Raw genomic sequence first — 57671 nt, 5'->3', positions numbered from 1 at the left:
ACCGGGTATCCGGGGTAACTCCGGTTGTGACGATCCCGCGCAGCCTTGGACCTCCGGCGAGGCGGCAGGAAGCTCACGAACCTCGCCCGGATCCGTAGCGCGCGGCGGGACAGTTTCTGCAGCCGGAGCGGGGCGGCGGGGAACCCGAAGGCCGCCAGCATCATCGGGTCGAGCAGGGAGTACACCCCCTGCGCGACGACCGGCCGGAGCGGCGCCGGGAACCAGGAACAGAACAACCTCAGCGTGTAGGTACCGACCCGATGGTTGTCGTCGGTGTACCGGAAGTGTTTCTGCTCGTAGTCGGCCTTGAACCGGTAGAAGTCCGCGTAGCTCTCGGGAATGTTGGTGATTCCCATCCGAATTCCCACCTGACGGTAGAAGTGGAAGCTCGCGAGACGCTCGTTCGGCGTCAGTCGCCGCCATCCGAACCGGTCGATCCAGTCGATCGGCTCGTAGATGAAGGTGGTCAGCACGTACAGCATGTCGTCGTTGTCGATGTCGTACTTGCCGTGCATGCGGTTCACGATGCGCAACGACTCGATGCCGCGTTCGGAGTCGTAGCCGTGTTCGACGAGTTCGGCCATCAGCAGTGCTGTGTCGTCGTACCGCTTCTGCGGGCGCTTCTCGAACTCGCCCGTGCGTTGCAGCAGTTCCGAAATGGTGGGGACGCAGTACGTTCGGAACAGCGCGAACTCGAGGGACCGTTGGTAGTCCCACGGAAACTCGTAACCGGCCGTGATGCGGTGGATCTCCTGGTGATCCCGGACCGGGTCGAGTTCCTCGATCCGCCGCTGCCAGCCGTGCCTGCCCCACGGAACCCCGCCCGGCGCGCCGGGGTCGGTGCGCTTGGTCTTCGTCAGCATGTGGATACCTTCCTGCCGTGTGATCAGCGTCCGTGCCGGTTCTTCAGCATCCAGGCCGAGATCTTCATGTCCCGCGATTTGCGCTGCATGGTCAGCAGATTCAGTGGTGCGGCGAACTTCTGACGGGCGATGGACTTGACCCGGCTGAATTCACGCAGGCCGTCCGCGCCGTGGATGCGCCCGAAGCCCGAATCTCCGACACCACCGAACGGCAACGCCGCCACGCCGGCGAATCCGAGCACCGAACCGATCGTCACGACCCCGACCCGGAGCTTCTCGGCCACCTGCATCGCCTTGTTCGCGTCCTTGGTGAAGATCGACGCGCCGAGCCCGAACGTGGTGCCGTTGGCCTTCGCGACCGCTTCGTCGAGGCTGGCGACCTTGTTGACGACCACCGTCGGGCCGAACGTCTCCTCGCGGATCGCGGTGCTGTCCTCCGGAACGCCGGTCAGCACGATCGGCCCCACGTATCCGTCCTTGATGGAGTCCAGCCCGCCCACCACCGCTGATCCGCCCTTGTCGAGCGCGTCCTGGACGTGGCCGCGGACGACGTCGGACTGGCTGGTCATCGTCATCGGACCGTAGGCGGCGTCCCGGGGGCCGGGGCGCAGGACCTTCGACTTCTCGGCGACCAGCCGGACGAACTCGTCGTAGACCGAGTCGACGACGTAGATGCGTTCGACTCCCGCGCACGTCTGTCCGGCGTTGCCCATCGCCCCGAACACCGCGAATCCGGCGGCCTCGTCCAGGTTCGCGTCGGCGTCGACGAGCATGGCGTCCTTGCCGCCGGCCTCCACGACGAGGGGTGTCAGCGTCTCGGCGCACGCCGCCATGACGCGCTTGCCCGTGGCGGCGGACCCGGTGAAGGCGATCTTGTCGACGCCGGCCGCGACCAGGGCAGACCCGGTCGACCCGTCTCCGGTGACCACCTGCAGGACGGGTTGATTGGGGATGAGGGCCTTCCACTTGTCGGCCAGCCACACCGCGACACCGGGGGTGAGTTCGCTGGGCTTGAAGACGACGGTGTTGCCTGCTGCCAGCGCGTAGGAGATGGAGCCCATCGGCGTGTACACGGGGTAGTTCCACGGGCCGATGACGCCGACGACACCCATCGGCTCGTACCCGACACTACTGGCCTGGTTCGCGCTGACCAGGCCGGACGGCACCTTCCGACGCTTGAGGACCTTGCCCGCGTTCTTCGCGGCCCAATCGAGATGTTCGATGGCGAGCATGACCTCGAGGAGCGCGTCGTCGTACGGCTTGCCGGTTTCGGCGGCGACGAGTGCGGCAAGCTGCTCGCCGTCGCGCGCCATCGACTTCTTCCAGTCGAGGAGCCATTGCTTGCGGCCGTCGAACCCGAGCGCGTTCCACCATTTCGCGGCGGCTCGCGCTGCGTCGACCGCCGCGCGCACCTCCTGCTCGCCCTGGATCGGGTATTCGGCCAGAACGTCGCCGGTGCGCGGGTCCAGGGACGAGAACGTCGTCGGCGCCGACTCCGTCCGGGCCGTGGGCCGTTCGTCGGGCGTCGTGTCTGTCGTCTCCGCCTGTTGTGGCATGGTCGATGTCCTCCCTCGCGATCACATCAAATATATGTGATGTGATGTAATGTAGTGGACATCACAGTATGCGGCAGACCCCATCGCGGCAAGCCCCGTCCACACACCACCGGCCGACCGATTCGCCGGCCGAATCACCCCTGAGGAGTCCCCCGGACATGAGCGTCGAATTCACCAGTGAACAGAAGGACTTCGCTGCAGCGATCGCCGATTTCTGCAAGCGTGAGAGCGGCACCCGCGAGCAGCGCGACAGGCTGACGAATCACGGCGAGCACAACCACAACCAGGACCTCTACGAGAAGATGGCCAAGCTCGGGTGGCTGGGCATCACCATTCCCGAGGAGTACGACGGCTCGGCCGCAAGCCACGTCGACATGTGCATCCTGCTCGAGGAGGCCGCCAAGGGCATGGCGCCCATCGGCGGAATCGGCCCGACGCTGATCACGGGCGGCGCGTACGCGAAGTTCGGGACCGACGCGCAGAAGGACGTCGTGCTGCGCGGAATCGTCGCCGGCCGATCACAGTCCATCTCGATGTCCGAGCCGGAAGCCGGTTCCGACGTCGGCAATCTCAGCACCCGCGCGGAGAAGACCGCCGACGGCTGGGTGATCAACGGCCAGAAGACGTGGTGCTCCAACGCACACTTCGCCGACAACATCCTGCTCGTGGCTCGCACCGGGCGCGGCGACGGCAAGCACGAAGGCCTCACGATGTTCCACGTGCCCGCCGACACTGCCGGGCTGAAGATCAGTGGCATCGCGACGATGGGCGGCAAGGAGGTCAACGACCTCTACTTCACCGATTGCGTCCTGCCCGAAGATGCCGTGGTGGGCGACGTCGGCAACGGCTGGCGACAGCTGATGACGGGCCTGAACTTCGAACGCCTCATCCTCGCGGCCATGATGCTCGGCACCGCACAGCGCGCGTTCGCCGACACCCTCGACTTCGTCACCCAGCGCAAGCAGTTCGGGCGGCCCGTCGGATCGTTCCAGGCGCTGCGCCACCGGATCGCCGATCTCGCGACGGAAATCGAGTGCTGCAAACTCCTCGTCTACAGCGTCGCCAAGGACGTCGACGCGAACCCGGACAAGATGCTGGCCCGCGAGGCGTCGATGGCAAAACTGAAGGTGACCGAGACGGCGAAGAAGGTCGCGCTCGAGGGGATGCAGATGATGGGCGGGTACGGCTACGCCACCGAGTTCGACATGGAGAAGCACGTCCGCTCCACCATCGTGTCCAGCATCTACGGCGGCACCAACGAGATTCAGCGCGACATCATCGGCAAGACCTACGGCTTGTAAACACTCACGGCGGTTTATGCTGTTTGCCGCATCGAAGGAGTTCTCCATGGCATCGCCCTCCGTGTCACGATCCTCAGCGGGCCGCACCCTGCGCCGCCGACCCCAGTTGTCGGACGACGTCGCCGTGCACGTCCGGAACCTGATCATGTCGGGGGGCGTACGCCCGGGTGACTTCATCCGCCTCGACGAGACCGCGGCCGACTTGGGGGTCAGCGTCACACCCGTACGTGAGGCACTTCTGACTCTGCGCGGCGAGGGACTCGTCGAACTGGTTCCCCACCGTGGGTACGTGGTCGCCCCGCTCACCCGCGAGGACATCCACGACCTCTTCTGGCTCCAGGGCCAGATCGCCGAGGAACTCGCGGTCCGCGCGACGCGGTCTGCCACCCCGGAGGCAGTCGAGGAGCTGACCGCGATCAACGAGAAACTGCGGCGTGCCGTCGGGGACGGCGACGCCGACCGCATCGAGGATCTCGAGTTCACGTTCCACCGGGTCATCAACCGTCTGGCCGACGCGAGCAAGCTGTCGTGGTTCCTGCTCAGCGCCACCCGGTACACCCCGGTGCAGTTCTATTCGTCCGATCCGGCCTGGGGCGAGTCGGCGGTCGAGAGCCATCGTCGTCTCATCGCCGCCCTCGCCGACGGGAAGGCCGACGTGGTGGGAGCCGAGAACAAGGCCCACTTCATCGACGGCGCGCAGCGACTGGTCGCGCATCTCGACGACGTCGGCATCTGGGACTGACCGGCACCACCGATCACCCGCGCCGGGTCAGCACGGCGCGGGGTTGCGGTCTCCGTAGGTGGGGTCCAGCGCCCGCTGGATGATGTACACCGCCCGGGGGTCGGTGGTCAGCTGGATGTGTTCCGCGGTGTTCGCCGCACATCCGTCCTGGAGCCAGACGTTGTGCACGACGGCGCCCGGACCGGCCGTCAGGAAGGTGTTCTCGGGCGGGGTCGACACGGTGTCGCTGCGGCTCGCGACCACCGTGTAGTCGATGCCCGGGTCGGTGTCGCCGCCCGCGTTGAGCACCTGGAGAAAGGGCGAGCCCACCATCTGCTGGATGTAGGACGGTCCGACCGCGACACCGGCGAGCGTCGTGACCGGCACACCCAGTGCCTGCGCGATCGCACCGAGCGCCTGGACGTCCCCGAAGCTGGTGCCGTGGTTGGTGGCGCCGAGCGTGACGATCGAGTGCACCTTGTTCAGCGCGGGGTTCGCGCGATCGGCGCCGCCTTCGAAGCGCAGGTACTGGCGGGACACCGTACCGCCGAGCGAATGCCCGACGATGTCGACCTGCGGGACGCCGGTGGCGGCGCGCACCTGGTCAACGAATCCGGCGAGCTGCTCAGCGGACTCCGCGATGTCGGCGCCGCCGAACATGCGCATCAGGTTGCCCTCCGACAAACCGGCGGCCTGCCCGTAATTGAGAGCGAAGACGCAGTACCCCTCCGCGGCGAGTGCGGGGGCGAGGTCTTTCCACGTGCCCGCCATACCGGTCCAGGTGCCGTGCACCAGCACGACGGGACGCGGATGCGCCGCGGACGGCTTACAGCTCCAGTCGTTCGCCCCCGCCAGAACCGAGGGGTCGGCCGCGGGCGCGGGTTCCGCTTCCGCGGGATCCGCTGCCGCTGGTGCCGCGCTGCAGAGCATCACGATGCCTGCCAGCACGGACAACAGGGCTCTACTGGCCCACGATATACGCATATTCCTCGTATCCTGAGTTGACGGAAATAGACTTCAGGTTACGTTACCCAACTGTCCATCAAAGTCTCAACCTGAGATCGAGACTCTGGGGGTGATCACCCACTTGGTTCGTACTCTGCTGATCCGAGACAGCCGTCCCGGCCATCCGGAAGACTGATGGAAACGAACCACCAACGACACACGATAGTCGGAATGAGAAAGCTACTGCCGATCGAGTGAGTGGGGCGATTATGTATTTCTCCGTAGAACAGCGGAACGGCGACGATTCCGGAGAGCATTCTGACGCCTCGGCGCAGCAGGCACTCGAGGGTCTGCGCGCGGAACTCGATGCCGTCGACGCGACCCTGCTCGAAGCGGTGCGACAGCGCCTGGAAGTCTGCCTGCGCATCGGCGAGTTGAAGCGGCGCGAGCACATCGCCATGATGCAGCCCGGCCGCATCCACATCGTCCACGAGCGGGCACGGCAGTATGCCGACAGCCACTCGCTGTCCCCGGAGTTCTTCGATTCGCTCTACGACCTCCTCATCGCCGAGACGTGCCGGCTCGAGGATCTCGTGATCAACGCGGAACCCGCCGACGGAGGCCCCCGCCACAACGGACACCACGACCACAGTGGCAACCACCACGTTCGCCACAGTTCCGTGCCGTCTGCGAATGTCGAGTCGTGATGAGTACCCGGACACTGCTGGTCGACAATTACGACTCCTTTACCTACAACCTGTTCACGTTGCTCGCCGAGGTGAACGGTGAACCGCCCACGGTCGTGCACAACGACGTGGAGTGGGATTCGATCCCCTGGTCCGACTTCGACAACATCGTCATCTCCCCCGGCCCCGGACGTCCGGAACGGCCGCGCGACTTCGGTATCAGTGCACGGATCATCGCGGAGACCGAACTCCCGGTACTCGGTGTGTGCCTCGGCCATCAGGGGCTGTGCCAGCTGTTCGGTGGAAGTGTCGTTCTCGCACCCGAACCGATGCACGGTCGCGTGTCGCTCGTCGAGCACAACGGTTCGGAACTGTTCGCCGGCATTCCCTCGCCGTTCCCGACGGTCCGCTACCACTCGCTGATCGTCGAGGATCTCCCCGACGCCCTCGAGGCCACCGCCTGGACGGCCGACGGTCTGCTGATGGGTGTCCGCCACCGCAGCCGACCCTTCTGGGGTGTCCAGTTCCACCCCGAATCCATCAGCACCGCCTTCGGGCACGAATTGCTCGCGAACTTCCGCGATCTCACGCAGACACATTCGGGGTCACCCACCCACGGCTCCATGCTCAGGATCCCGATTCCCCACGCGCCGTATGTGGTCCAGCAGGTTCGCGTCGACCATGAAGTCGACCCGCGCACCACGTTCGAGGATCTCTTCGCGTCCGGGCCCAACGCGTTCTGGCTCGACGGGACGTCGGCATCGGAACCGGATTCGCGTTTCACCATCATGGGTAACTGTTCCGGCCCTCGCGCCGAGTACATCACTTACGACGTGAGCGAATCGATCGTCCGGATCACCCGCGAGGGGTTGCCGGTCGAGCAGGTGCACGCACCGTTCTTCGACTATCTGGAGCGGCAACTGCAGGCCCGGTCGGTGCCCGGTCTTCCGGGTGTGCCGTTCGGCCTCGGCTACGTGGGGTACCTCGGCTACGAGTTGAAGGCCGAGACGGGCGGCGCGGCGGCGCACAAGTCGCCTACCCCCGATGCCGCTCTCGTGTTCGCCGACCGCGCCGTCGTCATCGATCATTCGGGTGAACGCACCTACGCCCTGTGCCTGAGCGATCACCAGGACGATCCGGAGTTGCGCCGCTGGCTCGACGAAATGGAGACTGCGCTGCATCGGCTGGCCGAGCCGGATCACCCACCGACCGCGGTGTCGCCGATCCGGAAGCCGGAGTCGGCCGAACTCGCGCTGCGCCACGAGCACGACAAGTACCTCGAACACATCGCGACCTCGCTCGGCGAGATCCGGACCGGTGAGTCCTACGAGGTGTGCCTGACCAACATGGCGACGGTGGACCAGTCGATCGACCCGCTGCACACGTTCGAACTGCTCCGCTCCATCAGCCCCACCCCGTACAGCGCCTACCTCCAGTTCGCCGGGCTGTCCGTTCTCAGCGCGTCCCCCGAACGGTTCCTTCGGATCGGCGCCGACCGGGTGGTCGAGTCCAAACCCATCAAGGGGACGCGGCCGCGCGGCGCCACCCCCGCCAAGGACGCGGCCCTGCGGCAGGATCTGCTCGACAGCGAGAAGGATCGGGCCGAGAACCTGATGATCGTCGACCTGACGCGCAACGATCTGGCGCGCGTGTGCGTTCCCGGTTCGGTGCACGTTCCCAAGCTCTTCGACATCGAGACGTATGCCGCCGTCCACCAGCTCGTGTCGACCGTGCGCGGAACCCTCAGCGCCGACGCGTCCGTCGTCGAGTGCGTCCGCGCCGCCTTCCCGGGTGGATCGATGACGGGCGCCCCGAAGATCCGGACGATGGAGATCATCGACCGGCTCGAGTCCGGGCCACGGGGTGTGTATTCGGGGTCCATCGGATACTTCTCCCTGACGGGAACGGCCGACCTGTCGATCGTCATCCGCACCATCGTCGCCACCGACAACGAGGTGACGTTCGGCATCGGCGGTGCGATCACGGCGCTCTCCGACCCGGAGGAAGAGTTCGACGAGGCGATGGTGAAGGCGGCCACCATGTTGCGCGCACTGTCCGTGACAGCGGACAGGCCGAACGAGATAGGCCAGTGAACGCCCCGGCCGCATCCACCCGGAGCGTCGCCCTGATCGGCGGCTCCGGCGATGTCGGCCGGATGCTGGCAGCTCGGCTGCGCGGCGACGGAAACACGGTGCGCACCATCGACATCCGGTTCACCGACCGGTCCGATCCGGATCAGGTGAAAGGCGACGTCACCGACCCGTCGCCCGAGGTTCGGGCGGTGGTGAATTCTTCGGATGCGGTGATCCTGGCGATCCCCGAAGGTGCCGCGCTGGAGTCGATTCCGTTCGTCGTCGCGGAATTGTCCCCGCACGCGCTTCTGGTCGACACACTGTCCGTGAAATCCCGCTTCGGTGCCGCGCTCGGTCGCAGCGCGCTACGCAACAGCGCGGTGGGCATCAACCCGATGTTCGCACCTTCCCTCGGACCGGAAGGCCGCCCGATCGCGGCAGTGACCTACCGGGACGGCGGCGAAGTCGACTGGTTCCTGTCGTCGCTGTCCGGCTGGGGATCGTCGGTGGTCCGTATGGACGCCGAGCACCACGACCGGCTCACCGCGGCCACCCAGGCGCTGACCCACGCGGGAATTCTCGCCTTCGGTCTCGCGCTCGCGGAGCTCGGCGTCGACGGCGCCGAGCTCACCGCGGCGGCAACACCGCCCCATCTCGTGTCGCTCGCCCTCCTCGCCCGTGTCGGTGGCGGCGTCCCCGAGGTGTACCGGGACATCCAGTCCGGCAATCCCTTCGCCGGTGAGGCACGACGCGCGCTCGCCACGGCGCTGGCCACTCTGACGGAGACCGTCGAGCGGGGCTCGGAGGACGACTTCGCCTCGCTCATGTCCCGGTCGACTTCCGCCCTCGGCGACCGGAGCGAACCCCTCGCCCAGCTGTGCGCCGACCTCTTCACCGATCTCGTTCACAGACAGCCGCGGTCGTGGGACAGGAACGGAGATTTGTCATGACTCCCCAGAAGACTCCCTCGCTCCCGGAGTACGACCCGGCGGATCCGGTCGAGAGCGCCGTCGTGTCCCGGCTCTCCCGGAACTGGGGGCAACGGGCCACCGTCAAGAAGCCGGAACCCGACCTCGACGCACTGTTCGACGTCGACAAGCAGGACTACCCGAACGAGTTGCTGCCCTTCGCCGATCACGATCGGTTCCTCGCGATGAGCGACGAGCACCGAAACCAGCTCCGGGCGTGGGCATGGATCGCGTTCAACAAGAACGTCATGGACATCGAGCAGTACGTGGTCAACCCCGGGTTCGACCTCGTCGCGCACGACGCCCTGGACACCGGACTCGGAGACACGTTCGCGGTGGCTGTCCACCAGGCGATGGTGGACGAGCAGTACCACACCCTCATGCACTTGAACGCGAGCGCCGTCACGCGCCGACGACGCGGTTGGGCCATGCCGAACAACGCCCTTCCCGACGTCCTGACGTTGCGCCGTCAACGCGCGGCGACGGCCGACGCCGCCGACCCGAGGAAGCGGGCGATCACGACGTTCGCCTTCATGACGGTGGCGGAGATCTCGATCAGCTCCTACCTCGACCTGATCACCGAGAACGACGTCGTCCAGCCGGTCAACCGGGCGACGGTCCGGCTGCACAATCGAGACGAGTACTGCCACGCCTCGATCGCCGACGACATCGCCGCCGTCGTCTACGACACCCTGGGACCCGACGACCGCCGCCACTTCCTGGACGGGCTCGTCGACGCGATGACCGCGTTCAGCAGCAACGACTACTCCACCTGGCACACCATCGTCGACATCCTGGATCTCGACGGCGGCCGGGCGATGATCGCCGACGCCGAACACGACACCCGCCGCTCCGCGCTGATCCAGGACTTCGGCGGAATCCACAAGCTGTGCAAGCACCTCGGAGTGGCGGGCGAGATGTCCTTCGAGTGGGCCTGACCCCGCCCGATCCCGAACAGCTTCATCCCGAACAGACGGGGCCCGTGGTGTGAAGGCTCGGAGCCTTCCCACCACGGGCCGCGGAGATCAACGCCCGGAACGCTCCTCGGCCTGAGCCACGAGCGCGGTGAGCGCGGCAACCCAGAACTCCCCGAACCGGTCGACCTCCGGCGCCGACAGGATGCCCGACGGGAACGACATGAAGGCCGACAGCTGCAGGCCCTCCTCGGTTTCCGAGATCACCGACTGGATGTCGAGCACTGCCTGCGCGGGCATCGCGCTCTTCTCGAACCCACCCGTGACGGGAGATTCGAAATCGGGCAGCCAGTCGAGGCCGCGCACCGCCTCGGGCACCTCGGCCGCGCTGACGCGTCCGATGTAGTTGAACACGATCTGCGGTTCCGACCACTGCCGCATGACCGCCGACGTGTGGGGGTTGAGGTATCGCAGCAAACCGTAGCCGATGCCCCGGTCCGGGATCGCGCTCAGCTGATCGCGCACCGCGCGCACCGCATCCGCCGCTCCGGCACCGCCGTTCATGGCATCCGCGATGTCGACCCCGGCGAGATCGAGACGTGCCGGGTACATCGTGGTGAACCAGCCGACCGTCCGCGACAGATCCGCACCCGGAACCGCTGACTCCTCACGCCCGTGTCCCTCGAGAGTGACCACCGTCGACGACGCCTCGACTCCGCGGTCGCGACGCCAGGCGGCCACTGCCAACGCGAGGGCGGTCGCGAGGACATCACCGATCTCACCGTCGAGCGCGCCCGGCGTGCCGCCGAGCAGTGCCTCGGTGACCGGTGCGGGCACGTCCACCCGGGTCCGTTCCAGCGTGTTGATCAGATCGGTGCGCAGGTCCAGCTCACGCGATCCGAACAGCGGATCCGGACCCGTCAGCATGCGCTCCCAGACGTCGAGTTCGGCCACCCGCTCCGGCTCCGCTGCCGCCTCCAGCAGACCGTCGGTCCAGCGCCGCAGCGAAGTTCCGACCGGTTCGAGCGACGGCGACGCACCGGCCGCGATCTGCGCGCCGGCAGTCGCGAAGTCCGGCACCAGGATCCGCCACGACACGGAGTCGATGACGAGGTGGTGCGGCAACACGAGGAGCCGGCCGCGCTCATCCGCCTCGGCCGGGTCGAACCAGACGAACTGGAGCATCGACCCCGCACGCGGATCGAGACGGTCCAGCGCGGCGTCGAACGCCGCACTCGCCACCGCGTCGAACTCCGGGGTACCCGGCTGATCGCCGGCCGCGATCTCCACCCGCTGCACGGCCGCGTCGACGTCGACGCTGCCTGCGGGTGCGATCTCGAGCGCGTCCTCGGACCCGGCCGTGACGAGAGTCGACCGCAGCACGTCGTGCTGGTCGACCACCGCGGTGATCGTCGCGATCACCTGCTCACGTTCGATCCCGGCGGGCAACGTCAGCAGCAACGGCATGACGAACCGGTCGAAGTCTCCGCCGCGCTCGACCATCTTGCGAGCGACAGGGGTGAGCGGCACCGTTCCGACGCCACCGTCCTCGTACTCCTGCAGGACCGCCGCCGCGGACACACCCGAATCGGCCACCGCCGCAAGCTCGGCGACGGTGCGCCGCTCGAAGACATCGCGCGCGGTGAAGTAGATACCGGCCGACCGTGCCCGCGCCACCAACTGGATCGACACGATGCTGTCGCCGCCGAGCTCGAAGAACGAGTCGTCGATGCCGACGCTGTCGCGCCCGAGCAGCTCCGCGAACACGGTCGCCAGTGCCCGCTCGGTGTCGGTGCGCGGCGCCCGGAATTCGGCCGCCGACGCGAAGTCCGGCACCGGCAGCGCACGCCGGTCGAGCTTGCCGCTGGTGCCCAGCGGAAGTTCGGCGAGCACCATCACGGAATCCGGAAGCATGTAGTCGGGCAAGGATTCCGCGACGAACCCGGTCAGCACCGCAGTGTCGAGCGCCGCATCCGGCTTCGGCACGACGTAGGCGACGAGCCGCGCTCCCACCTCGCTGTCGTGGACGATCACCGCGGCCTGCGCCACGTCGCGGTGCCGGACGAAGGCCTCCTCGACCTCACCGAGCTCGATGCGCAGACCGCGCACCTTCACCTGGAAGTCGGTGCGGCCCACGAACTCGAGGGCACCGTGCTCGTTCCACCGGACGAGGTCGCCGGTGCGGTACATCCGCTCACCGGAACCGCCGAACGGATTCGCGACGAACCGGTCCGCACTCAGGGCCGCACTGTTGACGTAGCCGCGCGCCAACTGCGCACCATCGAGGTACAGCTCACCGGGCACCCCGACCGGCGCCGGGTTCAGATGCGCGTCGAGCACGTAGGCCCGGGTGTTCCAGGCCGGCGAACCGATCGGTGCGATCGTCCCCGTCCCCGACCGCTCCACCACGTGGGCCGTCGAGTTGATGGTCACCTCGGTCGGACCGTACAGGTTCACCAGCTCCGCGGAACCGAGGCCGCCGACTCGCTCCGCAGCCGACTGCGGCAACGGCTCACCGCCCGCGAACACGAGCCGCAGCGAACCGCACCCGTCGGCGGTCGCGGCGTCGAGGAACATGGTGAGCACGGACGGGACGAACTGGATCACCGTCACCGATTCCGTGCCGACCGTGGCGGCCATGTATTCGGGGTCGCGGTGACCGTCCGGCGAGGCGATCACGAGGGTGCCGCCGACCACCAACGGCAGGAACAGCTCCCACACGGAGGCGTCGAACGTGAACGGTGTCTTCTGCAGCACCACGTCCTGCGCGTCGATGCCGTAGACGTCCCGCATCCATGCCAGCTGGTTGGCCAGCGCCGAGTGCGGAATCGCCACGCCCTTCGGGCGTCCCGTCGAACCCGACGTGTACAGCGCGTACGCCAGGTTGCCGGGGCGCAGCTCGCCGAGCCGCTCGGCGTCCTCGACCGGATCGTCGCGGTACTCGGACAGGTCGAAGTCCTCGACCAGGTACACCGGCACGTCCACATCGAGGTTCGCGATGTCGTCGGCCGAACTCAGCACACACGTCGGCGCGGCGCTGTCCACCACGTACGACGTCCGGTCCGCCGGGTGCTCCGGGTCGATCGGCACGTACGCGCCGCCCGCCGCGTGGACGGCGTAGAGGCTGATCACCATGTCGAGCGAGCGCCGCATCGCGATGCCCACCACGGAGTCCGGTCCCACACCCGTCGCGATCAGGTGCCGCGCCAGGCGGTTCACCCGCGCGTCGAACTCGGCGTAGGTGAGGCGCACGTGGTCCGCCACCACCGCGGTCCGGTGCGGTGTGCGCGCGACCTGGGCGCCGAACATCGACACGACGGCCTCGTCCGTCACCTCGTGCCCGGAATCGTTCCACCGGGACAGGACGAGTTCGCGTTCGTCCGCGGTGAGCAGGTCCAGATCGCCCACCAGAGTGGAACTTCCGGCCGCGATGGTCTGCAGGATCCGGTTCAGCCGGGCACCGAGCCGTTCGACGGTGTCGGCGCCGAACACGTCCGGAAGGTACTTCAGGACCAGCTGCAGTTCGCTGTCCGACTGGGCCAGCAGGCTCAGCGGGTAGTGCGAGGCATCACTGATCTGCACTCCGGCGACCCGGAGGCCGTCGATGTCGCTGTCCTCGGTGAGTCCTGCCCGGTCCACGGGGTACGACTCGAACACCGTCAACGTGTCGAACAGCCCGCCGATTCCGGCGATCTGCTGGATCTCCGGGAGACCGATGTGGTGGTGGTCGAACAGAGTCGACTGTTCCGCCTGCAACCGCTCGAGCAGTCCGAGGAGCGACTCGCGGGGATCGATTCGCACCCGGATCGGGATGGTGTTGATGAACAGACCCACCATCGACTCGATGCCCGCGACCTCCGGTGGGCGGCCCGACACGGTGGCGCCGAAGACGACGTCGGCGGACGCCGTCATCCGGGCCAGCAGCAGACCCCACGCCGCCTGGACGATCGTGTTCATCGTCAGGCCGCGATCCCGGGCGATGCGCGCCAGGTTCTCGCTCACCACCGCGCCGAGATGCAGTGCGAATTCGGCGGGCTCGGGACGGTCTGCGCTACTCGGTGCCGGGGCCAGTACGGTCGGACCGTCCAGTCCCGCCAGTGCGTGCGCCCAGGCGCTGCGCGAGGCGTTGGTGTCGCGTTCGGACAGCCAGCCGAGGAAGTCGCGGTAGCCACGCACGCGCGGCAGCACCGAGCTGTCTCCGCGGGTCGCGTACAGCACCAGCAAATCCTTCATCAGCAGTGGCATCGACCAGCCGTCGAGCAGGATGTGGTGGTTACTGATGGAGAACCGGTAGCTGCTCTCCCCCGTGCGGATCAGGAGGAACCGCATCAGCGGCGGACGTCCCATGTCGAACCGCGCCGAACGGTGTTCGCTCAGAACGGAACTCATCCGCTCCTCGCGATCGGCCTCGGACAGCCCGGACAGGTCGAGCTCTTCCCACGGCAGGGCGACGTGGTCGACGACCACCTGGACCGCGGTCCCCGAATCGTCGGGGACGAAGGCGGTGCGCAGGTTCGCGTGACGCGCGATCAACGCCTCCGCCGCGCCGCGGAGGCGGCGGGTGTCGACGATGCCCTGGAAGTCGAGCACCACCTGAGCGGTGTAGACGTCCACCGCGTCCTCGGCGAGAACGGAATGGAAGAACATTCCGGACTGCAGCGGAGCGAGCGGCCACACGTCGGTGGCGTCGGGGTAGCGCCGCTCGAGCGCCTCGAGGTCGTCCTGCGTCACGGTCACGAGGGGAACGTCGGACGGTGTGAGACCGCCGCCCTTCGGTCCGGTGGCGTGCTCGGCCAGCGCGGTCGCCGCGGCGTGCCACAGCTCCGCGAACGCCCACACGTCCGCCTCGTCGAGAATCTCGGTGGCGAAAGCGATCTTGGCTTCGATCTGCGGGCCGGACGCGGTCTCCGATGTCACCGCATTGATGCTGAGCACCGCGGGCGCCACCATGTCGTCGTCCATCGCGCCGCCGAACTCACCCGAGTCGCTGTCGGGAATCCAGCCGAGATCCCGGATCTCGGCGGGCAGATCCACCGAACCCGCACGACCGAGGTAGTTGAACCCGATCTGCGGAGTCGGCAGCGAAGCCAGAGCCGGAGCCGTCTCCTCGTTGAGGTAACGCAGCAGCCCGTAGCCGATGCCCTTGTCGGGCACGGCCAGCAGCTGTTCCTTGACCGCCTTCACCGCAGTGCCGGCCGAGGCGCCGCCGTCGAACGCGTCGGCGAGATCGGCCCGCGAGACGTCCAGCCGCACCGGGTACAGGCTCGTGAACCAGCCCACCGTGCGGGACAGGTCGGCGCCGGGAACCGTCGACTCTTCCCGGCCGTGTCCCTCGAGGTTGATCAGCACCGAGCGATCCGTGGTCCCGCCGCGGAGCTCACGCCAGCGCGCGACCGCGAGAGCGAGAGCCGCGAGCAGGCCGTCGTTGACGCCACCGTTCACGGACTGCGGGATCGTGGTCAGCAGCGCCTGCGTCACCTGCGTCGAGAACGTCATGCTCAGGCGGTCGGTCCGGGCGATCACGTCGCGTTCCGGATCGAACGCGCGGCGTCCGATCAGCGGATCCGTGCCCGCGAGCATTCCACGCCAGAAGTCGAGCTCGGCCACGCGGTGCGGAGACTTCGCCTCCTCCACGAGACCGTGCGCCCAGGCCCGGACGGACGATCCGACCGGTTCGAGCTGCGCCGGCTGCCCCGCCATGATCTGCGAACCCGCGGTCGCGAAGTCCGGCAACAGCACTCGCCAGGACACCCCGTCGACGACGAGGTGGTGCGCGAGCACCAGCAGGCGGCCGCTCTGCCCCGGCAACGACGCCGCGGGAGCGAACCACACGAACTGCGTCATCCGGCCCGACGCCGGATCCAGCCGTTCGGCTGCACGATCGAGAGCCGCGCGGGCGAGCCGCTCGAACTCGTCCGTGCCCGGTTTGTCGGTGAACTCGATCTGCTCGATCAGGTCGTCCGCATCGAGCGCCTTGCGGGCGGAGAGCGCCTCGAACGACCAGTCGTCCCCGACCCGGGTGAGCCGGGAACGGAGGATGTCGTGGCGTGCCAGGATCGCATCCACCGTGTCCGCCAGCTGATCTCGCGTGGCGGCAGGCGGGGTGGTCAGCAGAACGGCCTGCGAGAACTTGTCGAAGGTGCCTGCCGTCTCCACCAGCCAGTGCGCGATCGGGGTGAGCGGAATCGTTCCGACCCCGCCGCCCGGCAGCTCTTCGAGCTTCACCGAGTCGACTTCGGTGGCCCAGTCGGCCACGTCGGCCAGCGCGGCCACGGTCTTGCGTTCGAAGACGTCTCGCGCCGTGAACAGCACGCCGGCGTTCTTCGCCCGGGTCGTCAGCTGGATGGACACGATGCTGTCGCCGCCGAGGGCGAAGAACGAGTCGTCGACGCTGACGCGGTCCACACCGAGAACCTGTGCGAAGACGTCCGCGATGGCCTTCTCCATCGGCGTCGACGGCGCGGTGTACGCAGTGGCGACCGACACGAATTGCGGCTCGGGAAGCGCCTTGCGGTCGAGCTTTCCCGCGGGGGTCAGCGGTACGGAGTCGATGGCCATGATCGACGACGGCACCATGTACCCGGGCAGGGTCTCGGAGACGAACGCCGACAGCTCGGCGACGTCGATCGACGCGCCCGCCGCAGGCATCACGTACGAGACCAGGACGGTCTGCCCGGTCTGCTCGCGGTGATGGCCGAGCGTGACCGCGAAGTCGACGCTCGGGTGCCTGCCGAGTTCGGCGTCGATCTCGCCGAGTTCGATGCGGAACCCGCGGACCTTCACCTGGAAGTCGGAACGACCGACGTAGTCGAGGACGAGTTCCCCCGTCTCGCCGTCGTGCACCCAGCGGACGACGTCGCCGGTGCGGTAGAGCCGCTCACCGGGACCGCCGAACGGGTTGGCGACGAATCGCTCGGCCGTCAGCGCGAACCGGTTGTGGTAGCCGCGCGCCACACTCGGGCCCGCCACGTACAGCTCACCCGCGACACCCACCGGAACCGGTGTGAGCCGCGAGTCGAGCACGACCACGTCGACGCCCCGGGTGGGACCGCCGATGGTGACGGGCCGATCCGCCTTCATCGGGTTGCTCGACGTGCTCCAGATCGTCGCTTCGGACGGGCCGTACAGGTTGAACATGCGCCGGCCCGGCGCCCACCTCTGCATGAGTTCCGGCGGGCAGGCCTCACCCGCCACCGACAGGACCTCGATGCCCTCCAGCCCGGCCGGATCCACCGTCGTGAGCGCCGCGGGCGTGATGAAGGCGTGCGTGACCTTCTGCTTCTTCAGCAACCGCGCCAGTTCTTCGCCGCCGTACACGACACCGGAGGCGATGACCATCGTCGACGCGGCGGCGACGGCGTGCAGCAATTCGAAGACGGACGCGTCGAAGCTCGGCGACGCGAAGTGCAGCACCCTCGACTGCGGGGTGAGCCTGAGCCGCTCGACCTGCTCGGTCGTGACGTTCGCGAGCCCGGTGTGGGTGACGACGACGCCCTTGGGCAGCCCCGTCGAGCCCGAGGTGTAGATGACGTACGCCGCGTCGTCGACCCGGGTCGGACGGATGCGGTCGGCGTCGGTGACGGCCGCGGACGGCACGGACGCGCAGGCGTCGTCCATCTCGTCCGCACCGAGGACCAGCCAGCGCACGGTGTCGGGCAGCTCGGTGACGTGGGCACCGGTGGTGAGACCGACCTCCACGCGAGAGTCCGTGACCATGTGCATGATCCGGTCGAACGGGTAGCTCGGATCGACCGGGACGAAGGCCGCCCCGGTCTTCGCGACCGCCCAGATCGACAGGATCGATTCGACGGAGCGTGTCAGCGCGAGGGCCACGAAATCGTCGGCCCCGATGCCCCTGTTGATGAGAACGCGAGCGAGACGGTTCGAGCGCTCGTCGAGTTCGCGGTAGGTGACCTTCTCGTCTCCGCACACGACGGCGACGGCGTCGGGGTCCACCGCCGCGGCGGTGGCGAGGATGCAGGGCAGCAGTTCGGGCGCCGCGGTGTCCGCGCCGCGCACGGGTGCCAGCACGGTGTGCTCGTTCTCGCTGAGGACGTCGATTTCCCCGATCAGCACGGAGGCGTCTGCGGTGATCGCCTCGAGGATGCGCTGGAAGCGGAACGCGAACGACGCGATGGTGCGCTCGTCGAACAGATCCGTGGCGTAGGTGAACACGCCGCGCATCGGCGCGTCCCCGTCCGCGTCGGCCGCGTCGGCCGCGTCGGCGAGCGTGAGCTGGAGGTCGAACTTCGCGGCGCTGATACCACCGTCGAGGCCCTCGACCGTCAGTCCCGGCAGTTCCAGATGCGCCTGCTCGATGTTCTGGAATGCGAGAGCGACCTGGAAGAGCGGCGAGAACGCCGTCGACCGTTCCGGCTGGAGGATCTCGACGAGTCGCTCGAACGGCACGTCGGTGTGCGTGAACGCACCGAGGTCGTGCTGACGCACCTGCGCGAGGAGGTCCGAGAACGTCGCATCGACGTCGACCCGGGCCCGCAACACCAGTGTGTTGACGAACATGCCGACCAGGTCGTCGAGCGCCGCCTCGCCGCGGCCCTCGATCGCGGTGCCCACCGCGATGTCGTCTGTGGCACTCAACCGCGCGAGCAGCACCGAAAGCGCCGCATGCGCGACCATGAACAGCGACGCGTTGTGCTCGCGGGCCAGCGCCCCGAGCCGGTCGCGGAGTTCCGCGTCGATCTCGAAGTCGAAGTTGGCGCCGCGCATCGACTGCGCGGGCGGCCGCGGCCGGTCCGTCGGCAGCGGCAGCACGTCCGGCAGGCCCTCGAGGGTGTTCCGCCAGAAGTCGATCTGCCGAGTGGCCAGCGAATCGGATGCGTTCTCGTCGCCGAGCAACTCGTGCTGCCAGAGCGAGAAGTCCGCGTACTGGACGTCCAGCGGAGCCCAGGCCGGTTCGGAACCGGCCGCGCGGGCGCTGTAGGCGATCACGACGTCCCGCGCCAGCGGTGCCGTCGAGGCGCCGTCGGAGGAGATGTGGTGTACGACGATGACCAGCACGTGCTGGTCGGCGTCGATCCGCAGGAGGCAGGCGCGGACCGGGACGGCCTGCGCGACATCGAATCCGGCGGTGACGAGGGAGATCACGCGACCGCGCAGCTCAGTCTCATCGGCGACGTCCTCGACGTCCAGAGACGTGAAACTCCGGGCGCGGGGCAGCACGACCTGGCCCGGACCGTCACCGGTGTCGGGGTAGGTCGTGCGCAGCGTCTCGTGACGCTCGACGACGTCGCCGAGCGCCCGCTCGAGCGCCGCGACGTCGAGATGACCCGTCAACCTGATCGCCAGCGGAATGTTGTACGCCGCCGACGCGATGTCGAACTGGTTGATGAACCACATGCGGGACTGCGCCGGGGACAGCGGAATCCGGGCGGGACGCGGCTGTGGCACCAGTGCCGGGCGGTTCGCGCCCGCCGACTCGGACTGCTCGGCTCGAGCGGACAGCGCGATCACCGTCGGAGCCTCGAACAGCTCGCGCACACCGATCGACGTGTCGAGGGCGGCGTTGACCCGGGCGACCACCCGGGTGGCCACCAGCGAGTTGCCGCCGAGGTCGAAGAAACTGGTGTCGACGCTGACCCGCTCGTGACCGAGGACGTCCGCGAAGACTCCCGCGACGATTTCCTCGACGGGGGTTCGCGGAGCCTTGTAGTGGTCTGCGGCGCCACCGAACTCGGGTTCGGGGAGCGCCTTCCGATCGAGTTTACCGTTGATGTTCAGCGGCAGCGCGTCGAGGGCGATCAACGCGGACGGCACCATGTAGCCGGGCACCGACCGGCCCGCGAACGCGAGGACCTCGGCGTCGTCGACGGAGTCGCCTTGCTCCGGCACGGAGTAACCGCGCGCCTCCGGCACGATGTAACCGCGCGCCTCCGGCACGATGTAACCGACGAGCCGGTCACCGGTGTGCCGGTCGTGGTGCACCACGACGACGGCCTGTGCCACCGCCGGGTGCGCCACGAGCGCGCGCTCGATCTCGCCGAGCTCGATGCGGAAACCGCGGACCTTGACCTGGAAGTCGCTGCGGCCGACGTAGTCGAGGTCGCCGTCGCGGTTCCATCGCACGAGGTCGCCGGTGCGGTACATCCGGGCCCCGGCCTCGCCGAACGGATTGGCGACGAACCGTTCCGCGGTGAGGTCGTGGCGGCCGAAGTACCCGCGCGCCAGCTGTTCGCCGGCGAGATAGAGCTCACCCGTGACGCCGGCGGGTACCGGGTGCAGACGCGAGTCGAGAACGTACGTCTGCGTGTTCCACTCGGGCCGGCCGATCGGGACCGAACCGTCGCGCTCGTCGCCACACCGGTAGTGGGTGACACTGACGGCGGCCTCGGTGGGGCCGTACAGGTTGAAGATCTCCGCGTCGCAGACGTCACGGAACCGCAGCACCGTGTCGGCGGGGAGGGCCTCACCGATGCAGAGCACGCGCTGCAACGACACCAGCTGGGCCGGCTCCGCCACCGCGACGAACGCAGACAGCAGCGACGGCACGAAGTGCACCGTCGAGACCTGCTGCTCCGCAACGAGTCCGGCGAGGTACGCCGGGTCGCGGTGGCCGTCCGGAGTGGCGACGACGAGCCGTGCGCCCGCGGTCAGCGCCCACCAGAACTCCCACACCGAAAGGTCGAACGTGGCCGCCGTCTTGAGCAGCACCGAGTCCTCGGCGGTGAGCGGGTACTCCGACTGCTTCCACCGCAACTGGTTCGCGATCGCACCGTGCGCGATCGCCACGCCCTTCGGCCGACCGGTCGAGCCCGACGTGTAGATCACGTACGCGGCATTCTCCGGCCGCAGCGGAGCGGTGCGCTCCGCGTCGGTGACCGCAGTCGCGTCGATTCCGCCGAGGTCCAACTCGTCGAGCAGCAGGTAGTCGACCCCGCCGGGCAGCGCGTCGATGACCCCGCGGGTCGTCAGGACGCAGACGGGTTGCGCGCTCTCCAGCACGTACGCGGTGCGGTCCGCCGGATGGTCCGGGTCGATCGGCAGGTAGGCGCCACCGGCTGCCGCGATCGCGTACATACCGACCAGCAGTTCCACCGAACGCGGAATCGCCAGGCCGACCACGGTTTCCGGGCCGACACCACGATCGATGAGGTGCCGGGCCAGCCGGTTCACCCGCGTCGCGAACTCCGCGTACGTGAGCGACTCGCCGTCGAACACGAGGGCGGTGACGTCCGGGTTCGCCGCGGCGGCGGACGCGAACATGTCGGCCAGCGTGGTCTCGGGCAGCGTCCGTGCGGTGTCGTTCCAACCGGACACCACGAGCGCACGCTCGTCGACGCCGGCGAGCGGCAGGTCGCCGACCGCGGTCCGCGGCGAGTCCACCGCGGCGGCCAGCACCCGGCGGAACATGTCCGCGAAACGCTGGACGGTGGCGGCGTCGAACAGGTCGGTGGCGAACGTGAACACACCCGACATCTGCTCGCCCTCGGGGCTGTCCCCGAGGATCAGATGCAGGTCGAACTGTGCGGTGTCGCCCTCGACCTCGAGCGGGGTGACGGTGAGGTCGGGCAGTTCCAGCTCGGCCTTCGTCGTGTTCTGGAACGAGTAGCCCACCTGGAAGATCGGGTGGTGGGCCATCGAGCGTGCCGGGTTCAGGACCTCGACCAGGCGCTCGAACGGGACGTCGGCGTGCGAGAACGCCTCGAGGTCGGCCTCACGGGCGCGATCGAGGATCTCGTCGAACGTCTGCTGCCCGTCGACCTGCACGCGCAGTGCGAGGGTGTTGACGAACATGCCGACGACGTCGTCGAGTTCGCGCTCGCCACGGCCCGCGATCGGGGTGCCCACCGAGATGTCCTCGGTGCCGGACAGTCGGCTGAGCAGCACCGCGAACGCGGCGTGCACCGCCATGAACACGCTGGCATTGTGCCTGCGGGCCAGCGCTGCCAGGCCGCGGTGTACCTCCGCGTCGATCGTGAAGTCGATCCGCGACCCGCGCAGCGACTGCACGGGCGGCCGCGGCCGGTCCACCGGCAGCTCGAGGAGGTCGGGGACACCGGCCAGCGTCTTCTTCCAGAAGCCCAGTTGGGCGGCGATCAGGCTGTCCGGGTCGTCCTCGCTGCCGAGGAGTTCACGCTGCCAGATCGCGTAGTCGGCGTACTGCACCGGGAGCGGCGCGAAGCCGGGTTCCCGGCCGGCCGCCCGGGACGCGTACGCCACCATGACGTCGCGCACGAAGGGCGCCGTGGATTCGCCGTCCGTGGACACGTGGTGCACGACGAGCGCCAGCACGTAGTCCTGCGGGCCGACCTCGAACAGTCGCATCCGGATCGGCGGGACGTCGGCGGTGACGTCGAATCCGGTGGTGACCATCTCGAGCAGCCTCGACCGCAGTTCGGTCTCGGTGACCGGCACGGGTGCGACGTCGAGCGGCACCTGCGCCGCCGTGAGGATCACCTGGTGCGGCCCCTCCGCCGAATCCGGGTAGATCGTGCGCAGCGACTCGTGCCGCTCGAGCACGTCGAACACCGCGGACTGCAATGCGTCGACGTCCAGCGCGCCCGTCAACCGGACCGCGAGGGGAATGTTGTAGGCGGGCGAGTCCGGGTCGAAGCGGTTGATGAACCACATCCGGGACTGCGCCAGCGACAGCGGGACGAAGGCAGACCTCTCCCGCGGAGCGAGGATCGGCCGCGGTCGGACGTTCTCGTCCGGGGTGGCGATGCGAGCGGCGAGGCTCGCGACGGTCGGCGCCTCGAACAGTTCCCGCACGCCGATGCGGAGGCCGAACGCCTGCCCCGCCCGGGACACGACGCGGGTGGCGCTCAGCGAGTTCCCGCCGAGGTCGAAGAAGCTGTCGTCGACACTGACCTGCTCGAGTCCGAGCACCTCGGCGAAGATGCCGGCGATCGACTCTTCGGCCGAGGTCGTCGGGGCACGGAACTCCGCACCCGCGGTGACGAATTCGGGCTCGGGCAGCCGCGTCCGATCGAGCTTGCCGATGCCGGTCAGCGGGATCTCGTCGAGGAGGATCACCACCGACGGCACCATGTACGGCGGAAGCGTCTCGCCGACAACCGTCTTCAGCGATTCCGGATCGACGGTCGCGCCGTCGACCGGCAGGACGTACGACACGAGGGTCGTCAGCCCGGCGGGGTTCTCGCGTCCCACGGTCACCGCGAACTCGATGTCCGGCTGCGAAGCCAGGGCCGCGTCGATCTCACCGAGCTCGACGCGGAACCCGCGGACCTTCACCTGGAAGTCGGAGCGGCCGACGTACTCCACCCGATGTCCGTCCGCCCACCGCACGACGTCGCCGGTGCGGTACATGCGGGAGCCGGGCTCGCCGAAGGGGTTGGCCACGAACCGCTCCGCCGTGACCGACGGACGGTTGTGGTAGCCGCGGGTCACGGACGGACCGCAGATGTAGAGCTCCCCGGGCACTCCCTCCGGCACCGGACGCAACCGTGAATCGAGGATGAGGGACTCGACGCCACGCAGCGGCGAACCGATCGTCACCCGCTCACCGGGCACCATCGGCTCGGTGATGGTGACGATGACGGTGGTCTCGGTGGGACCGTAGGCGTTGCGCATCTCGCGCCCGGGCGCCCACCGTGCCACCAGTTCCGGGGTGCAGGTGTCGCCACCGACGACGACGGACTTGACGGTGTCGAGTCCGTCGGGGTCGACGGTCATCAGCGCGGTCGGGGTCATGACGACGTTCTCGACCCGTTCGCGGCGGATCAGGTCGGCGAGTTCGTCGCCGCCGTACACGTCCGCGGGCGAGATCACCAGGGTGGCGCCCGCGCTGAACGCGGCGAGCATCTCCCCGACCGACGTGTCGAAGCTCGGCGACGCCACGTGCAGGAACCGGGAACCCGGCGACACGACGTAGTGTTCGCGCACCTCGCGGGTGAGGTTCGCCAGTCCGCGGTGGGTGACCACCACGCCCTTCGGCTTGCCCGTCGAGCCCGAGGTGTAGATGAGGTACGCCGGGTGATCGACCGTGAGTGCGCGGCGAAGATCCGCGTCCTCCACCGCGACCGCACTGCGGGCACCGATCTCGTCGGCCGCCGCGGTCTCGTCGAGGACGATCCACGGCACCGTGCCGGGGAGGTCGTCGTGGTGGCGGGCGACCGTCAGTCCGAGAACCGCGCCCGAGTCGGCCAGCATCTCGCCGATCCGCTCGAACGGAAGTTTCGGATCGACGGGCAGGTAGGCTCCGCCGGCCTTGGCGATCGCCCAGATCCCGAGGATGGATTCGACGGAACGTGTGATCGCCAGTGCGACATAGTTCTCCGGCCCCACTCCCCGATCGATGAGAACGCGCGCCAGCCGGTTCGACTGCTCGTCGAGTTCCCGGTAGGTGAGTTCACGCCCCGCGAAGGACACGGCCACCGACTCCGGCGAGATCGAGACCCCCGAGCGCAGCAGTTCGGGCAGCGTGCGCGGCTCGACCGACTGCGGTCCGCGGACGGGTGCGATCGCAGCCTTCTCCGCGGCGTCGAGGATTTCGATGTCGCCGAGGACCACGTCGCGGTCGGCGGACACGGCACCGAGGATCCGGTGGAACCGGTCCGCGAAGCTCAGGACGGTCTGCTCGTCGAAGATGTCGGTCGAGTAGTTGAACGTCGCGGCGATACCCGCGGCGGCCCCGTCGACGTAGCGCTCACCGACACTCAACTGGAGGTCGAACTTGGCGACCTCCAGCGGGGCGTCGAGCGCGGAGATCTCGAGGCCCGGGAACTCCATCCGGACCGACTCGTTGTTGTCGAACGACAACGCGACCTGGAACAGCGGCTGATGCGCCGTCGACCGCGGGACGTCCAGCACCTCGACGAGACGCTCGAACGGAACGTCGCCGTGGCTGAACGCATTCAGGTCGGTGGCACGCACCTGTGCCAGCAGGTCGGCGAAGGTGTCGTCGGGGCGCACCGACGCGCGGAGCACGAGGGTGTTGACGAACATACCGACGAGCTTGTCGAGTTCCTGCTCGCCGCGGCCTGCGACCGGTGTGCCGATCGCGACGTCCGTCTGCGACGACAGCCGCTCGAGCAGGACCGCGAGTGCGGCGTGCACGACCATGAAGAGCGTCGAGTTCGTTTCCCGGGCGATCGTGAGCAGCCCGAGATGCGTCTGCGCGCCGATCGCGAACCGCGCCGACGCGCCGCGCAGCGACTGCACGGCCGGGCGGGGGCGGTCGGTCGGCAACTCGAGGACCTCGGGGAGGCCGCCGAGTGCCTGCTGCCAGTAGTCGAGCTGACGGGCGACGAGCGATTCGGGGTCGGACTCGTCACCGAGCGACTCACGCTGCCAGAGCGCGTAGTCCGCGTACTGGACAGGCAGCGGCTCCCAGCCGGGAGCAATGCCCGCGGCCCGCGCCGCGTAGGCGGTCATGACGTCGGTGAACAGCGGCGCCAGCGAGGCACCGTCCGCCGAGATGTGGTGCACGACCATCATCAGGATGTGGTCGTCCGCGTTCACCTCGAAGCAGGCGACCCGCACCGGGACCGTCTCGGTGACGTCGAAACCGGTGGCACCGAGTTCCCGCATCCGCGCGAACAGGTCCTGCTCGTCCGCGACCGGGGTCGGCGTCAGGTCGGACACCACGTCCGCTGCGGGCAGCACGACCTGGTGCGGGTCTTCGGCGCCGACCGGGAAGACCGTCCGCAGCGACTCGTGCCGCTCCACGACGTCCGCCCACGCGGAGTTCAGGGCCGCCGGGTCGATCGAGCCGGTCAACCGCACCGCCAACGGCAGGTTGTACGCCGGTGAGGACGGGTCGAACTGGTTGATGAACCACATCCGCTGCTGAGCAAGCGACAGCGGGATGCGGTCGGGCCGCGGACCGGCGACGAGCGCGGGCCGCTGTTCCGCGGTTCCCGCGGTCGCTTCGAGCAACGCCGCGAGTTCCGCGACAGTCGGATGCTCGAAGCACTCCCGCACCGACAGCTGTGCGCCGAGCGCCGCGGTCAGCCTGGCGGTGAGCCGCGTTGCGCTGATGGAGTTTCCGCCGAGGTCGAAGAACGAATCGGCCGAACCTACGCGTTCGACGCCGAGCACCTCACCGAAGACGCCGGCGACGATCTCCTCGATCGGCGTTCGGGGTGCGACGAATTCGGCCTCGGACGTGACGAAGTCGGGTTCCGGAAGTGCGCCCCGGTCCAACTTGCCGGTGGCGCCGAGCGGGAAGCTGTCCAGGACGAGGATCCGGGCCGGCACCATGTAGGCAGGCAGCGTCTCCGCTGCGGCGTCCAGCACCGCTGCGGTGTCGATCGCGGCGCCGGACACCGGAATCACATATCCCACCAGGTTCTCGCCGGTGGTCTCACTGCGGTGGACGACGACCACGGCCTGCGCCACCGACGGGTGCGCGAGGAGGGCTGCCTCGACCTCGCCGAGTTCGAGGCGCTGACCACGGAGCTTGACCTGGAAGTCGCGGCGCCCGATGTACTCGACGATGCCGTCGGCACGCTTGCGGACGATGTCACCGGTGCGGTACATCCGCTGCCCCGCCGTGCCGAACGGGTTCGCCACGAACCGGTCCGACGTCAGGTCGCTGCGGCCGACGTAGCCGCGGGCCAACTGGATTCCGGCGAGGTACAGCTCGCCGTGCACGCCCGCGGGCACTGGACGCAGCCGCGAGTCGAGGACGTGGAGCTGGGTGTTCCACACGGGGGCGCCGATCGGCACCGTCGCGCGGTCCGCGTCGGTGCACTCCCAGTAGGTGACGTCGACCGCGGCCTCCGTCGGGCCGTACAGGTTGTGCAACGCCGCGGAGGAGAAGTCGCGGAACGCGTCGGCCGACGCCGGCGGAAGTGCTTCACCACTGCAGAACACCTGTCGCAACGATCCGCACAGAGCGGCGTCGGCGCCCGCAGTGAACACGGCCAGCATCGACGGCACGAAGTGCATCGTGGTCACGCTGTGCTCGGCGAGCACCTTCGAGAGGTACGCCGGGTCGCGGTGTCCGTCCGGGATCGCGACAACGAGCCGGGCTCCGACCTCGAGCGGCCAGAACAATTCCCACACGGACACGTCGAACGTGACGGGCGTCTTCTGCAGGACGACGTCGGTGGAATCGAGCGGGTAGGTGTCCTGCATCCACATCAGCCGGTTGACGATCGACCGGTGACTGACCGCGACGCCCTTGGGCTTGCCGGTCGAGCCGGAGGTGTAGATCACGTACGCGGTCGAATCCGGACGGATCGGTGCCCCGCGCTCGTCGTCGGTGATCGGACCGTCGGCGTGACCGGAGAGGTCGACGGTGTCGACCTCGATCTGCGGTGCGTCCGTCTCGGCGGTGCGGTCGGCCGAAGAGGTGAGCACGCACGCCGGGGAGGCGCTGTCGATCACGTACGCGGTGCGCGCCGCCGGGTGATCCGGGTCGAGCGGAACGTACGCGGCACCGGTCTTCTCGATCGCGTAGATCGCGATCATCATCTCGAGGGACCGGCGCAGCGCGACCGCGACCCGGGACTCCGGGCCGACGCCCTGCGCCAGCAGTTCCCGTGCCAGCCGGTTGGTCTGCGCGTCGAACTCGGCGTAGGACAGTGCGTCGTCGCCGAACACCAGAGCCACGGCGTCCGGCGTCCGTGCCACCTGCTCGTCGAACAGGTCGACGAGGGTCCGCTCCTCCGTTTCCGTCGCGGAGGTCGCGGACGTCGCGTCGGCGATCACGCCGGCGAGGACACCGGCGAACGTGTCGGCGAAACCTTCGCCCGAGGATCCGTCGAGCAGTCCGGGAAGCAGGGTGGACAGTGCCACCGTGACGGCGGCCTCCGGGCCGACGCCCACACCGGCGAGCGTGCGCGCCAGTTCCGCGGACTTGTCCCGAAGCTGCACATACGTGACATCGGTCCCGTTGTGCGACAGCGCGATTCCGTCCGGGTTGATCGACGCAGCACCGTCGAGCAGTTCGGGCAGCGACTTGGTGGCGGCCAGCTCCTCCGAGATCGAGTGCGACATGAGGGACTGCGCCCCGTCGTCCGGAACGACCAGACCGGCCTTCTCGTCCTCGGTCAGGATGTCGATGTCACCGACGACGGCGTCGGCGTCGGCCGTGACGGCCTCGAGCACGCGCACGAAACGATCGGCGAAGGCGCGGACCGTCGACTCGTCGAAGAGGTCGGTGGCGTAGGAGAACCAGCCCCGCATGCCGTTCTCGGCGGATCCCTCGCCGAACCGTTCCTCGACGGCGACACCGAGATCCGTCTTGCTCGTGGTGAGTCCGCTCTCGAGGACCTCGACCGTCAGCCCCGCGAGCTCGAGCTTGGGTCGTTCGAGGTTCTGGAAACTCAGCATCACCTGCGCGAGAGGGGCGTACGCGGCGGTGCGCGACGGACGAAGCACCTCGACGACCTGCTCGAACGGCACATCGGCGTTCCCGAATGCATTCAGATCGACCTCACGTGCCTGCGTGAGCAGAGCACTGAAGCGGGCGTTCGGGTCGACGTCGGTGCGCAGCACGAGCGTGTTGACGAACATCCCGACGAGGTCGTCGAGCGCGCGGTCACCGCGGCCCGCGACGGGGGTGCTGACGGCGATGTCGGTCGTGTTGCTCAGCCGCCCCAGCAGCACGGCGAGTGCGGTGTGCACCACCATGAACAGCGACGCCTGGTGGGTCTGCGCGAGTTCGTTCAGCGACCGGTGCACGTCCTGCCCGATCTCGAACTCGAGCAGGCCACCCTGCGGGTTCCGGACGGCCGGTCGTGGACGGTCCGCCGGGAGGTCGAGGACCTCCGGGGCATCGCCCAATGCGTGCGTCCAGTACGCGATCTGCTTGCCCGCGAGAGACTCCGGATCGTCCTCGTTGCCGAGGACGGTCCGCTGCCACAGGGCGAAGTCGGGGTACTGCACCGGCAGCGGCGAGAAGCTGGGCTCCTCCCCCTGCACGCGAGCACCGTAGGCGCCGAACAGGTCCCGTGCAAGCGGGGCCATCGACGAACCGTCCGCGGAGATGTGGTGGACCACGACGACGAGCACGTGGTCGGCCTCGCCCAGCGCGAACAGTGCGGCGCGAACCGGGACGTCGGCGGTCACGTCGAAGCCGGCCGACGCCAGCGCGACGACCCGCTCTCGCAGCTCCTGCTCGCCCGCCACCTCGACGACGTCGAGTTCGGACTTCGTGTCGGACAGGACGACCTGGTAGGGGCCGTCGACGGAGTCGGGGTACACCGTGCGCAGCGATTCGTGCCGGGACACCACGTCGGCGATCGCCGACCGCAGCGCGTCGACGTCCAGCTCACCGGTGAGTCGCAGCGCCAAGGGGATGTTGTACTCGGCCGATGCGGGATCGAACCGGTTGACGTACCACATCCGCTGCTGTGCCAGCGACAGCGGAACACGGTCGGGACGCGGTCCGGCGGTGACGGGCGGTCGTCCGCCCGAATCCACACCGAGCGCCTCCAGCCTCCGTGCCAGCTGCGCCACGGTGGGGGCCTCGAAGATCTCGCGGACCGGGGCGTCGACGCCGACGGCCTCGTTGATCCGTGCCATCACCCGGGTGGCGGCGAGCGAGTTGCCGCCGAGCGTGAAGAAGGAGTCGTCGGCACCGACCTGGTCGACACCGAGAACCTCCGCGAACACCGCGGCAACCCGCTGTTCCAGAGCGGTTCCCGCGGCACGGAACTCGCGGTCCTCCGCCAGGAACTCGGGCTCGGGCAGCGCCCGGCGGTCGAGCTTGCCGACGGGCGTGAGCGGGATGGCGTCGAGCGTCACGATCGTCGACGGCACCATGTACGTGGGCACGAATTCGCCCACGAAGTCCAGCATGCCGGTGACATCCACCTCGGCACCCGTCGCCGGCAGCACGTACGACACGAGAACCGCGTCGCCGGAAGGTCCGGGCAGCACGGACGTGGTGGCGAAGTCGACGTCGGGGTGCTTCGCGAGCACCGCGTCGATCTCGCCGAGTTCGATGCGGAATCCGCGGACCTTCACCTGCTGGTCCGAGCGGCCGACGTAGTCGACGGTCAGCGCACCGTCCGCGTCCTTCGTCCAGCGCACGACGTCGCCGGTGCGGTACATCCGGTCGCCCGGTTCGCCGTACGGGTTCGCCACGAAGCGCCCCGCGGTCAGCGGCGTCCGCCGGTGGTAGCCGCGGGCCAGTCCGAGGCCCGACAGATAGAGATCACCTGCGATACCGACCGGAACGGGACGGAGTCGATCGTCGAGGACCAGCGCGCTGGTGCCGCGGATCGGACCACCGATCGTGACCGGACCGTCGGCGGCCATCGGGTCGCTGATGTTGGTCATGATCGTGGTCTCGGTGGGACCGTATCCGTTGAACAGCGAGCGACCCGGCGCCCAGCGGGCCGCGAGTTCGGCGGGGACGGCCTCGCCGCCGGCGACGACGAACTGGAAGTCGTCCAGCCCGGACGGATCCACGGACGCCAGCGCCGACGGCGTGACGAACCCGTGCGTGACGCGCTGCTCGCGCAGGAACGTGGCGAACTCGGGTCCGCCGTACACGTCGGTGGGAGCGATCACCATGGTGGCTCCCGCACCGACCGCGAGCAGCAGTTCGAGTACGGACGCGTCGAAGCTCGGCGACGCGAAGTGCAATGTCCGCGAATCGGTGGTCACCTGGTAGCGCTCACGCTGTTCGGCGGCGAAGTTCGCGAGACCCCGATGCGTGACGACGACACCCTTGGGCTGCCCGGTGGTACCGGACGTGTAGATCACGTAGGCGCTGTTGGCGGGGGTCATCGCCGTGCGACGCTCCGCTTCCGCGACGGGAGCCGACGAGTACGCCGCGGAGGCCGCCTCGAACTCCTCGCTGTCGATAACCAGCCAGTCGACGTCCACCGGAAGGCGGCCGACCTCTGCACCGACGGAAAGTCCCAGCGCCACACCGGAATCGGTGACCATGTGCGCGATGCGCTCGTCCGGATACCGGGGGTCGATCGGAACGTATGCGCCGCCGCTCTTGGCGACGGCCCAGATACCGACGATGGACGCGATCGAGCGGGTGATGCCGAGCCCGACGAACGTCTCCGCACCGACTCCGCGCTCGATCAGGATGCGCGCCACCCGGTTCGAGCGCTCGTCCAGCTCGCGGTAGGTGACGGAGCCGCCGCCGGAGACGACCGCGTCCCCGTCCGGGTTGGCGGCGACAGCGGCGGAGAGCAGTTCGACGAGAGTCGCGGCCGAGACGCCCTCGATACCGCGGACCGGTGTGAGTTCCTCCGTCTCGCCGGCATCGAGGATGGGGATGTCCCCCACCGCGATGTCCGTGCCGCCACCGGCGACGGCGGCGAGAATCCGCACGAAGCGATCCGCGAAGCCCTGCACGGTCTCCGCGTCGAAGATCTCGGTGGCGAACCCGAGGACACCGGTGATCCCGGTGGGCGCACCCTCGTCCGACCAGAGTTCGCGCAGGTCGACGGTGAGGTCGAACTTGCTGAACTCGACGTCCACCGCACCGGGTGTCGCCTCGAGTCCGGCGAACTCGAGCGACGGGATGCCGTTGACCTGATGCGTCAGCACGACCTGGAACAGCGGCGAGTACGCCGTGGAGCGGGTCGGCTTCAGTGCGTCCACCAACTGCTCGAACGGGACGTCCTGGTTACTGAACGCGGCGAGGTCCTGCGCCCGGACCTGCTCGAGCAGTTCGGCGAAGGACGTTCCGGGCTCGACCTCGGTCCGGAGCACCAGGGTGTTGACGAACATGCCGACGAGGTTCTCGAGTGCCTCGGCACCGCGACCGGCGACCGCAGTGCCGATGGCGATGTCGGTGCTCGAACTCAGGCGTGCCAGAAGCACGGACAACGCCGCGTGCAGCACCATGAACAGCGACACGTTGTGTGCCCGCGCGACCTCGCCGAGGCGCCGGTGGATGTCTTCGTCGACGGAGAAGCCGACGGACGCACCGGCCATCGACCGCACCGTGGGCCGGGGGCGGTCGGTGGGGAGGGCGAGCACGTCGGGCACACCCGCGAGGGCCTTCGCCCAGAAGTCGATCTGGGCGGCCGCGAGCGACTCGGGATCGTCCTCGGAACCGAGCACCTCCCGCTGCCACAGCGCGTAGTCCGCGTACTGGACGGGCAGAGCCGGCCACGCGGCCTGCGTCCCGTCCTGACGAGCCGCGTACGCCGTCATCACGTCGCGGGCCAGCGGCAAAGTGGACGCGCCGTCGGACGCGATGTGGTGCATCACGAGGACCAGGACGTGATCGTCCGCGCCGAGCCGGAACAGGCGGGCCCGGACCGGGATCGTGTCGGTCACGTCGAAGCCGGTCGAGCCGAACTCGAACATCCGGTCCCGCAGGTCCTCCTCGCGGACGTCGACCGGCTCGAGAGCGAGATCGACGTCGGCGGCGGGCAGGATCACTTGGTGCGCACCGGAATCGGAATCCGGGAACACCGTCCGGAGCACCTCGTGCCGCGCGACGACGTCGGACAGCGCCCCGGCCAGCGCCGCGACGTCCAGTGCGCCGCGCAGACGCACGGTCAGTGGCACGTTGTACGCCGGTGACGACGGGTCGAAGCGGTTGAGGAACCACATCCGCTGCTGTGCGAGCGACAGGGGAAGCTCGTAGGGGCGCTCGCCCGCGACGAGTGCCGGACGGGTGGAGCCGTGGTGAGCCCGGTCCTCGACGAGCTTCGCGAGGGTCGCGACCGTGGGCGCCTCGAACAGGTCACGGATCCCGACCTCGGTTCCGGTCGCGGAGGTGACGCGGGCCGCCACTCGGGTGGCGCTGAGCGAGTTGCCACCCAGGTCGAAGAACGAGTCGTCGACACTCACCCGCGCCGCGGAGATCACGTCACCGAAGATGCCGGCGACGACCTCCTCGAGCGGGGTGCGCGCTGCGACGAATTCGGCTGTGCCGGTGGCGAAGACCGGCTCCGGAAGGGCCTTGCGGTCGACTTTGAGGTTCGCGTTGAGCGGCATCTCGTCGAGAACCATCACCGCGTCCGGGATCATGTGCGACGGCAGCACGTGACGCAGCGCGTCCACCGTCGCGTCGACGTCGAGTTCGGTGCCGACGGTCGCGGTGACGTACGCGACGAGCCGGGGACCCTGCTCGCTGTCGTGGACGACCACCACCGACTTCTGCACCGCGCTCTGTGCGGTGAGGGCAGATTCGATCTCCCCCAGCTCGATCCGCAGACCCCGGATCTTCACCTGGAAGTCGCTGCGGCCCACGAACACGAGCAGACCGTTGTCGCGCTCGCGCACCCGGTCGCCGGTCCAGTACATGCGGGCGCCGGGCCCCTCGAACGGATTCGCCACGAATCGTGACGCGGTGGTGCCGAACATGTTGCCGTACCCGCGGGCCAGGACCTGGCCGCCGATGTAGAGGTCACCGGTCACTCCCGGCGGCACGGGGCGCATCCGGCCGTCGAGCACGTGGTACCGGACACCGCGGAACGCGGCGCCGAACGGAACCGGCCACGGCTCGGCATCCTCGGTGGAGAGGTCCAGTTCGTACGACGAGCAGGTGACCGATGCCTCGGTCGGCCCGTAGTTGTTGAGGAGGCGCGAATCGGTGCCGATCAGCGCCGTGCAGGCTGCCGGCCGCAGCATCTCACCGCCGAGCAGGATTACCTTCAGATTGGGCAGGACGCCGTCGGCGTCCAGTTCGGTGAGGACCTCGAACGCACTGGGTGCCAGGTTGGTGATCTGGACGTCGCCCGTGCCGATCATGCGGAGAATCGGCCCCGGATCGAAGCCGTCGTCGGCGAGGTGGAGCACGCCGCCGTACGCGAGCCCCACCCAGATGTTCTTCTGGGTCTGGTCGAACAGCGGGGAGTTCGCGATCAGCAGTCCGGTGCCGTCCTTCACCCGGAGGTCGCCCTGGTACGACTGATAGTTGTTGGACAGACCCAGCATCGGCACCATCGTGGGCTTGGGCCGCCCGGTCGAGCCCGACGTCGAGATGACGTGCGCCAGACGCTTTCCGGCGTGCTCGTCCGACCACGGGTCGTGCGGGAAGTCGGTGTCGTCGAGCGATTCGAGGTAGCGCACCGTCTCGGGATCGTCGAGCACGATCGGGTCGTCGAGCGCCGCGTTCCCGCCCGGCGCCTCGGTGAGCCCGGTCCAGGATCGGGTGGTCACCACGGACCGCGTGCCGCTGTCTTCGACGAGACCGGCGATCCGCTCGATCGCCCACTTCTGGTCGAACGGGGAGTACGCCGCGCCGACCTTCCAGGCCGCGAGCATCCCGATCACCCATTCGACCGAACGGGGAACGATCAGTGCGACGACGTCGTCGGGGCGGACGCCGCGGGACAGCAGTTCGCGTGCGAGCTGGTTGGCCCGGCGGTTGAGTTCACCGCGGGTGGTCGAGACGCCGCCGGCGACGACGGCGAGAGCCTGCGGGTCGCGCTCGACCCATTCCTGCCAGCGGGTGACGAACAGTTCGAGCGGCCAGCCCTGCGTCTCCGCGACCTCCGTGTCCGGTGCCGCAATGATTTCCGGTGCGGGCGCCGCGATCTCGACGTCACCGACCAGGGCGTGCGCATCGGCGATGACCTGGTCGAGGATCGTGCCGAAGCCGTCCTTCCCGTCCTCCGACGGCGGGGCCATCATGATGGTGGGAACCAGACCGGACAGCACCACGGACACGATCGCGTCGGGGCCCATGCCCCGCTCGGACAACGGCGCCGACATCAAGCGCAGCCGCTCGTCGAACTCGCGGTATGTCACCTGCATACCGTCGTGCGCGAGCGCGACGGCGTCGGGCGCGACCTCGACCGCGGCAGCCAGAAGCTGCGGCAGCTCGCGAACCGTCATCGTGCGGGCAGGTGTGGTTCGGCTCAACTTTGCTCTCTCGTGTTTCGTGAGAATGTCGATGTCGCCCACAGCGACACCGGGATCGGTGACGACGGCCTCGAGGATCCGGACGAACCGTTCCGCGATCCGTTCGGCGGTGCTCCGCTCGAACAGATCGGTGGCGAACGTGAACCGGCCGCCGAGGCCCGCGGGATCACCCGACTCGTCGGCCTTCTCGGTGATCGTCAACGTGAGGTCGTACTTGGCGCCCTGCGCCATGTCGTCGATCACGCGCACGGTCAGCCCGGGCAGTTCGAGCGCGTCCATCCGGTTGTTCTGGAACGACAGCATCACCTGGAACAGCGGCGAGTACGCCGCCGAGCGCCGGATCCGCAGAGCCTCCACGATCTTCTCGAACGGCACGTCGGAATTGCCGAACGCCGCGAGGTCACCTTCGCGGACCCGCTCGACGAGGGCGGCGAACGAATCCCCCGGGCGCACCTGGGTGCGCAGGACGAGGGTGTTGACGAACATGCCGACCAGGTCGTCGAGCGCCTGATCGCTGCGTGCTGCGAGCGGGGTTCCGACGGTGATGTCGTCGCTGTTGCTCAGCCGCGACAGCAACGTCGTCAACGCCGCGTGCGTCACCATGAAGAGCGAGGCGCCGCGTTCCCCGCCGACCGCCTCGAGGCCGCGCCGCAGCTCGGGGGTGATCGCGAAGTCGATCGAATCGCCCTGCATCGACTGCCGGGCCGGGCGGGTGTGATCCAGCGGGAGGTCGATCAGCTCGGGTGCCCCGGCCAGGGTGTCGGCCCAGTGGGCGATCTGCTTGCCGGCCAGCGACTGGGTGTCGGCGGGGTCGCCGAGTACCTCGCGCTGCCACAACGCGAAGTCGGGGTACTGCACCGGCAGCGGCTGCCACAGCGGGGCGGCGCCCGCGGTGCGTGCGCTGTAGGCGACCATGACGTCCCGGGCGAGCGGCGCCATCGAGGCACCGTCCGCGCAGATGTGGTGCACCACGAGGACGAGCAGGAACTCGCTCTCACTCGTGGCGAACAGCCGGATACGCAGCGGGGGCGCGACCGTGACGTCGAATCCCTCGGTGGCGAATTCGGTGAGGGCCGTGTGGAGTTCGGCGTCGGGGACGGGTACCGGCGTGAGGTCGAACGGAACCTGCCCGGCATCGACGACGTGCTGGTACGGGCCGTCGCCGGAGTCGGGGAACACCGTCCGCAGCGACTCGTGCCGCGCGAGGACATCCGACACCGCGCTCGACATCGCGTCGATGTCGAGCGAACCGGACAGTCGGACGGCGAGCGGGATGTTGTACGCCGACGACGCCGTGTCGAACCGGTTCATCAGCCACATACTCTGCTGAGCCATCGACAGCGGAACGCGCCCGGGGCGCGGGCCGGCGGCCAGAACCGGTCGGTGCGAGGCCGTGCCGGCCTGCTCGGCCACCGTGACGGCGAGCCGCTCCACGGTCGGCGCCTCGAACAATTCGCGCACACCGAGGCGGGTGCCCGCGGCAGCGTTGAGCCGGGCGACTGCCTTCGTGGCCACGAGCGAGTTGCCGCCGAGATCGAAGAACGACTCGGCGACGCTGATCTTCGCGAGTCCGAGCACGTCCGCGAGGACACCGGCGACCAGTTCCTCGGTGGGGGTGCGCGGTTCGACCATCTCACCCTGCAGGGCGTCGAAGTCGGGCGCGGGCAGCGCCTTCCGGTCGAGCTTGCCGGCCGTGGTGAGCGGGATCTCGTCGAGGACGACGATCGCACTCGGCACCATGTGCGCCGGAAGCGTGTCCCCGACGAAGTGCGTCACCTCGGCAACGTCGACCGTGCTACCGGAGGCCGGCAGCACGTACGACACGAGTGCCGTCGCGCCGGACGGCATCGCGGCGCCGAGCGTGGCCGCGAACTCGAGGTCCGGATGCTTGACCAGCGCGGCGTCTATCTCTCCGAGTTCGATGCGGAACCCGCGGACCTTCACCTGGAAGTCGCTGCGGCCCACGTACTCCACGCCGTAGCCGGCGCGATGCCCGTGGTCGACGACGAACCGGACGATGTCACCGGTGCGGTACATCCGGGTTCCGTTCTCGCCGAACGGGTTTGCCACGAATCGTTCGGCGGTGAGGCCGAGACGATCGTGGTAGCCGCGCGCGAGACCGGGGCCCGCGACGTACAGCTCCCCCGCCACGCCGACGGGTACCGGGCGCAGGAGGTCGTCGAGAACGTAAACGGTGACACCGCAGACCGGACCGCCGATCTCGACCCGACTCCCGGGCACCAGCATGTTGCTGACGTTGCTCATGACGGTGGCCTCTGTGGGTCCGTAGCCGTTGTACATCCGACGGCCCGGGGCCCAGCGTTCCACCAGTTCCGGCGGGCACGCCTCGCCACCGACCACGACGACCTCGAGCCGGTCGAGTCCGGCCGGTTCCACCGACGCCAGCGCGGCGGGGGTGACGAAGGCGTGCGTGATCTCGTTGTCCGCGAGGAAGCTCCGGAGTTCCTCGCCGCCATACAGGTCCGCGGGGGCGACGACCATGGTCGCGCCGCAGCCGAAGGCCAGCAGCAGTTCGAGGACCGAGGCGTCGAAGCTCGGCGACGCGAAGTGCAGGGTCCGCGCCGACGGGCTCACCCCGTAGTGGGTGCGCTGCTCGGCGGAGAAGTTCGCCAGACCGGTGTGGGTGACGGCGACACCCTTGGGCAGACCGGTGGTACCGGACGTGTAGATCATGTACGCCGGGTGCTCGAGCTGGATCGACGCGGTCCGCTCGGAGTCCGTGACCGGTTCCGGCGACTTCGGGGCGCACAACGCGGCGCACTCGGCCGAGTCCAGCGCGAGCCAGTCGATGCCCGAGGGCAGGGTGTCCCGCTGTGCGGTCACCGTCAGGCCGAGGATCGCGCCGGAGTCGGTGATCATGTGCGCGATGCGCTCGGACGGGTAGCGCGGGTCGACGGGCACGAACGTGCCGCCGGCCTTGGCCACGGCCCACGTCGCGACGACCGAGTGCACCGAGCGCGTCATCCCCAGCGCCACAGATGTTTCCGGCCCCACACCGTAGTCGACGAGAACACGGGCCAGTCTGTTCGACCGCGCGTCGAGTTCTGCGTACGTCAGCGACTCGCCGTCCGCGACGAGGGCGGTGCGCTCACCGTTCTCCGTGGCGGTCGCCCCGAGAATCTCCGGCAGTGACAGCGGTGCGGCCGCTTCGGTGCCCGTTGCTGCGAGCAGCGACGCACGCTCGTCGGGCGCGAGGATGTCGATGTCCGCGACGAGAACGTCGACGTCGGCGGACAGTGCACCGAGCACCCGGACGACCCGCGCCATGATCTCCTCGACCTCGGCGGCGGCGAAGACCTCGGGGAGGAACTTTGCGGTCAGGTGCAGTCGCGGATCGGTCATCGCGACGATCGCCAGCGGGTAGTGCGTGGCGTCGTTGGACGTCACGTCGAGAACGCGGAGACCCTCGATGTCGCTGTTCTTCGTGAGGGCTTCGCGGTCGAGCGGGTAGGACTCGTAGACCATCAGGGTGTCGAACAGCGCGCCGAGACCGAGGCCCTGCTGGATGTCGGTGAGCCCGACGTGATGGTGGTCGAGCAACCCGGTCTGCTCGTGCTGGATGCGGTCCAGCAGCGTACGGACGGCGTCGTCGCCCCGGACACGGACCCGCACCGGCAGGGTGTTGATGAAGAGCCCGAGCATGGACTCGATGCCCGGCACCTGCGGCGGACGACCCGAGACGGTGGTGCCGAACACCACGTCGTCCCGTCCGGTCAGCCTGCCCAGCACGATTCCCCACGCGGCCTGCACGAGGGTGTTCATGGTGACGCCGAGCTCGCGCGAACGTGCGGTCATCGCGGCGAGCAGGTCGTCCGGCAGATCGATCACGAGCTCACCGGGGGTGAGCGTCGGAGCGGTCTCCGCGTGCACCGGGGCGAGGAGTGTGGGTTCCTCGACGCCGCCCAGGGCCTTCGCCCACGCTGCCACCGACTCCTGCGGGTCCTGCGCGGACAGCCACTCGAGGTAGCTGCGGTACGGACGCGGCTGCGGCAGTGCCAGCGTGTCGCCGTCCACCGCATACAGGGTCAGCAGGTCCTGGATGAGGATCGGGAGCGACCAGCCGTCGAGGAGGATGTGATGGTTGGTGACGGCGAACCGGTAGCGGTCCTCGCCGGTCTCGACCAACAGGAATCGCACCAGCGGCGGTGCGGTCATGTCGAACCGGTCCGTCCGGTTCGCCAGCATCAGCGCGTCGAGCTGCGACTCACGGTCGGCGTCGGACGCCGACGAGAGATCGATGTGCGTCCACGGCACGTCCACCCGGTCGACGACCACCTGCATGCCGGTGCCGTCGTCGGCCGACACGAAAGCGGTGCGCAGGTTGGGGTGCCGGGCGACGAGCGACTCCGCGGCGCGGCGGAGCCGGCTGGCGTCGACGGATCCGCCCAGGTCCATGACCAGCTGGGTGGTGTACACGTCGGTGGCGGTACCGGCCAGCGACGCGTGGAACAGCAGGCCCACCTGCAGCGGGGCCAGCGACCAGACGTCCGCGAGGGCGGGGTACTCGCTCTCGAGGGTGTCGATCCGGCTCTGACTCAGCGGAACGAGGTCGAGGTCCGACGGCGTCCGGCCACCGGCTCCGGGCCGCTTCGTGTGCTCGACGAGACCCTCGAGCGCGCGGGTCCACAGGCCGGTGAGCTCGCCGACCTCGGATTCGGTGAGGACACCATGGGGGAAGTCGACGGTGGCCGAAAGTCGCTGTTCCCCTTCGACGTCCACGATCATCGCGTTGATGTCGAGGGCGAAGTGCACCGGCATCTCGCTGTTGCGGCTGCCGGTGAGCTCCATCGTGTCGGTGTCGGGCACCCAGCCCGCGGCGCGGAACGCGTCGGGGATCTCACCCACCGACACGCGACCGAGGTAGTTGAAGCTGATCTGCGGGCTCGGCAGGGCCGCGAGGACCGCACGCGTCTCGGCGTTGAGGAATCGGAGCATCCCGTATCCGATGCCGTGCTCGGGCACCTGCGCGAGCTGTTCCTTCACCGACTTCACGGCGCGACCCGCGGCGGCGCCTCCGGCGAGCGCATCCTGCACGTCGACCCCGGGCGCCGACAGGCGAACCGGGAACATGCTGGTGAACCAGCCCACCGTCCGGGACAGGTCGGCGCCGGGCAGCACCGTCTCCTCGCGGCCGTGACCTTCGAGGTGCACGAGGGTCGAGGACTCGCCGACTCCCCGTTCGGCCCGCCACGCCGCGACAGCCAGGGCGAGGGCGGTGAGGAGACCGTCGTTGACGCCGCCGTGGAATGCGCGGGGCACACCCGTCAGCAGACCGTCGGTGACGTCCGCCGAGACCTCCAGGCGGACGCGGCCGGTGGTCGAGACCGTGTCGCGGCCGTCGAGTGCGCGGGAACCGATCAGCGGGTCCACACCGTCGAGTGTGGTGCGCCAGTAGTCGAGTTCGGCCAGGCGCCCGGCACTTCTGGCATTGTCGGCGAGGCCGTGCGCCCACCGGCGAACGGACGTGCCGACCGCCGGGAGCAACGGGTCTGCCCCGGCGGCGATCTGCGCCCAGGCGGACGCGAAGTCGGGGACCAGCACTCGCCAGGACACACCGTCCACCGCGAGGTGGTGGATCACCACGAGCAGCCGTCCCGCCTGCGGGGTGCGCTCGACCTCCGCGACGTCCCCGTCCTCGCCGTCCCGGGGCGCGAGGTCTCCGGAGTCCTCGGCGGGTGCGAACCAGACGAAGCGCACGACGCTGCCGGTCGCCGGATCCAAGGTGTCGACCGTGCGCTCGAGAGCGTGCGCGGCGAGGGCATCGAACGTGTCGGTTCCCGGCCCCTCGGTGAACTCGACCCGGTCGACGAGCCGGTCGACGTCGACGGAACCGATCGGTGCGACCTCCAGCGACCAACCCGTGGGAGAGTCGTTGCGGCGCAGCGAAGAACGCAGGGCGTCGTGGCGATCGACGACGGCCGTCAGAGTCCGCACCAGCCGATCGCGCTCGACCTTCGGCGGCAGGGTCAGCAGAATCGACTGGGAGAAGCGGTGGAAGTCGCCGCCCAGCTCCGTCATCCAGTGCACCACCGGCGTCAGCGGCATCGTGCCGATACCTGCGCCCGGCAACTCCTCGAGGACGTGGACCGTCGCGGAGTCGGACGCGGACTTCGCAACCTCGGCGAGGGATGCCACGGTCTTGCGCTCGAACACGTCGCGGGCCGTGAACAGGACCCCTGCTTCCTTCGCGCGGGACACCAGCTGGATCGAGACGATGCTGTCGCCGCCGAGCGCGAAGAACGAGTCGCCGACGCTGACCCTCGGCACACCGAGGACCTCTGCGAACAGTGCGGCGATCGACTCCTCCATGGTGCTGCGCGGGGCCACGTATTCACTGGACTCCGCCGCGAACGTGGGTTCGGGCAGCGCCTTCCGGTCGAGCTTGCCGCTCGCGCCGACCGGCATCTCCGCGATCACCATGACGGCGTCGGGGACCATGTACGAGGGCACGGCGCGCGCGACGTGGGCCGTCAGATCCTCGACCTCGAGGGCCGAACCGGGTTCGGGAACGACGTAGCCGACCAGCCGCTGCCCGAGGGAACTGTCGTGCACGACCGCAACCGATTGCGCCACATGCGGATACGAGGACATCGCGGCCTCGATCTCACCCAGTTCGATGCGCAGGCCGCGCACCTTCACCTGGAAGTCGGTGCGGCCGAGGTACTCGATGCTGCCGTCGACGCGCCACTTGACGAGGTCGCCGGTGCGATACAGGCGGGTGGCGCCGGCACCGAAAGGATTGGCCACGAAGCGTTCCGCCGTGAGGTCCGGCCTGCCCTCGTACCCGCGGGCGACCTGAGCCCCCGCGAGATAGAGCTCTCCCGCGGAACCGATGGGAGCGGGACGGAGGTGACCGTCGAGCACGTACGCCTCGGTGTTCCACACCGGCGTTCCGATGGGAATCGTATGGAGGGACTCACGGTCCACCTCACCTGCGGTGGCGTGCACGGTGAACTCGGTGGGGCCGTACAGATTGTGCAGCGCGGCGTCGGACTTCGCGCGGAACGCGCTCGCAACCGCAGGCGGAAATGCCTCTCCCGCAACGAGAACCACCCGCAGGCTGTCGAGTTGTTCGCGATCCGCTTCGGAGACGAACACCGACAGCATCGACGGGACGAACGACGTCGCCGTCACCTTCTCGCGCGCGATCACGTCGGCGAGGTAGGCGGGATCGCGATGCCCCTCCGGAGCGGCGATCACGAGGCGCGATCCGGAGGCGAGCGCGGAGAACAGTTCCCACACCGACACGTCGAACGTCGTCGGCGTCTTCTGCAGCACGACGTCGCTCGCATCGAGCCCGTAGCGTGCCGCGATCCACGTCACCTGGTTCAGCACCGACGCGTGGCTCACCGCCACACCCTTCGGACGTCCGGTGGACCCCGAGGTGTAGATGACGTAGGCCGGGTTGGCCGGCCGCAACTCGGCGACGCGCTCGTCGTCGCGGATCGGACCGGACTCGACATCGCTCGCATCCAGGGCGTCGATCTCCACGACGTCGTGCGCGACGGGGAACGTGAGACCGTCCCGCGACACGGTGAGGATGCACAGCGGGCGGGCGCTGTCGAGGACGTACGCGGTGCGCTCGGCCGGGTGGTCGGGGTCGAGGGGCACGTACGCGCCGCCGGCCTTGACGACGGCATACATCGCGACCATGGAGTCGAGTGAGCGGCGGATCGCGAGCGCGACCTTCGTCTCCGGACCCACTCCCCTCCCGATCAGCGTCCGGGCGAGACGGTTCACGCGCGCGTCGAACTCGGCGTACGTGAGCTCCTCACCCTCGAAGACGAGGGCCGTCGCGTCGGGAGTGCGGGCGACCTGGGTGTCGAAGAGGTTCACGACGGTGCCCGGCGGCGGCGACACGACGTCGCCGTTCCATCCGGCGACAACCTGCTCGTATTCCTCTTCACTCATCGCCGCGAGGTCCGACACCGACGCATCGTCGCCGGCGCCGAGGAAACGCTCGAAGAAGTCGAAGAACCGGCTGTGGTGACGGTCCAGCTCGTCCGCGGAGTACAGGTTCGGGTTCGCCTCGAAGTCGATGTGGATCTTGCTGCCGGCGACACCCTGGTAGATGTTCAGCGAGAGATCCTCGACCGGACCGGTGGTGAGGACGTTCTGGTGGCCGGTGACCGTGCCCAGCTTGATCTCGCTGTGGAACATCATGATGTTGATCGAGGGACCGAAGAATCCACGCTGCCCCTGCGGTGCACCGGCGTCGCGGCGGATGTCCTCGTGCCGGTACCGCTGGCGGCGCAGGGCGCCCGTCAGCTCGATCTGCACGCTCTTGACCAGCTCGGGGACGGTCATCTCCGGGGTGATCTGGAGTCTCAGCGGAACGATGTTCGACACCATCCCGCCGGAGCGGCGCAGCGTGGCGGTGGTACGAGCCGAGACGGGGAGGCTGAGGACGACGTCGGTCCGGTCCGTCATGTGGGCCAGGTACGCGGCGAAGGCGGCCACCACGATGGGAGCGGAGCTGGCGTTGCTGCCGTCCAGAGCGTCGTCGAGAAGGGTGGCGGTGGACGCGGGCAGGGCCTCGGAGGAGAGCCTCGCGAACTTGCCCACCATGGCCGCACGTCCGGCGAGGCTCGGGGCCTCGGGCAGGTGCGCGGTGCGTTCGGCCCAGTACTCGCGATCCTTCGCGAATCGCTCGGAATTGCGGTACCTCTGCTCGTCCTCGACGATCCGCACCAGGTCCTCGGCGCGGCAGGCCGGCGGCTCGGCACCCTCGACCAGTGCCGTGTAGATCTCGGCGATGCGTGCGATCAGGGCCATCGCGCCGAAGCCGTCGAGCGCGATGTGATGGATGCGGCAGAACCAGAAGTAGTGGTTCTCTCCGACGTGGAGCAGGTAGACCACGACGAGGCGGTCTTCGAGGAGGTCGACGGGGGCGCTGTAATTGGCGCGCATCCACTTCTCGGCGGCGTCGACGGAATCGTCCTCGCCCCGGAGGTCGACGTAGGTGATGGCGTCGTCGAGGGACTTGTCGACGTACTGGTAGGGCATCCCCTCGATCTCGACGAGGCGAAGGAAACCGGAGCCGAACTCACGGCCCGTGCGAACGGTGGCCTCGGTCAGGAGGTCGAGGTCGATGTCACCACGAAGCTCGATGTACTGAGCGATGGTGAGGGGAACGTCGCCCATTGCGTGTTGCGCGAACCAGATGCCTCGCTGCGCGGCTGACAGCGGAAACGCCCCTTCAGGAGCGCCGCTACTACCCGCTGCATGTCCCGACCCCAAGGGTTACTCCGTTCTCGAACGCGTGGCGACTGCCGCCTGTGTCTTTGGTGATTCGTAGCTCTCGGTCCCACGGACTGCGTCGTGGGCCGGTCTTCCGATGAACGCCATCACATGAACAGGCCTTGCCGGTTCGAAGTTGCTCGCGGAACAGAAACGCGCCGGACGTGGGACGTCCTGCGCGGATCGAAGAGTTCCACCACACTCGGAGTCGATGTCAGACGATCGTCCGAAACCCGATTGCCTGCGACGCTGAATACTCCAAGGCCCTTACTTCCCGAACTACTTGCGGTGAGCGGGTTCATACGTGGCTCCGTTCTCTCATCGATCCAACAAGCGGCCACCCAATCGGTGCTCGTCATCGCCCGCGTCGAGAGCCGAGTCTACGGCGCTGGTCGAGGAGCGAAGCATCGTCGCATTCACTGCCTCGCCCTCCTCTCGTTCGGTGGTGACAACTTCGGTTCGCACGGCTCCACGGCGACGCCGGGAATTACATCGGTGTCACAACCCGTGCCGTTACCGGTGCGGATGTGACGTACCCAACCCTCGATACTTCCAGAACCAGGCCTGAATTCGATCTTCGACGCGCACACATTCAACAGGCAGAACCACATTCCGGGCACCGCGTACAACTCAAAGGTGGATACCGTACCGAGAGTCGGAATTTGGCAAGGTGTACAACTGCCGTATCCAGTTTCAAGCGGCGCCTCCCGACTGTTCTCCGTGTACGGTGCGGCCGATCTCGTGACCGGCGGCGGCATCGAACAATCACTCCCCCGTGACCGCAGTTTTTGCCAACCACCGTGTCTACCAAAGGCCCGCGCAGGTCTCAAAACGACGCGACCCCGACGGTGCACGCCGGGAATAACCGAATGCCGTGGTCGCGAGAGCGCACCGACCGCGCGAACTGGACGACCGCCCATCAGAGAAGAGCAGGTCAGTCCGCTGAAGATCACCCGCTGACCTGCCCAGAGCGACGCCGAACCGCCGACATCCCCACGAGCCGGCCCAGCCGCTCGACACCGCATCCCAGCATCTGGGACAGCGCCTCGCGACCCGGCGACCGCAATGCCCGATTCGTCCCGATCACGGAGGCGCTCCCGGCCGGCGACGGACGGGAGATTTCTCACATTCGCCGACCCGCGACACCGCCGACCCGCGATAAGTTACTAAACAGTAACAAAGGTAAGACTAATCTAACCGTTGCGGTGCAACGATACTGGCTCGACGGTCCGCCCTCAGCGTCCGTATCTCGCGAACCAGTCGAGCAGGTCGGGGTCGTCCACGGCGCTGCGGTCGACCGTGCGCCCGGCGTCCGCACCCTGGAAAATCCGTTTGAGGGGAACCTCGAGTTTCTTGCCGGTACGGGTGTGCGGGATGCCGGGCGCCACGATGATGTCGTCGGGCACGTGGCGGGGCGAGGCCTGCTCGCGAATGGCGCCGCGGATACGCTGCTTCAGCGCTTCGTCTAGTTCCACCCCCTCGGACAGCACCACGAACAGCGGCATCCAATATCCGCCGTCCGGCAGATCCACGCCGACGACGAGCGCCTCCGCGATCTCCGGCAGCTTCTCCACCACCTGGTAGATGTCGGCGCTTCCCATTCGAATTCCGTTGCGGTTCAAGGTGGAATCGGATCGGCCGTGCATCAGGACCGTCCCGCGATCGGTGATCGTGATCCAGTCGCCGTGCCGCCACACTCCGGGGAAGACATCGAAATAGGCTTCCCGGTAGCGCTCACCCACCGGATCGTTCCAGAACGACACCGGCATGGACGGCATCGGCGCGGTCACGACGAGCTCGCCCACCTCGTCCCGAACTGGCCTTCCCGACTCGTCGAACGCGTCGACGGCGACACCCAGGCACGGCGCGGACAGCTCCCCCGGCCACACCGGGACGTTCCGCGCTCCCCCGATGAACGCCGACACCACGTCCGTCCCGCCGGTGATCGACACGACGGGAACGGCCCGACCTATGTTCTCGGACAACCACAACGACGACGACGCCGGCAAGGTGGACCCGGTGACCCCCACCGCGCGGAGGGAGCTCAGATCGTGCTCCCGCGCGGGCACCACACCGGCCTTGTCGCACGCGAGGACATATCCGGGACTGGTTCCGACCACCGTCACACCGAGATGGGACACCAACGCCCACAACGCATCAGGAGTCGGGTACGACGGGCTTCCGTCGTAGCAGACGATGGTTGCTCCCACGAGCAAACCCGCCGTCTGGAAATTCCACATCATCCAACTGGGACTGGTGTACCAGAACAGGATGTCCTCGCGCCCGATGTCGAGCTGGAGCGCGAGCGACTTCACGTGCTCGAGGAGAACACCGCCGTGCCCGTGCACGATGCCCTTCGGCAGCCCCGTGGTGCCCGAGGAGAACACCACCCACAACGGATGGTCGAACGGCACGGCGACAGGCTCGAGGACTTCGTCCCGGCCGGTGGCGTCCGCCCAGGCGAGCGTGCCGTCGACGGCCGCGTCCGGGTCGAGATGAGGCACGACGACGGTGAGGACCAGCGACGACAACCCGCGGCGAAGCTGGGCGGCCGCCCCGAGCCGATCGTGCTCCTTGCCTCCGAATCGGTAGCCGTCGGCGGTGATCAGCGCCTTGGGTTCCAGCTGACCGAGTCGGTCGAGCGCGGCCGGCGCCGAATAGTCCTGTCCGCAGGCCGCCCACACGGCACCGAGCGACGCCGTCGCGAGAAACGCGACGACGGCCTCGGGAATGTTGGGGAGGTAGCCGACGACGCGGTCACCTTCCCCGACACCGTGATCACGCAGCGTGGCCGCGAGCGACGCCACGCGGGAGCGCAACTCGTCCCATCCGACGGCGGTGTCGGGCACACCCTCGCCGGCGTACAGGATCGCCGGTGCGTCCGGGCGGGCGTTCCGGAAGACGTGGTCGACGTAGTTGACGGTCGCACCGGGGAACCAGACCGCGCCCGGCATCGCGGCGTCGGCGAGGGCGGGTCCGGGATCGGTGGCGGACCGGATCTCGAAGTAGTCCCACACGTCCCGCCAGAACTCCGCCGGTTCGGACACCGACCAGCGCCACAGCGATCGATAGTCGTCGACCGTGACGCTGTGACGCCGTGCGACGAACGCGGCGAAGTCGGTGATCACCGCGTCGCGCACGTCGGCGTCGGTGGGCACCCACTGCGGATCGGCTGTCATGGGCACCATCTTCCCCGAGAGCGCGGCCGTTCCGCGCACTTTCGCGCCCAGCGCCGGGGGACGCTGCTATTTCCCCTTCGCCGTGTCCTTCGCCCGGCGCAGGATCGCCTCCGCGTGACGCAGTACCGGCGCGTCTACCATCTTTCCCTCGAACGCGAAGACCCCGCGCTCGTCGGCGACGGCGGCGAGAACCCGCGTCGCCCAGTCGACGTCCGCGTCGGACGGCGCATACGCCTCGCGGATCACCGCGACCTGAGTCGGGTGGATGCCGACCTTGATGTCGAATCCGACGGCGACGGCGTCGAGTGCCTCGGTACGCAGCCCGTCCAGGTCCTTGATGTCGAGGTAGACGGAGTCCAGTGCGAGCCGGTGATAGCCCTTGGCCGCCAGCAGCGTCGACGACCGCACCTGGGTGGCGACGTCGCGGTAGCTGCCGTCTTCGTGGCGGCTGGAGTTGCCACCCATCGCGGCCACGAGATCTTCGGCTCCCCACATCACGCCGATAGTGCTGGCCGCCAACGCGATCTCGCTCACCGCGAGCGCACCGAGCGGCGACTCGATCAGGGCGATCACCTCACGCGGGGCCAGCGACAGCACCTGGTCGGCGGACTCGCACTTGGCCAGCATGAGCCTCGTGTAGCGGGTGCCGTCGAGTGCCAGCAGGTCGCGTTCGTGGTCCTCGGTGCCGACCGGGTTGACCCGCACGACGGTGCGATCGGGATCCAGCGGGGTGTCGATCAACGAGATCCGGGCAGCTTCCTTGTCCGCCGGCGCGACCCCGTCCTCGAGGTCGAGGATCACGACGTCGGCCGCCGCTGCCGCTTTCGCGTACCGTTCGGGCCGGTCTGCGGGGCAGAACAACCAGGCCGGACCGGGCAGTTCCCAGCTCATGACGGCTTCTTCTGGACGAGGGTCTTGCGCACCGCGATCGCCACCACGTCGCCATTCTGGTTGCGGCCGGTGTGTTCGAGCGTGACGATGCCTTCGCCGGGACGGCTCTTCGATTCCCGCTTGTCCACGATTTTCGTCTCCGCGTAGAGCGTGTCACCGTGGAAGAGCGGCTTCGGGAAGCTGATCTCCGAGAACCCCAGATTCGCGACGATGGTCCCCTGCGTCAGCTGCGCCACCGACAGCCCGACCACCGTCGACAGGGTGAACATCGAGTTGACGAGGCGCTGACCGAACTGGGTGCCCTCGCTGTAGGCGGCATCGAGGTGCAGGGCCTGGGTGTTCATCGTCTGCGTGGTGAACAGGACGTTGTCGGCCTCGGTGACGGTCCGGCCGGGCCGGTGCTCGTACACCGCCCCCAGTTCGAACTCCTCGAACCACAGTCCGCGCTGGACGATCCGTGTCGCGTTGCCGGCCTCGGTCACAATCCCGCCTCCCGTGCGATGAGCATCAGCTGCACCTCGGTGGTGCCCTCGCCGATCTCCAGGATCTTGCTGTCGCGGTAGTGACGCGCCACGGTGTACTCGTTCATGAATCCGTAGCCACCGTGGATCTGGGTGGCGTCCCGGGCGTTGTCCATCGCAGCCTCGGAGGCGACGAGCTTGGCGATGGCGGCCTGCTTCTTGAACGGCTTGCCCGACAGCATCCGGGCGGCGGCGTCGTAGTAGGCGGTGCGGGCCGTGTGGGCTCGCGCCTCCATGCGGGCGATCTTGAACGCGATGGCCTGATTGTGTCCGATGGGGCGTCCGAATGCCTCACGTTCCTTGGCGTACTTGACCGACTCGTCGACGCATCCCTGGGCGGCCCCGACGCTGAGCGCGGCGATCGCGATGCGGCCCTCGTCGAGGATCCGCAGGAAGTTCGCGTACCCGCGACCACGCTCGCCGAGCAGGTTCTCCTCGGGAACACGCACGTCCGAGAAGGTCAGCGGATGCGTGTCGGACGCATTCCAGCCCACCTTGTTGTAGGCCGGCTCGGCGGTGAATCCCGGCGTCGACGTCGGCACCAGGATGGTGGAGATCTCCTTCTTGCCGTCCTTCGTACCGGTGACCGCGGTGACCGTGACCAGCTTGGTGATGTCGGTCCCGGAGTTCGTGATGAACTGCTTGTTGCCGTTGATGATCCATTCGCCGCTGTCGAACTTGGCGGTGGTCTTCGTGCCGCCGGCGTCGCTTCCGGCCCCCGGCTCGGTGAGCCCGAACGCGGCCAGGCTCTTGCCGCTGGTCAGTTGCGGCAGCCACTCCTGCTTCTGCTCCTCGTTACCGAATCGGTAGATCGGCATCGCACCGAGTGACACACCGGCTTCCAGGGTGATGGCGACGCTCTGGTCGACCTTGCCCAGTTCTTCGAGTGCCAGGCAGAGGGCGAAATAGTCGCCGCCCATCCCGCCGTACTCCTCCGGGAACGGCAATCCGAACAGGCCCATGTCGGCCATCCCCGACACCACCTCGTACGGGAAGGTGTGGTTGGCGTCGTGTTCCGCCGCGACCGGTGCCACCACGTTCTTGGCGAAGTCGGCGACCGTCTTCGCCAACTGCTGGTACTCGTCGGGAAGCTGTCCGGTGGCAAGGAATTCGGTCATGACGCGTCTTCTTTCGTGTCGGTGGTGTCGGTGTGCGGGGTGACTCGTGCGAGCAGTTGGTCGACCATCACCTGGTCACCGGGTGCGACGAGGATGTCGACGACGCCGTCGACGGGGGCGGTGAGCGAATGCTCCATCTTCATCGCCTCGACGACGACGAGCGTCTGGCCGGCGGTGACGTGGGCGCCCGCTTCGGCGCCGACGGCGATGACGGATCCGGGCATGGGGCTGGTGATCTCGGCCTCGCCGGCGTGGACGTCGCCGGTGCGGACGCTGAGTTCACGCACCTCGCGCAGCATCGTGGTGCCGTCGGATCCGGCGAGCCAGATGTGGCCGTCGGTCTGGGCCACCCGGTAGGTTTCGCGCCGGCCGTCGATCACCACCGACAGCGTGGTTCCGTCGAGTGCGGCGGTCAGCGACAGGGTGTCGCCGTCCTCGACCTGCGCGGTGGCGTCGGACGGGCTGCCCGTGATGCGAACGTGGTCGGTGCGGGTGGCCGACGACAACCGGATGCTGGTGGGTGCGGGAACCCCGACCCGCCAGCCGCTCGGGACGTCCCACGGATCGGCCTGTGCCCGCTCGGGCCAGCGCTGCACCCAGCGGAAAGCAGCAGCGGCGATCAGGGCAGCATCGGTGGCCTCCGCAGCGGCGAAGTCCTCGAGCCGTCGGTCGAGCAGACCGGTGTCGAGGTTGCCGGCCACCACGTCGGGATCGGCGAGCAGGAAGCGCGCGAACTCGATGTTGGTGACCACTCCGAGCACACCGGTGCCGGCCAGCGCCCGGTCCAGTTTCCGCAGTGCGCCGGCGCGGTCGTCGGCGTGGGCGATGACCTTCGCGAGCATCGGGTCGTAATCGCTGCCGACCACCGTGCCGGGCCGCAGTCCGGAGTCGACGCGGACACCGGGGCCGGCGGGTTCGACGACGTCGGCGACGAGTCCACCGGTGGGGAGGAATCCGCGACTCGGGTCCTCGGCGTAGACGCGGGCCTCGATCGCGTGGCCGGTGAGGGTGATGTCGTCCTGGGTGAAGCCGAGCGGCTCACCCGCCGCGACCCGCACCTGCCACTCGACGAGGTCGAGTCCGGTGACGAGTTCGGTGACCGGGTGCTCGACCTGCAGCCGGGTGTTCATCTCCATGAAGAAGAACTCGTCGGGCTTGTCGGCGGAGACGATGAACTCGACCGTTCCCGCTCCGGAGTAGTCGACGGAGCGCGCCGTGTTGCAGGCGGCCTCGCCGATCCGGGCGCGTGTTGCCTCGTCCAGCAGAGGCGACGGCGCCTCCTCGATGACCTTCTGGTGGCGGCGCTGGAGGCTGCACTCACGCTCGCCGAGGTGGACCACGTTCCCGTGACCGTCCGCGAGGATCTGCACCTCGATGTGCCGGGGCCGCAACACGAATCGCTCCAGGAACAGCGTGTCGTCGCCGAACGCCGACGCCGCTTCACGCCGCGCGCTGCGCAACGCCTCGGCGAGTGCGCCCGGCTCCTCGACCAGTCGCATGCCCTTGCCGCCGCCGCCTGCCGACGGCTTGACGAGAACCGGGTAGCCGATGTCGCCTGCAGCCGCGATCAGTTCGTCGTCGGACAGGCCGGGACGGGCGATGCCGGGGACGACGGGCACGTCGAACTTCACCACCGCGTTCTTGGCGGTGATCTTGTCGCCCATCACCTCGATGGCGTGCGCCGACGGGCCGAGGAACGCGATGCCGGCGTCCGCGCAGGCCCCGGCGAACTTGGAGTTCTCCGACAGGAACCCGTAACCGGGGTGAATGGCCTGCGCGCCGGTGGCCTGGGCCGCCGCGATCACCTTCTCGATGACGAGGTAACTCTCCCGGGCGGCGGCCGGGCCGAGCAGGACTGCCGTGTCGGCCTCGCGGACGTGCCGCGCATCCCGATCCGCTTCGCTGAAGACGGCGACGGAGCGGATGCCCATGGCCCGCAGCGTGCGGATCACACGTACCGCGATCTCGCCGCGGTTGGCCACCAGGACGGTATCTATCCGAGTCATTTCAGTCATTCCACTCACATCCGGAAAACGCCGTAGGAGACCGGCTCGACCGGTGCGTTCGCACACACCGAGAGCGCCAGTCCGAGAACAGTTCTGGTATCGGCGGGGTCGATGATGCCGTCGTCCCACAGCCTGGCCGTCGAATAGTACGGATTGCCCTGCGCCTCGTATTGCTCGCGGATCGGCGCCTTGAACGCCTCCTCGTCCTCGGCCGACCACGGGTTGCCCGCACTGTCCAATTGCTCGCTGCGCACCGTCGAGAGCACCGACGCCGCCTGCTCCCCGCCCATCACCGAGATCCGGGCGTTCGGCCACATCCACAGGAACCGCGGCGAGTACGCCCGCCCGCACATCGAGTAGTTGCCGGCCCCGTATGAGCCGCCGATCACCACGGTCAGCTTGGGGACCCGGGCGCACGCCACGGCCGTGACCATCTTGGCGCCGTGCTTGGCGATGCCACCCGCCTCGTAGTCGCGGCCGACCATGAAACCTGCGATGTTCTGCAGGAACAGAAGCGGAATCTTGCGTTTGTCGCACAGTTCGATGAAGTGCGCGCCCTTCATCGCGGACTCGGCGAACAGCACGCCGTTGTTGGCGACGATGCCGACCGGGTGGCCCTCGATGTGCGCGAAACCGGTGACCAGGGTCTTGCCGTACTCCGCCTTGAACTCCTGGAACTCGGCGCCATCCACGATCCGGTCGATGACCTCGTGGACGTCGTACGGGGTGCGCGGGTCGGTGGGGACCACGTCGTAGAGATCGCTCTGCGGCGCCGACACGGGGACGGCGCTGATCACGTCCCACGGCCGCTCGGCGCGCGGGCCGAGGGTGGCGACGATGTTCCGCACGATCCGCAGCGCGTCCTGGTCGTCCTCCGCGAGGTGGTCGGTGACACCGGAGACCTTGGAGTGCAGGTCGCCGCCGCCGAGTTCCTCCGCGGTCACGACCTCGCCGGTGGCGGCCTTCACGAGCGGCGGGCCACCCAGGAAGATGGTGCCCTGGTTGCGGACGATGACGGCCTCGTCGCTCATGGCGGGCACGTAGGCGCCGCCGGCGGTGCACGAGCCGAGGACCGCCGCGATCTGCGGGATCCCCTGCGCGCTCATCGTGGCCTGGTTGTAGAAGATGCGGCCGAAGTGCTCGCGGTCAGGGAACACCTCATCCTGCCTAGGCAGGAACGCGCCGCCGGAGTCGACGAGGTAGATGCACGGCAGCTGGTTCTGCAGCGCGATCTCCTGCGCCCGCAGATGCTTCTTCACCGTCATCGGGTAGTAGGTGCCGCCCTTGACGGTCGCGTCGTTGGCGACGATCACGCATTCCCGCCCGGACACCCGGCCGATCCCGGCGATCACACCCGCTCCGGGGCATTCGTCGTCGTAGAGGCCGTTCGCCGCGAGCGGCGAGATCTCGAGGAACGGGCTGCCCGGATCGAGCAGCGTGTCCACCCGATCGCGGGGCAGGAGCTTGCCTCGGCTGACGTGCCGCTCGCGCGACTTCTCGCTGCCACCGAGCGCGGCCACGGCCAGCCTCGACTTCAGTTCGTTTACCAATTTCGTGTGCTCTGCCCGGTAGCCCTCCCGTGCAGTGGTTCCGCCCAGTGCCATCCTGCCGCCTTCTCGTCTTGACGCCCGTGCCGAGTGAGTTAATACTCGATAACTGAAACTAAGATAACTGTGATTAACTGAGTTGTCCAGACCACACCCGGAAAAGAGCAGGGCGATGACCACAGACGTCGACGGCACCGAAGCGCCGACCACGCGCCGGGAGCAGATGAAGGCGGATCGTCGCCGCCAACTGCTCGACGCGGCCGCCCGCCTCATCGCCGAACGAGGCTTCCTGGGCGTCCGGCTCGAGGACCTCGGTTCCGCAGTGGGAATCAGCGGACCCGCCGTGTACCGGCACTTCCCCAACAAGGACGCCGTCCTCGTGGAACTGCTCGTGGGGATCAGCACGCGACTGTTCGAGGGCGGGTCGCTCGTGGTCGCCGAGTCCACCGTCCCGGAAGAAGCCCTCGAGGGGCTCATCGACTTCCACCTGGACTTCGCACTCGGGGAACCCGACCTCATCCGCATCCAGGACCGAGACCTGGAGAGTCTGCCCGCCGACGCCCGCCGGGAGGTCCGGCAGACGCAGCGGCGCTATGTGGAGATCTGGGTGAAGGTGCTTCTGCAGGTGGATACTTCGCTCGACGAGACGGACGCCCGCACCAAGGCGCACGCCACGTTCGGACTGATCAACTCGACCCCCCACAGCGCCGATCCGTCGACCCCCTCGCGCACCCGGAAGGTGCTGCGCGACATGACGCTCCTATGCCTGCGCCCGTGAGTACTTATTAACCGCGGGCGGTTGACAAGTACTCACGGGCGCAGCATCAGACTCGCTTCTTGCTCGTCATCGAGGTGTACCCGAGCGTCAGCACGGCCGCCGCGGCGATGCTGATGACCCACCGGATCCAGTCGATCCCTCCGGTGTCTCCCTTGTCGAGGAGTCCTTCCCACACCCAGTAGCCGATCAGCGCACCCACGATGCCGAGGACGACGGTGATGACCCAGCCCATCGCCTGCTTTCCCGGAATCACGAGACGCGCCAGAACGCCGATGACCGCACCAAAGATGATGGTGCCGATGATGTTGCCAACCATGGCCCTTGTCCTCTCAACACGCAATTCATGGTGCGAGCGGAAGGTCACCGCTCCTTTCGAACATAACCACCTGGACAGCCGTTCGACAGGGCTTGGGCAAATCGTTGCCAAAAGGTTCATGCGGACGTACCCCTGCACACCCGCTCCGGTCAGCGGATGCCCTGTTTCCGCAGGGCCACGGACACGGCGGCGGCCCGGGTATCGACACCGAGCTTCGCGTAGATGTGGGCGAGATGGGTCTTGACCGTCGCCTCGCTGATGAACAGGGCCCGGCCGAGCTCCTTGTTGGTCATGCCCTTGGCCAGCAGCGTCAGCAGTTCCGCCTCCCGGGGCGTGAGCGCCTCCTCGGGGCGCTGCATCTGCTGCAGTAGTCGCGACGCGACGGGCGGCGACAGCACACTCTGCCCCGCCGCTGCGCCGCGCACGGCGGCGAAGATCTCCGGAGGTGTCGAGTCCTTCAGGACGTACCCGATGGCGCCGGCGTCGATGGCGCGCACGACGTCGGCGTCAGTGTCGTACGTCGTGAACACCAGCACCGGCAGGTCCGGGTCGACCTGCCGGATACGGCGGATGGCCTCCACCCCGTCGATACCGGATCCGAGGGCCAGGTCCATTGTCACCAGTTGCGGACCGCACTCCGTCACCGCGTCGACCGCTTCCTCCCCCGTGCCCGCCTCGGCGATCACCTCGATGTCCGGCTGCGAATCGAGAAGTGCACGCAGTCCGGCACGGACGACCGCATGGTCGTCGACCAGCAGCACGGTGACGGCGCTCATCCCGCAGTTCCTCTCGCGCACGGTATCTGGGCGGCCACCACGGTCCCTTCGCCCGGAGCGCTCTCGACGGTGAACGTGCCGCCCAATTGCTCGACGCGCCTGCGCATCGCGCGCAGACCGTATCCGCCGCGAGCCGACGACGATCCGGCGGGCGCAGGATCGAATCCCCGGCCGTCGTCGAAGACGTCGAGGGCGACCGCGCCCGGCAGGTACGTCAGCGTGACACCGACCGTCTCCGCCTCGGCATGCAGCGCGACGTTGGCGACCGCGCTCTGGGTGATCCGCAGCAGCGCATGCGCCACCTCCGCCGGAATCGCGATCGGAGTCCCCACGATCCGGAGCTCCGCCCGCGGGTGGTGCGTGCGCGCGGCAGCGAGCAGTGCCGAGTCGATCGGCTGGGATTCCAGGTTGGGCGCCGCGAGATGATGCACGAGACTGCGTGTTTCCGCGAGATTCTCACGCAGTGTTCCGGTCGCCACCCGGACATCCTCACGCGCCCGCGCTTCGGCCGACGGGTCGCCCTGCGCCCACGTCTGTTCGGCAGCCTCGAGCCGGAGCAGGCTGCTCGTCAGTCCTTGCGTCACGGTGTCGTGGATCTCGCGGGCGAGTCGCTCGCGTTCGGCAAGTGCTCCGGCCTCGCGCTCGGTCTCGGCGAGTCGCGACCGGGTGTCCGCGACCTGGCGGAGCAGACTCACCCGCTCCCGGCCGTCGCGCTCGATCTGGCTGTACGCCATGACGATCAGCGCCCCGGTACACAACGGTCCCACCAGCACCGCCCACTCGGTGCGCCCGGAAAAACTGAAGAACGCCAGCGACGTGAGGACGGCGAGCACGCCGACGACCGGGTACGCGATCCGGCTCGAGTAGGCCCTCGTGCAGAGGAAGAACATGGGAAAGGCGCACCAGGCGAAACTCGGGGCGAGCCAGACGAGTACCGCCCACGTCGTCAGGACGGGCATGACCCAGGGTTCCCACGCCCCTCCCCTCCGCGCCACGACAGCGGTGAGCGTGTACAGCGCGGCGAGTACAGCGATCAACGCGATCACCACGACGAATCGCCCGCTCACACCGTGGTATGTCAGGTACCGCGCCGTCGACGTCGCGAGGAGGACGTAGAACGAGATGTGGATGGCGGTGGCAAGCGGGCCGCGCAGGCTCGCGCCGTCCGACCTGTCCACTCCGTCCACGGGTGTCGTCACGTCGATGAATCCTACGGACCGGCGGCGGGACGCGTATCCACCGTTCGGATGATCTGCCGGGGCCGGACGGATGAGTTCGGGGGCGCCGTCGGCCCGATGCGGTCACCGGCACCGCCGGGCCAGGCTGGTCACGTCAGCTCGTCACTTCCCGAAAGGCCTTCCGATGCGCACCTTCCACCGCCTGCCCCGCATTCTGGCGATCACCGTCCCGCTCGCCGCGATCGTCGCCACCTCGGCGTGCGGCACGTCCGCGTCCGACGAGGCGAGTCCGGCGTCCCCACCGGTCGCGACCGCCGCGGCGCCGGCACCGATGGACGGTGCGGACGGCGTGGTGAGCCAGAACCGTCTCGGTATCGGCACTGCGCAGGCCGCCGCGCAGGCGGCGCTCGCGAAGTGCCAGGCCGACGGGCTCGGCTTCGTCACCGTGTCGGTGGTCGATCGCGCCGGAAACGTGCAGGCCATGTTGCGCGGGGACAATGCCGCTCAGCACACCGTGGAGGCGGCCCGCCAGAAGGCGTACACCGCTGCCGCGTTCGGTGCGAACACCAGCGATCTGAGCGAACGCGCCGAGGGCGACGGCGCGACGGTCGCCGACCTGCCCGGAACATTGTTCCTCGCCGGCGGAATGAGCGTGAAGTCCGCAGGCACGTCGATCGCGGGTATCGGCGTCGGCGGCGCTCCCGACGGCATGAAGGACCAGGCCTGCGCGGCCGCCGGCCTCGACGCGATCGCCGGGGCACTGGGGTAAGAGCACGACACGCGTCAGGCGCGGCCGATCAGGTCGAGGGACTGCTCCCGCATCTCGACCTTGCGCACCTTGCCGGTCACGGTCATCGGGAACTCGTCGACGACGTGCACGTACCTCGGGATCTTGTAGTGGGCGAGTTTCCCGGTGCAGAACTCCTTCACCGCCGCGGCATCGAGAGGAGTCGCGCCGTCCTTCATCCGCACCCACACCATCAGTTCCTCGCCGTACTTCGCGTCGGGCACACCGATCACCTGGGCGTCGAGGATGTCGGGATGGGTGTAGAGGAACTCCTCGATCTCCCGCGGGTAGACGTTCTCGCCGCCCCGGATCACCATGTCCTTGATCCGCCCGGTGATCGCGACGTACCCGTCGGAATCCATCACACCGATGTCGCCGGTATGCATCCACCGGCCGGCGTCGATCGCCTCCGCCGTCTTCTCCGCGTTGTTCCAATACCCGAGCATCACCGAGTACCCCCGGGTGCACAGCTCGCCCGGCTCACCCCGCCGAACGGTCAATCCCGTTGCCGGATCGACGATCTTGACCTCGAGATGCGGGCCGACATGGCCGACGGTGGAGACG

22 protein-coding genes (1 of these 22 running past the window's edge) are annotated in these 57671 nt (G+C 68.5%); 8 read left to right on the top strand and 14 right to left on the bottom strand.

What is annotated here, in order from left to right; genetic code table 11:
- Together RJ1_RS09945 and RJ1_RS09940 are read right to left on the bottom strand one after the other, a co-directional pair.
- A protein-coding gene (locus RJ1_RS09945; protein WP_073359790.1) for an oxygenase MpaB family protein crosses the window boundary here: on the bottom strand, positions 1 to 863 show its 5' portion. It extends 70 nt beyond the left edge of the window; 863 of the gene's 933 nt are visible here — the first part of the coding sequence; the start codon lies at positions 861 to 863; its stop codon lies off the left edge, out of view.
- Positions 864 to 886: 23 nt separating this feature from the next.
- A complete protein-coding gene (locus RJ1_RS09940) occupies positions 887 to 2419 on the bottom strand; it encodes an aldehyde dehydrogenase family protein (protein ID WP_073359789.1) in 1533 nt (510 codons plus the stop codon).
- 158 nt (positions 2420 to 2577) lie between these two features.
- Here RJ1_RS09940 and RJ1_RS09935 point away from each other — a divergent pair, with 158 nt between their 5' ends.
- Positions 2578 to 3720 carry an acyl-CoA dehydrogenase family protein gene (locus RJ1_RS09935; RefSeq protein WP_073359788.1) on the top strand — a complete coding sequence of 381 codons (1143 nt, stop codon included), beginning with the start codon at positions 2578 to 2580 and terminating at the stop codon, positions 3718 to 3720.
- A 46-nt stretch (positions 3721 to 3766) separates the two neighbouring features.
- Positions 3767 to 4462 (top strand): GntR family transcriptional regulator, encoded by a 696-nt coding sequence (locus RJ1_RS09930; RefSeq protein ID WP_073359787.1) that lies wholly within the window; start codon positions 3767 to 3769, stop codon positions 4460 to 4462.
- Positions 4463 to 4489: 27 nt separating this feature from the next.
- Here RJ1_RS09930 and RJ1_RS09925 read toward each other — a convergent pair whose 3' ends face one another.
- Complete coding sequence (locus RJ1_RS09925) at positions 4490 to 5425, bottom strand: esterase/lipase family protein (RefSeq protein ID WP_073359786.1); 936 nt, start codon at positions 5423 to 5425, stop codon at positions 4490 to 4492.
- A 230-nt stretch (positions 5426 to 5655) separates the two neighbouring features.
- On the opposite strand from RJ1_RS09925, the gene RJ1_RS09920 reads away from it, so the two are divergent.
- The 4 genes from RJ1_RS09920 to RJ1_RS09905 are packed head-to-tail and all read left to right on the top strand — an operon-like array spanning position 5656 to position 10050.
- Complete coding sequence (locus RJ1_RS09920) at positions 5656 to 6093, top strand: chorismate mutase family protein (RefSeq protein WP_073359785.1); 438 nt, start codon at positions 5656 to 5658, stop codon at positions 6091 to 6093.
- Positions 6093 to 8165 carry an aminodeoxychorismate synthase component I gene (gene pabB / locus RJ1_RS09915; RefSeq protein WP_073359784.1) on the top strand — a complete coding sequence of 691 codons (2073 nt, stop codon included), beginning with the start codon at positions 6093 to 6095 and terminating at the stop codon, positions 8163 to 8165. Before RJ1_RS09920 ends, pabB begins: the two co-directional genes overlap by 1 nt.
- Positions 8162 to 9094: a prephenate dehydrogenase dimerization domain-containing protein gene (locus RJ1_RS09910; RefSeq protein WP_073359783.1), complete on the top strand. Its 933-nt coding sequence runs from the start codon at positions 8162 to 8164 to the stop codon at positions 9092 to 9094. The genes pabB and RJ1_RS09910 overlap by 4 nt, the downstream gene beginning before the upstream one ends.
- The gene (locus RJ1_RS09905) at positions 9091 to 10050 is read left to right on the top strand and encodes an AurF N-oxygenase family protein (protein ID WP_073359782.1); all 960 of its coding nucleotides are present in this window, start codon (positions 9091 to 9093) and stop codon (positions 10048 to 10050) included. The genes RJ1_RS09910 and RJ1_RS09905 overlap by 4 nt, the downstream gene beginning before the upstream one ends.
- An 87-nt stretch (positions 10051 to 10137) precedes the next feature.
- Here RJ1_RS09905 and RJ1_RS09900 read toward each other — a convergent pair whose 3' ends face one another.
- The 7 genes from RJ1_RS09900 to RJ1_RS09865 form a co-directional block, all read right to left on the bottom strand.
- On the bottom strand, positions 10138 to 44010 hold the full coding sequence (locus RJ1_RS09900) for a non-ribosomal peptide synthase/polyketide synthase (protein ID WP_255284873.1): 33873 nt from the start codon (positions 44008 to 44010) through the stop codon (positions 10138 to 10140).
- A 1235-nt stretch (positions 44011 to 45245) separates the two neighbouring features.
- Positions 45246 to 47189 (bottom strand): acetoacetate--CoA ligase, encoded by a 1944-nt coding sequence (locus tag RJ1_RS09890; protein ID WP_073359780.1) that lies wholly within the window; start codon positions 47187 to 47189, stop codon positions 45246 to 45248.
- Between the two features lie 66 nt (positions 47190 to 47255).
- Positions 47256 to 48080, bottom strand: coding sequence for an HpcH/HpaI aldolase/citrate lyase family protein (locus RJ1_RS09885; RefSeq protein WP_073359779.1), 825 nt, complete (start codon positions 48078 to 48080; stop codon positions 47256 to 47258).
- Positions 48077 to 48562 carry a MaoC family dehydratase gene (locus tag RJ1_RS09880; protein ID WP_073359778.1) on the bottom strand — a complete coding sequence of 162 codons (486 nt, stop codon included), beginning with the start codon at positions 48560 to 48562 and terminating at the stop codon, positions 48077 to 48079. Before RJ1_RS09880 ends, RJ1_RS09885 begins: the two co-directional genes overlap by 4 nt.
- Positions 48559 to 49719 carry an acyl-CoA dehydrogenase family protein gene (locus tag RJ1_RS09875; protein WP_005253824.1) on the bottom strand — a complete coding sequence of 387 codons (1161 nt, stop codon included), beginning with the start codon at positions 49717 to 49719 and terminating at the stop codon, positions 48559 to 48561. The genes RJ1_RS09880 and RJ1_RS09875 overlap by 4 nt, the downstream gene beginning before the upstream one ends.
- On the bottom strand, positions 49716 to 51725 hold the full coding sequence (locus tag RJ1_RS09870) for an acetyl/propionyl/methylcrotonyl-CoA carboxylase subunit alpha (RefSeq protein WP_073359777.1): 2010 nt from the start codon (positions 51723 to 51725) through the stop codon (positions 49716 to 49718). The genes RJ1_RS09875 and RJ1_RS09870 overlap by 4 nt, the downstream gene beginning before the upstream one ends.
- A gap of 14 nt (positions 51726 to 51739) precedes the next feature.
- Complete coding sequence (locus RJ1_RS09865; protein ID WP_073359776.1) at positions 51740 to 53329, bottom strand: carboxyl transferase domain-containing protein; 1590 nt, start codon at positions 53327 to 53329, stop codon at positions 51740 to 51742.
- 115 nt (positions 53330 to 53444) lie between these two features.
- Here RJ1_RS09865 and RJ1_RS09860 point away from each other — a divergent pair, with 115 nt between their 5' ends.
- Positions 53445 to 54050 carry an SACE_7040 family transcriptional regulator gene (locus RJ1_RS09860; protein ID WP_073359775.1) on the top strand — a complete coding sequence of 202 codons (606 nt, stop codon included), beginning with the start codon at positions 53445 to 53447 and terminating at the stop codon, positions 54048 to 54050.
- Positions 54051 to 54096: 46 nt separating this feature from the next.
- Here the strand turns inward: RJ1_RS09860 and RJ1_RS09855 are convergent, their stop codons facing one another.
- The 3 genes from RJ1_RS09855 to RJ1_RS09845 all read right to left on the bottom strand — a co-directional run bounded on the left by RJ1_RS09855 (position 54097) and on the right by RJ1_RS09845 (position 56341).
- Positions 54097 to 54366, bottom strand: a complete 270-nt coding sequence (locus RJ1_RS09855) for a GlsB/YeaQ/YmgE family stress response membrane protein (protein ID WP_073359774.1) — start codon at positions 54364 to 54366, stop codon at positions 54097 to 54099.
- Positions 54367 to 54515: 149 nt separating this feature from the next.
- Positions 54516 to 55142: a response regulator gene (locus RJ1_RS09850; RefSeq protein WP_073359773.1), complete on the bottom strand. Its 627-nt coding sequence runs from the start codon at positions 55140 to 55142 to the stop codon at positions 54516 to 54518.
- Positions 55139 to 56341 (bottom strand): sensor histidine kinase, encoded by a 1203-nt coding sequence (locus RJ1_RS09845; protein ID WP_073359772.1) that lies wholly within the window; start codon positions 56339 to 56341, stop codon positions 55139 to 55141. The genes RJ1_RS09850 and RJ1_RS09845 overlap by 4 nt, the downstream gene beginning before the upstream one ends.
- 163 nt (positions 56342 to 56504) lie before the next feature.
- On the opposite strand from RJ1_RS09845, the gene RJ1_RS09840 reads away from it, so the two are divergent.
- The gene (locus tag RJ1_RS09840) at positions 56505 to 57089 is read left to right on the top strand and encodes a GlcG/HbpS family heme-binding protein (RefSeq protein ID WP_073359771.1); all 585 of its coding nucleotides are present in this window, start codon (positions 56505 to 56507) and stop codon (positions 57087 to 57089) included.
- A 14-nt stretch (positions 57090 to 57103) separates the two neighbouring features.
- On the opposite strand, the gene RJ1_RS09835 is transcribed toward RJ1_RS09840, so the two are convergent.
- A partial coding sequence (locus RJ1_RS09835) for an AMP-binding enzyme (protein ID WP_143169553.1) occupies positions 57104 to 57671 on the bottom strand: 568 nt, incomplete at its 5' end.

It is taken from the genome of Rhodococcus jostii NBRC 16295, from assembly GCF_001894825.1.
Taxonomy (GTDB): domain Bacteria; phylum Actinomycetota; class Actinomycetes; order Mycobacteriales; family Mycobacteriaceae; genus Rhodococcus_F; species Rhodococcus_F jostii.
This window is presented reverse-complemented; position numbering and strand designations above follow the sequence as displayed.

What these genes read in the sequence shown, in the direction of transcription:
- RJ1_RS09940 (WP_073359789.1), bottom strand. Translation starts at nt 2,419, where the DNA reads ATGCCACAACAGGCGGAGACGACAGACACGACGCCCGACGAACGGCCC.
- RJ1_RS09935 (WP_073359788.1), top strand. Translation starts at nt 2,578, where the DNA reads ATGAGCGTCGAATTCACCAGTGAACAGAAGGACTTCGCTGCAGCGATC.
- RJ1_RS09930 (WP_073359787.1), top strand. Translation starts at nt 3,767, where the DNA reads ATGGCATCGCCCTCCGTGTCACGATCCTCAGCGGGCCGCACCCTGCGC.
- RJ1_RS09925 (WP_073359786.1), bottom strand. Translation starts at nt 5,425, where the DNA reads ATGCGTATATCGTGGGCCAGTAGAGCCCTGTTGTCCGTGCTGGCAGGC.
- RJ1_RS09920 (WP_073359785.1), top strand. Translation starts at nt 5,656, where the DNA reads ATGTATTTCTCCGTAGAACAGCGGAACGGCGACGATTCCGGAGAGCAT.
- pabB (WP_073359784.1), top strand. Translation starts at nt 6,093, where the DNA reads ATGAGTACCCGGACACTGCTGGTCGACAATTACGACTCCTTTACCTAC.
- RJ1_RS09905 (WP_073359782.1), top strand. Translation starts at nt 9,091, where the DNA reads ATGACTCCCCAGAAGACTCCCTCGCTCCCGGAGTACGACCCGGCGGAT.
- RJ1_RS09890 (WP_073359780.1), bottom strand. Translation starts at nt 47,189, where the DNA reads ATGACAGCCGATCCGCAGTGGGTGCCCACCGACGCCGACGTGCGCGAC.
- RJ1_RS09885 (WP_073359779.1), bottom strand. Translation starts at nt 48,080, where the DNA reads ATGAGCTGGGAACTGCCCGGTCCGGCCTGGTTGTTCTGCCCCGCAGAC.
- RJ1_RS09875 (WP_005253824.1), bottom strand. Translation starts at nt 49,719, where the DNA reads ATGACCGAATTCCTTGCCACCGGACAGCTTCCCGACGAGTACCAGCAG.
- RJ1_RS09870 (WP_073359777.1), bottom strand. Translation starts at nt 51,725, where the DNA reads ATGACTCGGATAGATACCGTCCTGGTGGCCAACCGCGGCGAGATCGCG.
- RJ1_RS09865 (WP_073359776.1), bottom strand. Translation starts at nt 53,329, where the DNA reads ATGGCACTGGGCGGAACCACTGCACGGGAGGGCTACCGGGCAGAGCAC.
- RJ1_RS09860 (WP_073359775.1), top strand. Translation starts at nt 53,445, where the DNA reads ATGACCACAGACGTCGACGGCACCGAAGCGCCGACCACGCGCCGGGAG.
- RJ1_RS09855 (WP_073359774.1), bottom strand. Translation starts at nt 54,366, where the DNA reads ATGGTTGGCAACATCATCGGCACCATCATCTTTGGTGCGGTCATCGGC.
- RJ1_RS09850 (WP_073359773.1), bottom strand. Translation starts at nt 55,142, where the DNA reads ATGAGCGCCGTCACCGTGCTGCTGGTCGACGACCATGCGGTCGTCCGT.
- RJ1_RS09840 (WP_073359771.1), top strand. Translation starts at nt 56,505, where the DNA reads ATGCGCACCTTCCACCGCCTGCCCCGCATTCTGGCGATCACCGTCCCG.